The organism is Parabacteroides sp. (genome assembly GCF_977054455.1).
In genome coordinates this window covers 1-57,671 of the sequence record NZ_CDRTCT010000008.1, presented here as the reverse complement: position 1 = coordinate 57,671, position 57,671 = coordinate 1, and the positions used below count along the sequence as shown (strand labels likewise).

Annotated in this window: 46 protein-coding genes and 3 tRNA genes (1 of these 49 running past the window's edge); 25 read left to right on the top strand and 24 right to left on the bottom strand. The window is 49.6% G+C overall.

The window, feature by feature from the left end; genetic code table 11:
* Together ACW6QF_RS05415 and cysK are read left to right on the top strand one after the other, a co-directional pair.
* Nucleotides 1-159, top strand: partial view of an isochorismate synthase gene (locus ACW6QF_RS05415; RefSeq protein WP_456087073.1) — the 3' end only. 969 nt of this gene lie to the left of the window's left edge; 159 of the gene's 1,128 nt are visible here — the last part of the coding sequence; its start codon lies beyond the left edge, outside the window; the stop codon is at nucleotides 157-159.
* 33 nt (nucleotides 160-192) lie between these two features.
* Entirely contained in the window at nucleotides 193-1,140 is a 948-nt protein-coding gene (cysK, locus tag ACW6QF_RS05410; protein WP_456087072.1) for a cysteine synthase A, read from the top strand.
* 439 nt (nucleotides 1,141-1,579) lie between these two features.
* On the opposite strand, the gene ACW6QF_RS05405 is transcribed toward cysK, so the two are convergent.
* Entirely contained in the window at nucleotides 1,580-2,488 is a 909-nt protein-coding gene (locus ACW6QF_RS05405; protein WP_298553698.1) for a ThuA domain-containing protein, read from the bottom strand.
* A 92-nt stretch (nucleotides 2,489-2,580) separates the two neighbouring features.
* Here ACW6QF_RS05405 and ACW6QF_RS05400 point away from each other — a divergent pair, with 92 nt between their 5' ends.
* From ACW6QF_RS05400 to ACW6QF_RS05390, 3 genes are all read left to right on the top strand, one after another.
* The gene (locus tag ACW6QF_RS05400) at nucleotides 2,581-3,441 is read left to right on the top strand and encodes a hypothetical protein (RefSeq protein WP_456087133.1); all 861 of its coding nucleotides are present in this window, start codon (nucleotides 2,581-2,583) and stop codon (nucleotides 3,439-3,441) included.
* Nucleotides 3,442-3,507: 66 nt separating this feature from the next.
* Nucleotides 3,508-5,049 (top strand): ClC family H(+)/Cl(-) exchange transporter, encoded by a 1,542-nt coding sequence (locus ACW6QF_RS05395; protein WP_456087071.1) that lies wholly within the window; start codon nucleotides 3,508-3,510, stop codon nucleotides 5,047-5,049.
* An 87-nt stretch (nucleotides 5,050-5,136) separates the two neighbouring features.
* Nucleotides 5,137-5,787 carry a DUF2490 domain-containing protein gene (locus ACW6QF_RS05390; protein ID WP_298553691.1) on the top strand — a complete coding sequence of 217 codons (651 nt, stop codon included), beginning with the start codon at nucleotides 5,137-5,139 and terminating at the stop codon, nucleotides 5,785-5,787.
* Nucleotides 5,788-6,062: 275 nt separating this feature from the next.
* Here ACW6QF_RS05390 and ACW6QF_RS05385 read toward each other — a convergent pair whose 3' ends face one another.
* Nucleotides 6,063-6,464 (bottom strand): hypothetical protein, encoded by a 402-nt coding sequence (locus ACW6QF_RS05385; protein WP_456087070.1) that lies wholly within the window; start codon nucleotides 6,462-6,464, stop codon nucleotides 6,063-6,065.
* A gap of 321 nt (nucleotides 6,465-6,785) precedes the next feature.
* Here ACW6QF_RS05385 and ACW6QF_RS05380 point away from each other — a divergent pair, with 321 nt between their 5' ends.
* Nucleotides 6,786-7,472: a queuosine precursor transporter gene (locus ACW6QF_RS05380; protein WP_456087069.1), complete on the top strand. Its 687-nt coding sequence runs from the start codon at nucleotides 6,786-6,788 to the stop codon at nucleotides 7,470-7,472.
* On the opposite strand, the gene ACW6QF_RS05375 is transcribed toward ACW6QF_RS05380, so the two are convergent.
* From ACW6QF_RS05375 to ACW6QF_RS05335, 9 genes are all read right to left on the bottom strand, one after another.
* Nucleotides 7,473-8,435 (bottom strand): FimB/Mfa2 family fimbrial subunit, encoded by a 963-nt coding sequence (locus ACW6QF_RS05375; RefSeq protein WP_456087068.1) that lies wholly within the window; start codon nucleotides 8,433-8,435, stop codon nucleotides 7,473-7,475. It abuts the gene before it with no gap.
* A gap of 99 nt (nucleotides 8,436-8,534) precedes the next feature.
* Nucleotides 8,535-9,149: an HAD family hydrolase gene (locus ACW6QF_RS05370; protein ID WP_456087067.1), complete on the bottom strand. Its 615-nt coding sequence runs from the start codon at nucleotides 9,147-9,149 to the stop codon at nucleotides 8,535-8,537.
* Nucleotides 9,150-9,189: 40 nt separating this feature from the next.
* On the bottom strand, nucleotides 9,190-10,518 hold the full coding sequence (locus ACW6QF_RS05365) for an ABC transporter substrate-binding protein (protein ID WP_456087066.1): 1,329 nt from the start codon (nucleotides 10,516-10,518) through the stop codon (nucleotides 9,190-9,192).
* A gap of 16 nt (nucleotides 10,519-10,534) precedes the next feature.
* On the bottom strand, nucleotides 10,535-11,323 hold the full coding sequence (locus tag ACW6QF_RS05360; RefSeq protein ID WP_456087065.1) for an ABC transporter permease: 789 nt from the start codon (nucleotides 11,321-11,323) through the stop codon (nucleotides 10,535-10,537).
* On the bottom strand, nucleotides 11,320-12,093 hold the full coding sequence (locus tag ACW6QF_RS05355) for an ABC transporter permease (RefSeq protein WP_456087132.1): 774 nt from the start codon (nucleotides 12,091-12,093) through the stop codon (nucleotides 11,320-11,322). Before ACW6QF_RS05355 ends, ACW6QF_RS05360 begins: the two co-directional genes overlap by 4 nt.
* A gap of 16 nt (nucleotides 12,094-12,109) precedes the next feature.
* Nucleotides 12,110-13,516, bottom strand: coding sequence for a polyamine ABC transporter ATP-binding protein (potA, locus tag ACW6QF_RS05350; RefSeq protein ID WP_456087064.1), 1,407 nt, complete (start codon nucleotides 13,514-13,516; stop codon nucleotides 12,110-12,112).
* 120 nt (nucleotides 13,517-13,636) lie between these two features.
* A complete protein-coding gene (locus ACW6QF_RS05345) occupies nucleotides 13,637-16,189 on the bottom strand; it encodes a hypothetical protein (RefSeq protein WP_456087063.1) in 2,553 nt (850 codons plus the stop codon).
* Between the two features lie 126 nt (nucleotides 16,190-16,315).
* Nucleotides 16,316-18,259 carry a glycoside hydrolase family 97 catalytic domain-containing protein gene (locus ACW6QF_RS05340; protein ID WP_456087062.1) on the bottom strand — a complete coding sequence of 648 codons (1,944 nt, stop codon included), beginning with the start codon at nucleotides 18,257-18,259 and terminating at the stop codon, nucleotides 16,316-16,318.
* Nucleotides 18,256-20,208, bottom strand: a complete 1,953-nt coding sequence (locus tag ACW6QF_RS05335) for an alpha-L-arabinofuranosidase C-terminal domain-containing protein (RefSeq protein ID WP_456087061.1) — start codon at nucleotides 20,206-20,208, stop codon at nucleotides 18,256-18,258. Before ACW6QF_RS05335 ends, ACW6QF_RS05340 begins: the two co-directional genes overlap by 4 nt.
* Before the next feature lie 189 nt (nucleotides 20,209-20,397).
* Between ACW6QF_RS05335 and ACW6QF_RS05330 the strand changes: the two genes are divergently transcribed.
* The 10 genes from ACW6QF_RS05330 to ACW6QF_RS05285 all read left to right on the top strand — a co-directional run bounded on the left by ACW6QF_RS05330 (nucleotide 20,398) and on the right by ACW6QF_RS05285 (nucleotide 33,234).
* Nucleotides 20,398-21,477 (top strand): aldose epimerase family protein, encoded by a 1,080-nt coding sequence (locus ACW6QF_RS05330; protein WP_456087060.1) that lies wholly within the window; start codon nucleotides 20,398-20,400, stop codon nucleotides 21,475-21,477.
* A 49-nt stretch (nucleotides 21,478-21,526) separates the two neighbouring features.
* On the top strand, nucleotides 21,527-22,810 hold the full coding sequence (locus ACW6QF_RS05325; RefSeq protein WP_298547324.1) for an MFS transporter: 1,284 nt from the start codon (nucleotides 21,527-21,529) through the stop codon (nucleotides 22,808-22,810).
* A gap of 100 nt (nucleotides 22,811-22,910) precedes the next feature.
* Nucleotides 22,911-24,056, top strand: a complete 1,146-nt coding sequence (gene galK / locus ACW6QF_RS05320; protein ID WP_374044480.1) for a galactokinase — start codon at nucleotides 22,911-22,913, stop codon at nucleotides 24,054-24,056.
* Between the two features lie 27 nt (nucleotides 24,057-24,083).
* Entirely contained in the window at nucleotides 24,084-24,776 is a 693-nt protein-coding gene (locus ACW6QF_RS05315) for an NUDIX hydrolase (RefSeq protein WP_298547326.1), read from the top strand.
* A 249-nt stretch (nucleotides 24,777-25,025) separates the two neighbouring features.
* Complete coding sequence (locus ACW6QF_RS05310; RefSeq protein WP_456087059.1) at nucleotides 25,026-25,712, top strand: L-ribulose-5-phosphate 4-epimerase; 687 nt, start codon at nucleotides 25,026-25,028, stop codon at nucleotides 25,710-25,712.
* Between the two features lie 27 nt (nucleotides 25,713-25,739).
* Nucleotides 25,740-27,251 (top strand): L-arabinose isomerase, encoded by a 1,512-nt coding sequence (gene araA / locus ACW6QF_RS05305; RefSeq protein WP_456087058.1) that lies wholly within the window; start codon nucleotides 25,740-25,742, stop codon nucleotides 27,249-27,251.
* A 3-nt stretch (nucleotides 27,252-27,254) separates the two neighbouring features.
* On the top strand, nucleotides 27,255-28,931 hold the full coding sequence (locus ACW6QF_RS05300; protein ID WP_456087057.1) for a ribulokinase: 1,677 nt from the start codon (nucleotides 27,255-27,257) through the stop codon (nucleotides 28,929-28,931).
* Between the two features lie 61 nt (nucleotides 28,932-28,992).
* On the top strand, nucleotides 28,993-31,020 hold the full coding sequence (locus ACW6QF_RS05295) for a transketolase family protein (RefSeq protein ID WP_298547336.1): 2,028 nt from the start codon (nucleotides 28,993-28,995) through the stop codon (nucleotides 31,018-31,020).
* A gap of 90 nt (nucleotides 31,021-31,110) precedes the next feature.
* Entirely contained in the window at nucleotides 31,111-31,548 is a 438-nt protein-coding gene (gene rpiB / locus ACW6QF_RS05290; RefSeq protein ID WP_298547339.1) for a ribose 5-phosphate isomerase B, read from the top strand.
* A gap of 9 nt (nucleotides 31,549-31,557) precedes the next feature.
* A complete protein-coding gene (locus ACW6QF_RS05285) occupies nucleotides 31,558-33,234 on the top strand; it encodes a sodium:solute symporter (RefSeq protein ID WP_298547341.1) in 1,677 nt (558 codons plus the stop codon).
* A 338-nt stretch (nucleotides 33,235-33,572) separates the two neighbouring features.
* Here ACW6QF_RS05285 and ACW6QF_RS05280 read toward each other — a convergent pair whose 3' ends face one another.
* From ACW6QF_RS05280 to ACW6QF_RS05250, 7 genes are all read right to left on the bottom strand, one after another.
* Complete coding sequence (locus tag ACW6QF_RS05280) at nucleotides 33,573-34,472, bottom strand: helix-turn-helix domain-containing protein (RefSeq protein WP_456087056.1); 900 nt, start codon at nucleotides 34,470-34,472, stop codon at nucleotides 33,573-33,575.
* 15 nt (nucleotides 34,473-34,487) lie between these two features.
* Nucleotides 34,488-35,396, bottom strand: a complete 909-nt coding sequence (locus ACW6QF_RS05275) for a helix-turn-helix domain-containing protein (protein WP_456087055.1) — start codon at nucleotides 35,394-35,396, stop codon at nucleotides 34,488-34,490.
* 287 nt (nucleotides 35,397-35,683) lie between these two features.
* Nucleotides 35,684-35,756, bottom strand: a tRNA-Lys gene (locus tag ACW6QF_RS05270).
* A gap of 28 nt (nucleotides 35,757-35,784) precedes the next feature.
* Nucleotides 35,785-35,857, bottom strand: a tRNA-Lys gene (locus ACW6QF_RS05265).
* A 92-nt stretch (nucleotides 35,858-35,949) separates the two neighbouring features.
* Nucleotides 35,950-36,753, bottom strand: coding sequence for an MBL fold metallo-hydrolase (locus ACW6QF_RS05260; RefSeq protein WP_298547348.1), 804 nt, complete (start codon nucleotides 36,751-36,753; stop codon nucleotides 35,950-35,952).
* A gap of 30 nt (nucleotides 36,754-36,783) precedes the next feature.
* On the bottom strand, nucleotides 36,784-37,854 hold the full coding sequence (locus tag ACW6QF_RS05255; protein ID WP_298547350.1) for an asparaginase: 1,071 nt from the start codon (nucleotides 37,852-37,854) through the stop codon (nucleotides 36,784-36,786).
* Nucleotides 37,855-37,874: 20 nt separating this feature from the next.
* A complete protein-coding gene (locus tag ACW6QF_RS05250) occupies nucleotides 37,875-38,486 on the bottom strand; it encodes a trimeric intracellular cation channel family protein (RefSeq protein ID WP_008153383.1) in 612 nt (203 codons plus the stop codon).
* A 155-nt stretch (nucleotides 38,487-38,641) separates the two neighbouring features.
* Here ACW6QF_RS05250 and ACW6QF_RS05245 point away from each other — a divergent pair, with 155 nt between their 5' ends.
* Nucleotides 38,642-40,120: a DUF3943 domain-containing protein gene (locus ACW6QF_RS05245; RefSeq protein ID WP_298547354.1), complete on the top strand. Its 1,479-nt coding sequence runs from the start codon at nucleotides 38,642-38,644 to the stop codon at nucleotides 40,118-40,120.
* Here ACW6QF_RS05245 and ACW6QF_RS05240 read toward each other — a convergent pair.
* Both ACW6QF_RS05240 and ACW6QF_RS05235 read right to left on the bottom strand, forming a co-directional pair.
* Nucleotides 40,117-41,754 carry an ABC-F family ATP-binding cassette domain-containing protein gene (locus ACW6QF_RS05240; RefSeq protein ID WP_298547356.1) on the bottom strand — a complete coding sequence of 546 codons (1,638 nt, stop codon included), beginning with the start codon at nucleotides 41,752-41,754 and terminating at the stop codon, nucleotides 40,117-40,119. The genes ACW6QF_RS05245 and ACW6QF_RS05240 overlap by 4 nt on opposite strands.
* 518 nt (nucleotides 41,755-42,272) lie before the next feature.
* Nucleotides 42,273-43,214, bottom strand: a complete 942-nt coding sequence (locus ACW6QF_RS05235; protein WP_456087054.1) for a glycoside hydrolase family 43 protein — start codon at nucleotides 43,212-43,214, stop codon at nucleotides 42,273-42,275.
* 148 nt (nucleotides 43,215-43,362) lie between these two features.
* On the opposite strand from ACW6QF_RS05235, the gene ACW6QF_RS05230 reads away from it, so the two are divergent.
* Nucleotides 43,363-43,911, top strand: a complete 549-nt coding sequence (locus ACW6QF_RS05230) for a 30S ribosomal protein S16 (protein ID WP_148480183.1) — start codon at nucleotides 43,363-43,365, stop codon at nucleotides 43,909-43,911.
* A 168-nt stretch (nucleotides 43,912-44,079) separates the two neighbouring features.
* On the opposite strand, the gene trxA is transcribed toward ACW6QF_RS05230, so the two are convergent.
* A complete protein-coding gene (gene trxA, locus ACW6QF_RS05225) occupies nucleotides 44,080-44,550 on the bottom strand; it encodes a thioredoxin (protein WP_298547364.1) in 471 nt (156 codons plus the stop codon).
* Between the two features lie 190 nt (nucleotides 44,551-44,740).
* On the opposite strand from trxA, the gene ACW6QF_RS05220 reads away from it, so the two are divergent.
* Both ACW6QF_RS05220 and ACW6QF_RS05215 read left to right on the top strand, forming a co-directional pair.
* A tRNA-Ser gene (locus tag ACW6QF_RS05220) sits at nucleotides 44,741-44,825 on the top strand.
* A gap of 276 nt (nucleotides 44,826-45,101) precedes the next feature.
* Nucleotides 45,102-46,283: a DUF418 domain-containing protein gene (locus tag ACW6QF_RS05215; RefSeq protein ID WP_456087053.1), complete on the top strand. Its 1,182-nt coding sequence runs from the start codon at nucleotides 45,102-45,104 to the stop codon at nucleotides 46,281-46,283.
* A gap of 70 nt (nucleotides 46,284-46,353) precedes the next feature.
* On the opposite strand, the gene msrB is transcribed toward ACW6QF_RS05215, so the two are convergent.
* The gene (msrB, locus tag ACW6QF_RS05210) at nucleotides 46,354-47,334 is read right to left on the bottom strand and encodes a peptide-methionine (R)-S-oxide reductase MsrB (protein WP_456087131.1); all 981 of its coding nucleotides are present in this window, start codon (nucleotides 47,332-47,334) and stop codon (nucleotides 46,354-46,356) included.
* A 158-nt stretch (nucleotides 47,335-47,492) separates the two neighbouring features.
* On the opposite strand from msrB, the gene ACW6QF_RS05205 reads away from it, so the two are divergent.
* The 5 genes from ACW6QF_RS05205 to ACW6QF_RS05185 all read left to right on the top strand — a co-directional run bounded on the left by ACW6QF_RS05205 (nucleotide 47,493) and on the right by ACW6QF_RS05185 (nucleotide 53,387).
* On the top strand, nucleotides 47,493-48,353 hold the full coding sequence (locus tag ACW6QF_RS05205) for a pyridoxamine kinase (RefSeq protein WP_456087052.1): 861 nt from the start codon (nucleotides 47,493-47,495) through the stop codon (nucleotides 48,351-48,353).
* A 50-nt stretch (nucleotides 48,354-48,403) separates the two neighbouring features.
* Nucleotides 48,404-49,372, top strand: coding sequence for a ketopantoate reductase family protein (locus ACW6QF_RS05200; protein WP_456087051.1), 969 nt, complete (start codon nucleotides 48,404-48,406; stop codon nucleotides 49,370-49,372).
* A 108-nt stretch (nucleotides 49,373-49,480) separates the two neighbouring features.
* A complete protein-coding gene (locus ACW6QF_RS05195; protein ID WP_456087050.1) occupies nucleotides 49,481-50,341 on the top strand; it encodes an alpha/beta hydrolase in 861 nt (286 codons plus the stop codon).
* Nucleotides 50,342-50,449: 108 nt separating this feature from the next.
* A complete protein-coding gene (locus ACW6QF_RS05190; RefSeq protein WP_456087049.1) occupies nucleotides 50,450-51,955 on the top strand; it encodes a 4Fe-4S binding protein in 1,506 nt (501 codons plus the stop codon).
* 25 nt (nucleotides 51,956-51,980) lie between these two features.
* Entirely contained in the window at nucleotides 51,981-53,387 is a 1,407-nt protein-coding gene (locus ACW6QF_RS05185; protein WP_456087048.1) for an aldo/keto reductase, read from the top strand.
* Between the two features lie 154 nt (nucleotides 53,388-53,541).
* Here the strand turns inward: ACW6QF_RS05185 and ACW6QF_RS05180 are convergent, their stop codons facing one another.
* Both ACW6QF_RS05180 and mgrA read right to left on the bottom strand, forming a co-directional pair.
* The gene (locus tag ACW6QF_RS05180) at nucleotides 53,542-56,442 is read right to left on the bottom strand and encodes a PD-(D/E)XK nuclease family protein (protein WP_456087047.1); all 2,901 of its coding nucleotides are present in this window, start codon (nucleotides 56,440-56,442) and stop codon (nucleotides 53,542-53,544) included.
* A 39-nt stretch (nucleotides 56,443-56,481) separates the two neighbouring features.
* Complete coding sequence (mgrA, locus tag ACW6QF_RS05175; RefSeq protein ID WP_298547384.1) at nucleotides 56,482-57,474, bottom strand: L-glyceraldehyde 3-phosphate reductase; 993 nt, start codon at nucleotides 57,472-57,474, stop codon at nucleotides 56,482-56,484.
* Nucleotides 57,475-57,671: the final 197 nt, after the last annotated feature.

The following is a 57,671-nucleotide window of genomic DNA, read 5'->3' as shown; positions in this document are numbered from 1 at the left end:
AGCGACCTGTATGTCAACTTACGCTGCATGAACATCCTTGCCGACGCGTTTGTTCTATATGCAGGCGGAGGCATTCTCGCCTCTTCGGAAACAGAGAGCGAATGGCTGGAAACAGAAGCAAAAATGCAAACAATGAAGCAGCTGATTCATAATTTTTAATTCTTAATTTTTAATTCTTAATTTATAATTCACATGTCATCCATAGCAAAAAAACTGACCGACCTCGTCGGCAACACACCGCTGTTGGAGTTCTCAAACTTCAACGCAAGTAAAGGACTGAAAGCGAAAGTAATCGGAAAGCTGGAATACTTCAACCCGGCAGGCAGCGTAAAAGACCGCATCGCATTGGCCATGATCGAAGATGCGGAAGAAAAGGGCTTGCTGAAACCGGGAGCGACCATCATAGAGCCGACCAGCGGAAACACCGGCGTGGGGTTGGCTTTCGTCTCGGCCGCCAAAGGGTATAAATTGGTACTGACAATGCCCGAAACCATGAGCCTTGAACGTCGCAACCTGCTGAAAGCATTAGGAGCCAACCTGGTCCTCACTCCCGGAGCGGAAGGGATGAAAGGCGCTATCGCCAAAGCGGAAGCATTGCGCGACGAGACACCCGGCTCCATCATCCTGCAACAGTTTGAAAACCCGGCAAACCCTGCCCGCCATGCCAAAACAACCGCACAGGAAATCTGGCGCGACACGGACGGCAAAGTCGACATCTTCGTCGCAGGAGTCGGAACAGGCGGTACGGTCAGCGGCGTTGGCAAGGGACTGAAAGCACACAACCCGGATGTCAAGATCGTGGCTGTGGAGCCGGCCGACTCGGCAGTGCTCTCAGGCGGCAAGCCCGGACCGCACAAGATACAGGGGATCGGCGCAGGCTTCATCCCTAAAACCTACGACGGCTCGGTGGTGGACGAAATCATCCGGGTAGAAGGAGACGACGCCATCCGCACATCGCGCGAACTGGCGCAAAAGGAAGGCCTGCTGGTCGGCATCTCTTCCGGCGCAGCCGTATATGCCGCCCTGCAACTGGCCCGGCTCCCGGAGAACGAAGGGAAAACGATTGTGGCATTATTGCCGGATACGGGCGAGAGGTATTTGTCTACGGTGTTGTACGCGTTCGAGGAATATCCTTTATAAACCGTCCGGACTATCGGCATCCCCAAAGCCTCAAGAAGGTGTGTCAAAAGAAAATCCTGCTTACAATAGACATAATTTAGGCACGGATTTCACGGATTTACACGGATAAATTTATTTTCTTTCCGTGTAATCCGCGTAATCCGTGCCTTAAAGATCGTGATAAAGGAGTTTTGACACACCTCCATGTGGCATGAGGCTTGCCTCACTTGATGCGGGATCGCAAATGTAGCAGGCGGTATCGGCCATCCCCAAAGAGCCGTCAGGCTCTATTTCCGGCCTAAGCTGGTGAGCGTTAAGCGCAGAGACCAGTGAGCGTCCGGAGCGTCTGCTGTTTGAGCGAAGCGAGTTTCAGACGCGACAGCGAACGGAGGGAACGGAGTAGCGAAGCAGGTTCGGCCTTGATCTTTTGATTACTTTTGGATCAAGCCAAAAGTAACCATCACTTATAATCTTTCCGATAAGAACAAGTCGTCTCCGTCGGGAAGTCTTTGGGGACTTTCTGGGTCACTTTTCCGGTTGCCGCCCATTCGGCGCCGCGAAGCAAAAGCACCTGGAAGCCTGTACACTGCATCGCGATATTATCTTCCGGAGTAGCGCCGGCATGACCAAGCATCGTATGGAAGATGCGGGCATTCCCGTAATCGACAGTAAAGACCAGCGGTTCTTCACGGCCGGAACCATTGGTTTCCTTATCCGAATAGGCCGTGTACAAAATATCCCGGATATTGCCCGGACCCCGCATACGGTCGTAAAGTTCGTCTTTGGCATGGCGCCATTTCAAGGGCAGGCCTTTCATGATCGGATGCACTTTGTCACGCCCGTTCAACACATATTCGTGCTGGCGTCCATGCGAACCGCCGACCCCCGCCGAGCTGTCCTTGACCAGCTTGCCGTCCTGCCAATACACATACGGACCGGAATTCTCATTACGTCCTTCCCAGCCCCCCAAGGCACAGATCTTGTTGAACTCCGGCCACTTGGAGAAAGCATTGTCGGCCGCATGGTAGATGACAACGCCGCCGCCGTTCTGCACATATTCCAGGAAGCGGCGGTTCGTCTCCTCCGGCCACGAATCGCCGTTATAGTCCAGCACCACCAATTGGTAAGGGCTGAAGTCGAGCACAAAGCCGGACATATCCTTTCCCTGTCCGGGAGAGACGGCAAAGTCCACATCGAAACGGCCGGAATTTTCCAGGATTTGCTTCAGCACAACGTGGCTCACCTGCCAGTTATGGTTGTTTTGTCCTGTGATCAGTAATGTTTTAATCGGTTTACGCGCCGAAACCGTACAAGCGAACAAAAGGGAAAAGACAACGAAAAGCAGCTTTCCTAAATGTAAATGTCTCATGGTATTCTATGGTTTAAAGATTTGTATGAGGCAAATGTACTAAATCAATATGAAATATGTACTTTTGTGCCCTTAAGAAAAACATATCCATGATGAAATATCTATTCCGAATACTACTGGCAACATCCATATTTGCTCTTTCCGCAACCGACAGCCATGCCGACAGCTGGCGTGACAAGACAGAACTGCTCATCTACTCCCCGCGCTATTTCGGCCCGAACGCTTTCCCGATGCCGGAAATGAGGGACGGGCAGGTAAGCGAGCGGTACGAGGCGGAAGTACGGGGCGAATACCATTATTATACGGGCGACAAGACCTGGGACATCGTGGGGCGTGCCCTGCTGCCGTTCTTCAGGGGGCGTGCGGGCGTCGAAGTGAACTGGTGCTTCAAGGAAAAATACAAGATGACGCCGGAAACGCGCGACGAACGCTTTGCCGTAGAGACGGAAAGCCCGATCAAATATAACGGCGACATCGTGATCAGTTCCTTTTTCCAAGTCCTGAAAAGCGAGAAATGGGTGGATGCGACCCTCAGCGCCAACATCAAGACGGCCAGCGGAGGCCGCCTGTGCGACGCCCGTTTTACCGATGCCGCCTCCTACTGGTTCGATGTAAACGTAGGCCGGAACCTGTGGAAAAGCGCCGACGGGAAAGCCTCAATCCGTATGCAGGCGCTCGCCGGGTTCTATTGCTGGATGACGAACGACATGGAGCACCGCCAGAACGACGCCATCACCTACGGGATCGGGTTCACCGGAAAATACAGGGGGTTCACGCTCGCCACCAACCTCACCGGATTTCACGGATACGAGAACAACGGCGACCGCCCCATGCACTGGCGCAACAACCTCAGATACGAGATCAAGAAAAACATCCTCTCCTTCCGCTATACACACGGGATGAAGGATAACCTGTATGAGAGCTGGTCGTTGGGGTATATCAGGTGCTTTTAAAATTAAAAATTAAGAATTAAGAATTAAAAATTAAACTAAGGGGCTTCGCTTCCTGTTTAAGGGGAGATGGAGATGAATCGGATAGTAAAGCTGAAGCTGGTAGATGCCAGGCTCTATTTCGTGAGCCTGATCGTGGGGCTGCTGACCGGGCTGGTGGCGGTTCCTTACCACTATCTGCTGCAACTTTTCTTCAATATGCGGAAGAGCTTCTTCCGGTCTTCGCCCCCCTGGTATGAGCATATCGCCTTATTCCTTGCCCTGTGGGGCGTCCTCTGCCTCGTCGCCTGGATGGTCAGGCGGTGGCCTTACATCGGAGGCGGAGGCATTTCGCAGACCCGGGGCGCGATCAACGGACGTATCGAATACGAACATTCCTTCCGCCAGCTTTTAGCCAAATTTGCCGGAGGCGTCCTGACGCTCAGCAGCGGCCTTTCGATGGGACGCGAAGGGCCTTCCGTACAGATGGGTTCCTACATAGGCGACCTGGTCGGCAAATGGGGGCATATCCTGAGCGGCGAACGCAAGCAGCTCCTCTCGGCAGGTGCAGGCGCCGGACTGGCGGCAGCCTTTACCGCGCCACTCGCCGCGGCCACGCTGGTGATCGAATCGATCGAACGCTTCGACGCTCCGAAAACAGCCATTACGACCATCCTGGCAGGCGTCGTCGCCGGCGCGATCGCCAGCACGATCTTCCCGATCAATCCGTACCATGACATACAGGCCATCGTGCCCGACATCACGCTGGGGCTGCACATCAAGCTGTACCTCCTGTTTGCCGTCATCGTTTCGGTCTTCGGCAAATTCTATTCCCTCCTGATGCTTTACGCCAAACGGATGTACCCGGCTATCCGCCAACCGGAATACATCAAGCTTCTGGGCCTCATGGCTATGGCCTATGCCATCTCCTTGACGATCACCGACCTGACAGGCGGAGGCGAACAGTTCCTGATGCAGCAGGCGGAAGGCGGTAACAGCAACATCTATTGGATTGCCGGAATGATGCTCCTGCACATGGTCTTCACGGTCTTTTCGTTCTCCTCCGGGCTGCCGGGGGGCAGCTTTATCCCGACTTTGGTAACAGGCGGGCTGATCGGCAAGCTATACGCCCTTCTCCTGGTGCAACACGGGATCATCGGGATGGAAAGCGTGAGCTATATCATGCTGATCGGGATGGCCGCCTTCCTGATTGCCGTCGTCCGCACGCCTATCACAGCCATCATCCTGATCACGGAGATCACCGGGCATTTCGAGATCTTCTATCCCTCCATCGTGGTGGGCGGACTCACCTATTACTTCACGGAGTTGCTGGAGATCAAGCCGTTCAACGTGATGTTTTATGAAGAGATGATCAACAAGCCGTTCTTCCGGGAGCAAAAGCGGCTGACACTGGACGTCGAAGTGATGGCCGGAGCCTATTTCGACAGGAAAGAGGTCGACACGCTCGAACTCCCCAACCACTGTGTCATCCTGAATATCCACCGCGACCGCAAAGACATCTCTCCCGCCGGACAAACCATCCTCCCCGGCGACCAGCTCACGATCGAACTGGATGCGCAGGATATAGAGAAACTGTACGAGCCGCTGGTAAGCATGGCCAACATCTACTAAATCATAAGCCGGAATTATCAGGCATGTATGCGGAAGGGACTTCATTTTTTTATACTTTTGCCCAGATAACAAACGCCATATTCCGCCATGAAAGTAACGATCTGTTGTTTTTCCTTCTTATTCCTATTCCTGTGCCCTCCGCTCCCGGCGATGGAAGGTACGGGAGTCGCATTGAAAGTCAGCCTGTCCGGGAAAATATACAAACGCTTCTCCTTTGTCCTGGAAGAAGATATCCGCCCGCGCGACGACTTCAGGGAAGCCGGATGGTTCCTTACCACCGGAGAGATCAACTATCGCATCTTGCCGAACTTACGGGCGGGAGCCGGCTATATGTCGTTAGTCCGCTACAAGGCATCGGAGGAAGTGCGCAACCGCTATTACCTGTACGCCGCCGGTTCCCACCGGTTCGGGGCATTTAAAATTGCGGTCCGGGAGCGTTTCCAGAGCACGTACAAGAAAAATTGCCTGCATCCGACCCTCTACCTCCGCAGCATGTTCACCCTCTCCTGCCGGATCGCCTCTTCGGGTTTCGAACCTTTCCTCTATGTCGAGCCTTTTAACAACGCAGGCTACAACGGGAAGATGCGTGCCGACAAAATCCGTTATTCCGCCGGCTGCGATTACAGGGTGGATAGCCGAAACTGCATCCAGCTCTATTACCGCTACCATACCTTCAACGTGTACGACCCGATCAACTACCGCCACGGTATCGGCCTTACCTATTCGCATCGGTTCTAATAGTCCGCAACACCCCCATCTTCCGGCTTTCTACACCCGGGTGTTACGCTCCGGACACCCGGATGTTCGAAACGGCTACACCCGGATGTCCGGAACCATAGCATCTAATCCTTTGTAAAATTCCGATCGGGCGTGTGACACTGGTGTGATACAGGAGTGATACATGAATCCGGCATGTATCACTCCTGGCACAGCAAGTATATCAACGCCTACAAGACAAAGTGTGATAGAGTGACAGAGGAATGGCGATTTCACCTATGTGCTTTCTCGCGGTTTTAAGGCTGCGTTTCGGCCTCCTCCGCCAACAACTTGTCCAAATCGTCGATCTGGTGATCAAAGAACTCGACTAATGCATTCATCACCCTTCCGTTCCGTGACATGAAGACGATACAATCCATCAGCTGGGTAGCCAGTTGGTAGGTTTTACGGGTGTTCTCCACATTCGGTTGCCGCATGTAATAAGCGAAACATCTGAAAAGGACAGTGATCAGGCGATCCCAAGGCAATTCCAGTTGCACCATCAGGCTTTTTATGCATCGTAACTGGTGAAGGAGATAATCCAGATCTTCTTCATCGCTTTTGTTGGCAAACGCTTTCCGGATACGGCTGGCTTCTTCCCTGAAAAAGATTTCTTGGACTGCTTCTTTCGGAAGTGTCAAGGTGTTTGCTGCTTCCATAATAAATAAGGTATTAAAAGTGGGGCGAAAATAGAACGGTCCCGCCTTTCCCGTTACTCAACACTTCCCAGAAGCTGGAGGCACATTAATGCTCCCCACGGGGGTACGGAACCGCCTATGGGGATAGAGACAGGCATAAAAATGCCTGCATCCATGCAGAAGCAGGTTCACTGCTTCTGGGAATTATGTTGAGTGCTGCAAATATACATCTTTTCGCAGATAAACAAATAAAAATATCGCTATCTTTGCGCCCGGAATATTAAAAACGTTCCTTTACATCATTCACCGAGTGCTTGCTAAACCTCGTTAAAAACAAGAAATATGCAGAAGACATCTACTGTGACCGTACCGTTTATGCTGCTGGGCATCCTGTTCAACATCTGTCTGGTTGCTTCCAACCTGTTAGAAACCAAAGTCATCCAGGTATTCGGCATTACCGCCACCGCCGGACTGATTGTTTTCCCGATCTCCTACATTATCAACGACTGTATCGCCGAAGTATGGGGATTCAAGAAAGCACGCCTGATTATCTGGAGCGGGTTCGCTTCGAATTTCCTGGTAATCGGATTTGCCCAACTGGCGGTGATGCTGCCGGCCGCTCCATTCTGGGAAGGCGAAGAGGGGTTTAACTTTGTTTTCGGGATGGCGCCGCGCATTGCCATAGCGAGCCTGAGCGCTTTTCTGGTCGGTTCGTTCCTGAATGCCTATGTGATGAGCAAGATGAAGATCGCCTCCGGCGGAAAGAATTTTTCGCTGCGTGCCATCGCCTCTACCCTCGTTGGCGAGAGCGCCGATTCGATGATCTTCTTTCCGATCGCTTTCGCAGGGCTGATCCCGGTTCGCGAACTCTTTATCATGATCGGGACACAAGCGGTACTGAAATCCCTTTATGAGGTAATCATCCTTCCCGTCACCATCCGAGTAGTCAAATACATCAAGAAGGTGGACGGGAACGATGTGTATGACGTGGGAACATCATACAATATATTGAAAGTAAAGGATATTTAGTTACGGAAAGTCGATCGACTCGGTCTTTTCGTTCCACTCTTTGACTTCAAAGCCGTCGGATGAACCTTCCTCGACATACAGGTCGCCTAACGAGACATCCAGGGTCAGACGGTTTCCGGCTGTCAGCGGACCGGCAAGGGGCTTGCCGAATCTCTTCTGTTGGCCGCTTTTCAGATACAGGACGATTGTCAAATCGGGAGACGGGCCGGAAGGGAACATCATCACCGTAGAATTGGCCGAAAGGGAAAGGCTGTCTTTCGACATGGTGAGCGGGAAAGCCACGGTTTTTGTGAAATCCGAAGGTTCCGCCGTGTAATAGTTCAGTTTGCCGGCAATGCCGCTCACCAGGATGCGTGCATTGGCGATACTGGAATCCATCGTCGATCCGTCGTGATCGACGATCGTTATTTTCAAGCCGGTGACGGCCCTTTGCAAGGTCGCTTTCATCTTGTCGATGCCGACACGGACCGGCTGTACGGCATAGACAAAGTCGAAAACGGGATAGTACGTCGTATCCGAATAGTTTTCCAACCGCAACGAGTAAGACAGTTCCGCCAGGTTGGTTCCCGTCCGCAAAGGGGGTTCAATAATGGCAACCGCATCATAAGTCGAATCCGCCCGGCTATTCTTCAGGATCCCCCAATACAGGAAGTTGTAATCGCCAACCGGAAGGCGGACCGGAATCGGACTGGCGGCAATCGAACCGCTGCCGACCGTATAGTAGCCATGTACGGGGCTTAGCTCTCCATTCTTATTATAATTGCCATAATAGAGGGACGTATCCGCCATACAAGGAAGCACCATCAATGCCCCCGTAAAAGCAGTAGTCGACGAGACAGCCATATCGGCCATTTCCGGCGAAACCAATTGCCGGCCGTCGTTGCCCGTCTTGTCATCGTCATCATTGGAACAACTGCCCAACAGGGCAGCAGCGATAAACATCGTTATAATAGACCTATTCATAATGAACCTTATTTGTTTCGTTTTTTGTCTTATCAAAACAACTAACGGCAAATATGGTTGTCCGAAATGAGTTAATTAACAACTTTCGGAACAGGCGGACTATCCGAACAAGTGCGACCAGTCCTCGCGGGGTTGCGGCGTATAGGTATGGAATCCGAGCGATTCCGCCGTACGGCAATTGGGGACGGCATCGTCTATGAAAAGAGTTTCTTCCGGACGTATGCCGGCGTCTTGCAAGACGTATTCGAAAATTCCGGCATCGGGTTTCAGCAGATGGAGGCGGTAGGAAAGATAGATATGATTGAAAAAGTCGGAAGCATGGCGGCCTTTATAAGAGAAACAGGTCTTTTCCGACCAGTCCCAATGAATCTCGTTCGTATTGCTGAGCAGCATCGTATTGTAGCGTTTGCGGAGGTCGAGCAAAAGATCCAGCTTATAATCGGGGACATCATCGAGCATGGCGATCCAGGCGGCATCGATCTGCTCGTCCGTCAAAGGCTGCTGCGTCAGATGGCGGATGCCGTCGCGGAACCCGGCTGCCGTGATGGAACCGAGTTCCAACTTCATAAAGAGATCCTTATGCTGGTAGTTGTTGACAATCTGCTCGCGTATATCCGCAACGCCCAAGCCCTCGAACGCCTCGATGCACCGGTTGCGGGTGAGGTTGATGATCACACCGCCAAAATCTATAACCAAATTCTTTATGCCTTCCATGACCTTCTTTTAATTGACAATTCCGATTCTAACTTATTTGCTACCAGCGGCGGCGACGTCTGTGATGACGTTTGCGCTGCTTATATTGACGTATCCTGCGATAGACCAGCCATACGAATAACACACCGAACACGGCGAAGATCAGCAAGACGATTCCGGTATTCAGATTATCCCCTTTCACACGGCTCCACATCTCCAGAACCAGTTCCGTCCTGTCTCCGAAATCGCGGATCATGGCGCAACGCTCCACCACCTTGCGGTCGGGATATTGGACCGGATTGATCCGGATGCTATCCGCACCGGGGCCGAAGAAATAACTCAGGTCGGAAACCTTTCCGATCGTCGGATCGATCTTGGCTTCCATAATTTCGGGAGTCGCAATGGCACTGACGTAACCGATAGCGTCCATATTCCGCAATGCAATGTCCGGACGGCAAAGATAATCCATAAAATAGCTGGCCGCCTTCACATTCCGCGCATATTTAGGGATTGCCCAGCCATCGTACCAGATGTTGCTGCCTTCGCGGGGGACATAATAGTCCAGTTCCACCCCGACAGCCTCCGCTTCGTCCATCGCCCAGACCGCATCACCGCTCCAGGTGAAGTTGAGCCAGGCTTTGCCCTTCGTCATCATCTCCTTGCCGAAATCGGCTTCCCAGCCGGCAATGTTAGGTTTCATCTGTTTCAGATATTCCTCGGCCATGGCGATCGCTTCGGGTGAATTGTCGTTCATCAACTGTTCGACCGTCACAGCGCCGTCAGCCAGTTCTTTCGCATGGGCATAGATAATGGCCGTACCATAGGCATCGCGATAGCTGTCTTTCATCAAGATCTTGTTCCTGAACTTGGGATCCCAAAGGCATTCCCAGCTTTCGACGGTATCTTCGGAGACGAACTGCTTGTTATACAGGATCCCTGCCGTCCCCCACATATAAGGGACGACATAGTCGGTCGTTTTCCGGCCCGGCAGGCTCAGCTTGTCCAACTGTTCCCGGATATAAGGAGAGACATTGTCCAGGTAATCCGGCGTCTTGCCGAAATTGCGGTCTATCGGGAGCAGGAGGTTCTTCTTCAGCATCCGTTCGATGACATACTCGGACGGACAGATCAGGTCGAAGTCCTCATGCCCGCGCTCGATCTTGGTGAGCATGATTTCGTTGATATCGAACACCTGGTAGATGATCCGGATATCCTCGCCGGTCTGTTCCTTGTACCAAGCGGGGAAGTCGGCCAGTACCTCCTCGTCGATATAGTCCCCCCAGTTGTAGACTTTCAGGATATGGCTGCGCTCCTCGTCCGTACGTCCGCACGAGGACATTGCACCTAAAAGGAGTATGCAGCCGGCTATTATTGCAATCAGTTTATTCATTTCCCGCTCTTCTCCATTAGCTTTTGGACTTCTCCGCCCGTTTATTAATCACGATCAAAAGGACAAGCACCGTCACGAAGATGATAGTCGACAACGGACGCAGCTCCGGTGTCAGTCCCCCCTTGCGGGCATCCGCATAAATAAAGGTCGACAGGGTTTCCAGCCCTTCGTTGCCGATCGTAAAGATGGTAACGGCAAAGTCGTCGATCGAAAGCGTAAAGGCCAGTATGAAGCCGCTGATCATCCCCGGGCGGATCTCCGGCAGGATCACCTTGCGCAACGCCTGGAAAGGAGTCGCCCCCAAATCGAGCGCCGCCTCGTAAACATTCTGGTTCATCTTTTTCAGACGCGGCATCACGCTCAACACCACATAAGGCGTACAAAACGTGATATGCGCCAGCACGACCGTCGTAAATCCCTGCGAGACGCCGAAGCTCACGAACAGAAGGAAAAGGGAGACACCCGTAATGATATCCGCATTCATCATCGGGATCGCATTGGCAAAATTCATCACCCGGCGGGTTCCGGAACGCAGGTTGAAAATGCCGATAGCCGCAATGCTGCCCAAGAAAGTCGACACCGTCGCCGCAATCATCGCAATGGCAAACGTGTTCCACAACGCACTTACCAACGAACGCTGCACGCCCCCCGTAAACAACGAGCTATACAGTTTGGTTGAAAATCCCGTCCAGTTTCCCAGCACTTTCGCCTCGGTGAATGAGAAAATCATAATAATCAGAATCGGGGAATACAGCAATGCCAACAGCAGCCACAGATACCCCTTTGCCATCCATCTCGTCATCATATCACACCTCCCCCTTCGTTCGAAGCACTGTCTTCTTCATTCGTAAAGAGAATGGTGACGCCGATCAGCAGCAGCATGATCAGAGAAAGCGCCGCACCATAGTTCCACATCCCGTTATAGATATTTTCCTGCACGGTCGTACCGAACAGCTTGATATTATTCATCGTCAGCAACTCGGCAATGGCAAACGTCGAAACCGTCGGCATGAAAACCATGACGATTCCGCTCATCACACCGGGCATCGAAAGCGGCAGGATCGTTTTCATAAAAACCTGGAAAGGATTGGCCCCCAAGTCCTGGGCCGCTTCGATCAGGCTGCGGTCCATCTTCTGCAACGTATTGTAAATCGGATAGATCATGAACGGAAGGAAGTTATACACCATACCGAACACCAACGCCCCCTCTCCCAACGGCAGGTTCAGGAAATCAAACAGAGCCACCGTTGCCAACGTACGGATCAGGATATTCACCCACATCGGCAGGATAAAAAGCACGACCATCGTCCGGGAGGTGCCAAAACGTTCCTGACTCAGGATATATGCAGCCGGATAGCCGAGAATAAGACAGGCGAGCGTCGTGATAACCGCAATTCCTATCGAATAGACGAAGGTATTCATCGCTTCGGGATGAATCATGAACTTACGGAAGTTGGCAAAAGTAAATAAGCCGTCGGCATCAGTAAACGCATAGAAGACGATCAGCAGCAAGGGCATTACGACAAAGACAGCCAGAAACAGGGCATAAGGGATCGTCCAGTTCCTGCGCCGCATAAAAAAAGCTGAAATCTTACTTATCACTTCCTTCCTTTTTAGTTGATTGAACAATCCGTATATTTTCGGGCGCGATCGTGATTCCGACCCGGTCGCCGTCGTCCCAAACATCGTTTGTATCGACAAAGATATCTTCGTCCCAGTCGGTAAACACTGTCAGATGATAATGGTTGCCTTTATAGAGGATAAATTTGACTTCACCGGTCAGGCGTCCGTCTTCCTCGTTGTCTTCGAGGATGACGCTGTCAAAGTCCACTTCGACCAGCACGGCCGTTTCCGGTCCGATACCGGAAACTTCGCGGCATTCGAACGTACAACCCAAGAATTCCACATGCGTCGTGTCGACCATCCTTCCCTCGAACGTATTGCAGGTGCGTTCCTTCTTCATCACGTGGATATCGAAGGGCTTGACCAGCAGGCCGACTTCCTGGCCGGCATCGAAGCAATGATAGTCCTGCACCATGAACTCGTAGCCTTCCGGTGTCTGCACCATCATTTCGTAGTGGACGCCTTTGAAGATGGAGGAGGTCACCGTCCCTGTCAGCATGGCGGCTTCAGACGGCTCGAAAATATAAATGTCTTCCGGACGGATCACGACATCCACGGGCGTCTGACGGCCGAAACCTTCGTCCACGCATTCGAACTCGTGTCCGGCAAAGGCTACCGACTTATCTTGGATCATCAGCCCGTTCAGGATGTTGCTTTCGCCGATGAAATCGGCGACAAACGAGTTGATCGGTTCGTTGTAGATGTCGATGGGCGTCCCGATCTGCTGGATCTTCCCTTCGCTCATCACGACGATCGTGTCGCTCAGGGTGAGCGCTTCCTCTTGATCGTGGGTCACATAGATAAAAGTGATTCCGAGGGACTTGTGCATTTCCTTCAATTCCATCTGCATATCCTTGCGCATCTTGAGGTCAAGGGCTGCCAGCGGCTCGTCAAGCAGAAGCACTTCCGGCTCGTTCACGATGGCACGGGCAATCGCGACACGCTGCTGCTGCCCGCCGGAGAGGGAATCGACATCCCGGTCTTCGTAATCGGTCATCCCGACCATCTTGAGGGCCTGCTTCACCTTCTTTTCGATCACGGCGGCCGGCAGTTTTTTCAGCTTGAGGCCGAAAGCGATGTTATTGAATACATTTAGATGAGGGAAAAGGGCGTATTTCTGGAAAACGGTATTGACCGGACGTTTATGAGGAGGCGTCTGCGTGATTTCCTTTCCCGCAATGGTTATAATACCCTCCGAAGCAGTCTGGAATCCGGCGATCAGACGCAACAGCGTCGTCTTCCCGCAACCGGACGGCCCTAAAATGGTTACAAACTCGCCCTTGCGGACAGACAAATTCACATCATTCAATACGGCCTTGTCTCCGAAGAATTTAGACACATGTTCCACACCGATGATGCAGTCAGATTTTTGCATAGACTATCCCCTTTTACCAATACAGAGTTAAACATACTTCCACTTTTCTATGTAAAAAGCGGCACAAAGGTAATAATTAATTGATAATTGCGAGTCAAATTTGAAATTTACATAACGGGATCAAATGCCCAGCCCTATTGCGAACAAAAATCGTGCGCCATCTTCGGAACCGAAGCAGGAGTATTGTGTCGTCACCTTATTAATGATCGTCAGCCAGAAGCCGCCGCCGTAAGAGGTATGCCATCTGCGGGAATGTTCGCCCGGAAACCAGACACGCCCGTAATCGAAACCGGCGAACAGCCCGTATTTGAGCGGCGTGAACGGATTCCTGATTTTCCCCATATCCAGGCGGAAGTCGGTATGCTGGTAGAAAGACTGCTTGCCGATGAAGCGGTTATCCCTGAATCCCCGCAAAGTGATGCCGGCAGCCTGGTAGAAGTCGTATTCATTGCGGTACAACAGCTTCGCCTCCACACCTGTTTCGATCGAAAAGCGGTCCGAACAGCGGAACGTGGCGGAAACATCTAACTTCGAGTAGGGGAAATTGCGTCCGGCCTCCTTCAGGTTCATTTTCCAACCGATCGTTGCTGCGATATCCAGTTCCGGAACAAAGGCGGCCGGGGCCATCCCGACCTGCCAGGCGGCCTCTACCCCGGCGAAGAGATTCATCCCGAACACAGGGTGATTGCCCGGATACACTTCATCGATATACCGGCCTTCGGTATGCTTGGCTTTGTACATCTCAAACGAAGCGGACAATGTCAGCTGCCTGTCCTGTTTCATTTCCATACGGAAAGACGGAACCACCGAATACTGTCGGAGGGTAACGCGGTTATAGGACTTGCCCTCGTCTTTAAACCCTTCCGAATCATTGCCGTAGCCGAAGAAGTTGAAGAAGTTACGAGGCGAAGCGATAAAGGCATCCAGATTGAAACTTTTCCGTCCGTCATAAAATGGGAAAGTCCCTTGGTACATGAACCCGCGCAGGTAGTTATATCCGACACGATGACGGTATGTAAAAGGGGATTGCTTGAATCCGTACATCGTATAGGTGAAGAATGCGCCCAAACTGAAGCCGGCATCCGAATCGTAGAAACCCCAGGGGGTAAAGTCCGCTTCCCTATATTTTACTTTCTCGTAGTCGTAATTGTGGATGGCCGGATCGTCTGAAATGATCTTACGGACACCGGCAATCCCTTCCAGATGCTTCCGGTCGGACTCGTAGGCGTAAATGCGGAGCTTGCGGACCTTCTCCGCCTTGTAGGTATTGTTCCCCGGACCGGAAACAAGGTAGACGGGAAACTCCCGCCGCGCCTTTCCTGTGACTTCATACTCATCGTTCCCGTCCAGACCATACAGCCAGATCTCCTCTGTGCTGCCGGCGGAATATTTCTTTTGGAAAGAGGGGACAGGACTTCCTTTTCGGTAGATCCGGACCAACAGGCTGTCGCGGCCGAAGCGTTCGAGCAAGATCCGGTCGTCTCCTTCCGTTCCGGTCAGGACAGGCGTACGCTGCAATTTCTTATAATAGCGGCGGGCCATATACGGAAGGCTGTCGCGGCGGATGATCAGTTTCTTTTTGATGGCTTCCGTCTCGGCTCCCCGTATCTCCGGAGGAAGGGAAAGGAAGGCTTCATCGATGACCGCGTCGGAGAGCTTCTTCCGGAGGGCGAGGGCCTGTGCCGTCCAGACCGATTCGTCCGCACCGCTTACCAACGCCATGTCGAGCGTATAGCCCAGCGTGTTTATCTTGCCGATATCCTTCGGATGGCTACCGTAGTCGGTAATGAAACCGAGTCCCAACACCTTCAGCATGCGTTTGAAAAGAATACCGTCGACTTTGGTAAAGGCATGGCTGCGATCGAGGACGATCGGGCTGAACAGAATGCTGTCGGCCGTATGGTTCGCTTGCCAATTCCAGTTTTCCGGGATTTTGTTCCAGTCCCCGATCAACATGTCATAGAGGCGCTCGGCGATATACTCTTCCGGGTTCACCCGGCGGGATTTGTCCTGCCGGATCTGGTCGAGCAAGGCGACGGTAGAGAGGATGTTCTTCCGGGTGGCAGTGTCGGGTACATTCCGTAGGCTGACCAGCCGGTTACGGATGCGGCTTCCGTCGGCAATCGTGTCTCCCTTCTCCGCGCCTTGCATGAAATAGACATGGGGATTGTTGAAGTTCAATCCTGCCGCTTTTGCCATCCGGTCGGCCGCAAGAAAGGTATATGGGTTGATGATGGTATAAGCATCCCCGATAAACGCATCGAGATAAGTTCCTTTGAAATCTTTCTTATTATACATCTCGCGAAAGAACTTGGATTCGAGGAAACTGGTCGAACCTCCCAACGGTTTGAGCATATACAGGCGATTCAGCCGGTCGGAAAGGATCAGGGCGTGGAAGTCCGCCGCTTGCTCCATGATCTCCATGCCTCCCCGAAGCGTTTGCAACGTAACGGCCTCGGCTGTGACCGGAATCGAATAGAGCGCCCGGTAATGTACCCCCCACAGCTTATTATACAGGTCGCTTTTATCCTTCATCTCCTGCGGATAGATCGAACGCCTCACAGTGTCCTGCTCCACCGCTCCCGCACCTGTACAAAAGGAGAACGGCAGGATGGATAGCAGGCAGACAAGCAGGCTCCTGTAACACTGACATATTTGCTTAAATTTACTCATCAGGGAAATAACATTTAAGCTGAATCAGTTGTTTACCGGATCATTGGACAGCGCTTTGGACGGCTCCATATCTTCAGGTTCAGAACCGTTCCGGAAAGCAAAGAGGCGGAACTCCGGATTCCGGTCTCAGCGGGTTGCAACAATAATGCCGCCTTCCGGTTGGATAACCAGCTGCATTTCCCCATCGGCTTTTACAACGGTTTCCGACATACGGGGATTGCGTTTCTTATCATCGTCGTAGACAGTGGCTTTCTTTCCGGCGATCATCGGAAGGGATACTTTCAGCTTCAAAGGTTCTTTGCCAGCATTGACACCGGCAACATACCATCTGTCACCGTGCCGGCGGGCCAGGACACAATACTTGCCGGGGTAACCGTCGATGAAAAGGGTCTCGTCCCATGTGGTCGGAACCTGCTTCAAGAAGTCTATCTCAAAATCGGGAACATCCGTCAGGTTATTCGGAGTAAGGGCAAAGTTCTGGATCGGGTTTTGGAACAGGACAGCCGTTGCCAACTGGAAAATATCCGTTGTTTTGCGAACCGTACCGCCATCGTTCGTCCGATTATGCCGCTTGTTCAGCAGAACACCGCCAAACTCCATGCAACCGACCGTGTTACGTATGAACGGATGCAGGCAGGCGTTAAAGGCCTCGTTGTCGTCAAAATGCTGGTTGAATATCAAATTCTCGGATGCTAAGACGGCTTCGCTTCCGACATAATTCGGATACATGCGTTCCCAACCGCGAGGAAGAGTGCAACCATGGAAGATCACCATCAGGCCGTTGTCGTCCGCGTCGCTCAGGATCGCTTCATACAGACGCATCGTCTCCTGCTTGTCTCCGCCGAAGAAATCGACTTTGATGCCTTTCACTCCTAAGCTGCGGAGCCATTTCATTTCCCGTTTACGGACGATAGGATTATCCATGCGGTTGACCGGACCTTGTTCGATATCATTCCAATAACCGCTGGAACTATACCAGAGGAAGACATCCACCTGCTTGCTATGCGCATACCCGACAAGCGATTTCATGCGGTCGCGCCCGATGTTCGTATCCCACCAGTTATCGATCAGGATATACTCATAGCCCATGGCAGCGGCCAGATCGACATATTTCACCTGATCGTCATAATTGATGCTTCCATCCTGCCAGAGAATCCAACTCCATGTACCCCGCCCGAAACGGTAGTCGTGCTCCGTCTCGTAAAGCGGTTCCACCACATCCCAGGGAACAGTCGTTTCGACAATCGGTTTCAGCGTCTCGCCAACGGTAAGCGTGCGCCACGGAGTGCAGCCGGGAAGAGCCAGGCCGGGAGCAACCGTCCCGTTCCCATTATTTTCTTCCGGCATAGGAAAAGCAAGCGTGTACAAACCTTCCGCCGTAGCATCGCTCAAATGTGAAGCACAATAATGGCTGTCGACTCCCGTCTCGCTGACAAGCACCCATCCGTCATCTCCGATGCGGAACAGGCAGGGGAAAGTATAGCCATGTCCGTATTGCGAACGTTCATATATAGGAGCATCCGCCTTGTATTCCTCTTCGTAGCTCGGTTTCGTCCGCTTCCAACCGATCATAGCATCGCTTTGCGGTGTCAGGAAGGTGGTCGTATATGAAGGGAAATCGAAGCCGGTAGTTTCTTTCTCGATCACGCAACTGCCGGTTTCCCCATATCGCGGCATCACATAGCGAAAAGCGATATCGTGATTGCTGACACGAAAAACGACATCGATCTTCCGCTTATCCGAATTGACGAACGTGCAGGTCAGTTCGTTCGCCTGATAGCGGATATTCGACTGCTTGATACGATCCTGCACATAACATTTGTCTATCCGGCCTTCCTTATGCTCCACATAGGTCAGGTCCCGACTAAAGTCTCCGGCATTCGAAACAAGTCCCAAAGGGGAATCTTCCAAAACCGTTTTATCCTTATAGCTGACCCGATAGACCGGTTTCCCGTCTTTCAGTGCAACGAGCACTTTCAGCTGCTGATCCGGACCTGTCACCGACAGTTCTTGTGCCGGCAACACGGAAGCAGTCAATGACAGGGCCAATATTATTAAATAAGATTTCATAATTTGATACGATAAACGGAAAAACTAAGCGGTTTCAAATTCACTTCCACTTGCGGAGCCTCTATCTCGATATCGGAAACGACCGGGACTACCGCCGAAGGATTGCATAACGTATTTTTGGCTTCCAGGTCGGAAGAATGGAGCAACGTAAGCGTCCCTTTATGTTTCCCGGCCGAAAGACCGTTCAAGTTCAACTTGATCCGTTTGTTACGGATTCCGGTATTGGCGACTTTGATGATAAGTTCGTCCGAACGCTTGTCGACAGCCGCCGTAGCATACAAATCCTGCTGTCCGGTAACCGGTTCGCCCTGCATGGTCAGCGGAATGACGTTAGTACCGGCATTATGGCCATACAACTGCTGCACATAATAGTTAGGAGTCTTTACCAACGAAAGGTTGTCGAACCAGATCAGGTCCGGGCGCCATTGCCAAGCGTCTACATGTGCGAAAAGCGGAGCATACGTGCATAAGTGCACCACATCCGCATTCCGTTCGAAACCGGTCATAAAGGCGGCTTCGCACAAGGCAGTCAGGAAACTGTTCTCGCGGTTGGCAGGATGGCAGGCATATTCGCCGGCAAACACTTTCGGCCCCTGGCGGTCATACGAGTCATAGCGTTTGGCTCCATTCAGGAACCATTCGGGAGACCGGTAGAAATGTTCGTCCACCAAATCTACTTTCAGACGCTTCATTTCCGGCCAGAGATAATCGAAATCTTCTCCTTCCGATTGCGGACCGGAACTGCCGATGATCTTTATCTCCGGATATTTGGCACGAATCGCTTTGACAAACGGTTCGAGACGTTCGGGATAAAGCGGTCCCCACTGTTCATTACCGATGGCGATCAGTTTCAGGTTGAAAGGAGCCGGATGTCCCATATCGGCGCGTATTTTTCCCCATTTACTGGTTGCCGGACCGTTGGCGAACTCAATCAGATCGAGGGCGTCGTCTATATAAGGTTGCAATTTGTCAACCGGACAATTCTCGTTCGGATCCTGGTTCTCATACTGGCAGGAAAGGCCGCAGTTCAATACGGGAAGCGGTTCCGCCCCGATATCTTCGCTCAACTGGAAATATTCGAAAAAGCCCAGACCGTAGGATTGATAATAATCCGGAAATTTCTTATGCGAGAACGTATAGTTCCAACGATTGATGTTGATCGAACGGTTTTCGACCGGACCGATCGTGTTTTTCCATTGGTAACGGGTAGCCTTGTTCGTTCCTTCCACGATGCAACCGCCGGGAAAGCGGAAGACACCCGGTTTCAGGTCTTTCAAAGCCTGTGCCAGGTCGGCACGCATACCGTTCGGACGATTGTTGAATGTCTTTTGCGGAAACAGCGAAATGTGCTCGAGATCGACAGTTCCTTTCGTCGCCATCGTGATACGCAGACGGGAACGGGCTTCCGTCGCTCCCGGCGTCAGGACAACCGTGTATTTCTTCCATTCCTTGCCGCTCACCTCGATCTCTTTTTGCTCGTACAGGTCGTTCTGGCTGTTTACCAGGTTGATACGCAACTTGATCGGCATGCCGGACTGACTGCGGGCATATAAAGAGAAATCGTACTTCTCCCCTTCCCGAATACCGATTCCTTTGAAGCCTTCATTGTCAAGACCAGTTCCGGTCAGTTCCTTTTCATACGAAAGGCGGACATAATGGGGATTGCGGTCGAAGCAGGGATTCTTGGTCTGCACACTGACATTTCCGAAGGGCGTCCAGCCTACGAAAGGGTTTTCAAACTCAAAAGAACGGTTCTTGATAAGTTCGGCATACAGGCCTCCATCGGCACCGAAATTGATATCTTCAAAAAAGATCCCGTACATGGTCGACTGGATAGGTGCACCTGTTTTCTGCACATCTATCTTAAATTCATTACTTTGTGCCATTAAACTGAGAGCACCCATGCTAAACAGACATAGGGAAATGGCTTTTTTCATACTTTTTGTCATAGGTATGTGTTTTTCCGTGAATATAAAGATTATTTAGTTGCAAATATACACTAATAAATTCGATAGAAGGGAGACAAATCGTTCATTTTAGTGTATAAAAAGCCGTTTTATGCTATAAAACATCTTTAAAGTAGTGCATGAATACAAAGAAGAGAGTAATTTTACACACAATTTTGAAACTATATTTACATGAAGAACGAAAGCACGCTGTCTGGCTTAACTGTAGCTAATTTCAGCAAGCAAATAGACGGCAAGGAGACGATGCTGTGTATCCTTACAAATAACAAAGGAGCAGAACTTACCATTACCAACTACGGTGCAAAAATTGTATCGCTTATGGTACCGGATCGGTCCGGGAAGTTAACCGATGTAGTGACAGGACACAATTCCATAGACGAATACCTGGTATCCGAAGAACCTTATTTCGGAGCGATCTGCGGACGATACGGCAACCGTATCGCAGGCGGAAAATTCACATTGGATGGTGTCGTGTACGATAAACTGGCTATCAACAACGGGCCGAACAGCCTGCATGGAGGTCTGAAAGGCTTCAATTCCGTTGTCTGGGATCTGAACAAGATCGACGGCCAGACAGTGGAGTTGAAATATACGTCTGCCGACGGTGAGGAAGGTTTCCCCGGAAAGCTGGACACGACGGTGACTTACCATCTTTCCGATGACAATGAGGTCGTAATCATGTACCATGCAGTAACGGATAAACCGACCGTACTGAACCTGACCAACCATTCCTACTTCAACCTCTCCGGACAGGGCGATCCTTCCGTATACGATCACAAACTGACAATCAATGCGGATTACTATCTTCCTACCGATGAAACGGCTATTCCTTACGGGCCGAAGGAAAAAGTAGAAGGAACCCCGATGGACTTCCGCACTCCGCACGAAGTGGGCGAACGTATCGATGAAGATTTCGAAGCGCTGAATTTCGGGAAAGGATATGACCATACATATATATTAAATAAAAAAGAAGAAAACGAGCTGTCGCTCTGCGCCCGTTGCGTATCGCCCAAAACCGGCATCGTAATGGAATGCTACACGACACAGCCGGGCGTGCAATTATACACAGGCAACTGGATGACGGGCAATTTCGTCGGCAAGAACGGCCAACGCTATCCGGCACGTGCCGCCCTCTGCCTGGAAACACAGCACTATCCCGACAGTCCGAACAAACCGGAATATCCGTCCACCGTTCTACGTCCGGGCGAAACATTCCAGAGCAAGACAATCTATAAATTCACAATAGAATAAGACTATTCAATCGACCTAAATAATTAATAATCTAAATATCTAAAAAGAAATGGAGTCAACTAAACAAAAAAGTTATGTATTACCTATAGCGATGATGTTCGCATTGTTCGCTATGATCTCTTTCGTTACGGGTCTGCCTCAACCTTTCGGGGCAATTGTTCAAAATGAATTCGGAGCATCCAATTTCGAAGCCACTTTAGGTTTCTTCGCAAACTTTATTGCATATGCTTTCATGGGTATTCCGGCCGGTATGCTTTTGCAGAAGATCGGCTACAAGAAAACAGCTTTGATCGCGATCGTTGTCGGCTTTGTGGGTGTCGGTATTCAAGTCCTTTCCTCTAAAATGGGATTTGCCACCTATGTTGCCGGTGCATTCGTTTCCGGTTTCTCCATGTGTATGTTAAATACAGTCGTAAACCCGATGTTGAACACATTAGGCGGCGGTGGTAAAAAAGGTAACCAGTTAATCCAGATGGGTGGTTCGTTGAACTCGGTATCAGCAACTATCGTTCCGGTTTTGGTCGGTTATCTGATGGGAACCGTAGTTGAAGAACGTACGATTGCTAAAGCATTGCCGGCTCTGTACATCGCAATGGCCATCTTCGCCGTGGCATTCCTGGTATTATTCATCATGAATATCCCGGAACCAAGTCTGGCTAAAGCAAACAACAATGCAAAGAACGAACACAGCCCGCTTGCATTCCGTCACTTCAAATTAGGCGCATTGGCTATCTTCGTATATGTAGGTATTGAAGTCGGTATTCCTCACTTTGCTGGTCTGTTCATGATGACACCCGAAGCCGGAGGCGGTCTGGCAATCGACTCAACAATTGCCGGTTCTGTAGTCGGAACCTACTGGTTCTTGATGTTAATCGGACGTCTGGTCGGTGCTTCTTTAGGAGGCAAGTTCACTAGTAAGGCCATGCTTACAGTGGCATCCGGTGTCGGCATCCTGTTCATTATCCTTGCCTTTATCTGTCCGATCACGACAATGGTAAGCATGCCTGTATTCAAAAGCGACATTTCATTCGGTGTGGCACAAGTTCCTATCAGCATCATGTTTATGGCGCTTTGCGGTCTTTGTACTTCTATCATGTGGGGTGGTATCTTTAACCTGGCTGTCGAAGGTCTGGGTAAATATACGGAAGCCGCTTCCGGTATCTTCATGGTTTTGGTTTGCGGTGGTGGTATTTTACCGCTGATCCAGGGCCAAATCGCTGACATGTCCGGATTTATGACCAGCTATGTAGTTATTCTGATCGCGTTGGCATACCTGTTGTTCTATGCTTTGGTTGGTTGCAAGAACGTAAACAAGAACATTCCTGTAGAATAAAAAACAAGTGTAACTATATGATTGAAGAAATTATCTAACTATATTTGTAGTCGGATAATTTCTTCAATTGTTTAATAACCTAATTAAAAACAAATCTATCATGAGACAAAAAATCAGAAATAAATTTCAGGAGTTATTCTCAACAGAAGGTAGCGTATATGCATCTCCGGGCCGTATTAACCTGATTGGCGAACATACCGATTATAACGGCGGTTTCGTATTTCCGGGTGCTATCGACAAAGGCATGATTGCCGAAATCAAACCGAACGGCACAGGTAAAGTTCGTGCTTTCTCTGTTGACCTGAACGACTACGCCGAATTTGGTCTGAACGAAGAAGACGCTCCCAAAGCAAGCTGGGCAAGATACATTTTCGGTGTTTGCCGCGAAACCATCAAACGTGGCGGACAGATCCAGGGATTCGACACCGTGTTTGCAGGTGATGTACCTCTGGGTGCAGGCATGTCCTCTTCCGCAGCATTGGAAAGCACCTACGCATTTGCTTTAAACGACTTATTCTCCCTGAACATCGATAAATTTGAATTAGCTAAGATCGGTCAGTCTACGGAGCATAACTATTGCGGTGTAAACTGCGGTATTATGGACCAGTTCGCTTCCGTATTCGGAAAAGAAGGTAGTTTGATCCGCCTGGATTGCCGTTCACTCGAATATAAATATTTCCCGTTCCATCCGGTCGGCTATAAATTGGTTTTGCTGGATTCAGTCGTTAAACACGAACTGGCATCTTCGGCTTACAACAAACGCCGCCAGTCGTGCGAAAACGCCGCTGCCGCTATCCGTCGCAATCATCCGGAAGTCGAATTCCTGCGCGATGCGACAATGGATATGCTGAATGAAGTTAAAGGCGACATCAGCGCTGAAGATTACATGCGTGCCGAATATGTGATCGAAGAAGTACAGCGCGTACTCGACGTTTGCGACGCTTTGGAAAAAGACGACTACGAGACCGTAGGCAAGAAGATGTATGAAACACATCACGGCATGAGCAAATTGTACGAAGTCAGCTGCGAAGAATTGGACTTCCTGAACGATGTAGCCAAGAAATGCGGTGTAACCGGCTCACGTGTGATGGGTGGCGGTTTCGGTGGTTGTACAATCAACCTGGTGAAAGAAGAAAAATACGACGCATTCGTAAAAGAAGCATTCGAATCTTACACTGCTAAATTCGGTCACGAACCTAAGTTGTATAATGTAGTAATCAGCGACGGCGCACGCAAGCTCGCATAATAAATTAATTATAATTCCATAAAAATCATGACAGCCGCTTTTTATCAGAACGAAACCAAATTTTACGTTGCAGTAGATTGTATCATACTCGGATTCGATCAAAAAGAGCTCAATGTTTTACTTTATAAACGTAAGTTTGAACCTATGATGGGACAATGGTCTCTGATGGGCGGTTTTATCAAAGCAGGTGAAAGTATCGAGGAAGCCGCGTCACGCGTACTTACCGACTGTACCGGCATCGATAATCTTTTTATGGAACAAGTAGGTGCTTACGGAGATGTTACCCGCGACCTCGGAGAGCGGGTGATCTCCGTAGCATACTATTCACTCGTCAATATGAACGACTTCAGTGCCGAGACACTGGAGGAACACAATGCGGTCTGGACCAAGATCAGCGAGGTCCCGCAACTTATTTTCGACCATAACCAAATGATCACCGACACATTGGTCCGTCTGCGCAGAAAAGCGGCTACCCGCCCGGTCGGATTCAACCTGCTTCCCGAAAAGTTTACGTTACCGCAATTGCAAAGCCTGTATGAAGCCATCTACCAGATCCAGCTGGACAAGCGCAACTTCCGCAAAAAACTGAATGCGATGGATATTCTGGAAAAGTTGGATGAGAAAGACAAGAAAGGTTCCAAAAGAGGAGCTTTCTATTATATGTTCAACAAAGAAAAATACGATCATCTGCTCGAACAAGGGTTCTATTTCTCCTTATAGGAAAGGATATCGAAGGTTTTTTCATTTCCATTCCGATGGAACTATAATTTCATGGGCATGAAACAAACTTCTCATGACCATGGAACAAATATCTTACGGCCATGGAACTGAAATCCCATACCGATAGAATAAAAAGCAAAAACAAAGGCGGCTATGTTGTAAAACATAGCTTTTTTTGTACACTCGCCGTACAAAAGTGTTACTTTTACACCCGAACACATGCAAACCACAAACAAAGAAGTAATAAGTATGGTTGAAGAGTTAAAAGAAAAGGTTTTTAAAGCCAATCTGGACCTGGTAAAACACGGATTGGTCATTTTTACCTGGGGAAACGTAAGTGCCATAGACCGGGAAAAAGGCCTGGTCGTAATCAAACCTTCCGGAGTTTCTTACGAAACGATGAAAGCCAGTGACATGGTGGTGCTCGACTTGGACGGGAATGTTATGGAAGGCAACCTCAAACCATCATCGGACACTCCTACCCACTTGGTCCTGTACAAGGCATTTCCGGAAATCGGGGGAATCGTACATACTCACTCAACATATGCTACATCCTGGGCACAAGCAGGGTGCGACATTCCGAATATCGGCACGACACACGCCGACTATTTCAGCGACGCGATTCCCTGCACCCGCCCGATGAAGAAGGAGGAGGTTGAAGGTGATTATGAGAAAGAGACCGGCAACGTGATCGTCGAACGCTTTAAAGAACTGAATCCGGTACACATTCCGGGAGTCCTGGTGGGAAACCACGGCCCGTTCGCATGGGGCAAGGATGCAGCAGAAGCCGTCTACAATGCGGTCGTAATGGAACAGGTGGCCAAGATGGCGTATATCTCGTACGGCATCAATCCCCAATTGACCATGAACAAATATCTTATCACAAAACATTTCGAGCGCAAACACGGCCCGAATGCTTATTACGGACAAAAATAAATAACATAACAATTAAATCAATAAACCATGACAAATTTTAAAGATCTTGAAGTATGGTTCGTAACGGGAGCACAGCTTCTGTACGGAGGTGACGCGGTGATTCAGGTGGATGCTCATTCCAATGAAATGGTAAAAGGATTAAACGAATCCGGAAACCTGCCTGTAAAAGTAGTCTACAAAGGGACTGTTAACTCGGCAAAAGAGGTAACGGCTGCATTCAAAGCCGCCAACAACGACGACAAATGTATTGGTGTTATTACCTGGATGCATACTTTCTCGCCGGCCAAAATGTGGATACACGGACTACAGGAACTGAAAAAGCCGTTGCTTCATTTCCACACCCAGTTTAACAAAGAGATACCCTGGGAAACGATGGATATGGACTTCATGAACCTGAACCAGTCCGCTCACGGCGACCGTGAATTCGGCCATATGGTAAGCCGGATGCGTAAAAACCGCAAAGTCGTGGTAGGTCACTGGCAAGATCCGAAAGCACAAGCCAAGATTGCAGTCTGGATGCGCGTGGCGGCAGCCTGGGCCGATGCGCAGGATATGCTGATCATCCGTTTTGGCGACCAGATGAATAACGTAGCCGTTACAGACGGTGACAAGGTGGAAGCCGAACTGAAATTAGGTTATCATGTCGATTACTGTCCGGTAAATGACCTGATGGAATACTACGACACGGTAGAAGACAAAGACGTGGAGGAACTTGTCGGACAGTATTTCGCCGAGTACGATCATGCACCCGAACTGGAAGATAAAAATACGGAAGCCTATACGAAAGTATGGAACTCGGCAAAAGCCGAAATTGCCATCCGCCGCATCCTGAAAGACAAAGGGGCAAAAGCCTTTACAACCAATTTCGACGACCTCGGCAAGTTCGACCAGATTCCGGGCCTGGCATCACAACGCCTGATGGCGGAAGGCTACGGCTTCGGCGCCGAAGGCGACTGGAAAACAGCCGCCCTGTACCGTACCATGTGGTTCATGAGCCAGGGAATGCCGAAAGGCTGTTCCTTCCTCGAAGACTACACTTTGAATTTCGACGGCGAAAAGAGCGCAATCCTCCAAGCACATATGTTGGAAGTTTGCCCCTTGATCGCCGAACATAAGCCGAAGTTGGAAGTACACCGTCTGAGCATCGGCATAGACAGTGAAACGGCCCGCCTCGTATTCACCAGCAAACCAGGTGAAGGCGTTGCTGCCACAATCGTCGACATGGGAAACCGCTTCCGCCTGATCGTAAACAAAGTGGATTGCATCAAGAGCAAACCGCTGCCGAACCTTCCGGTTGCCAGCGCACTCTGGATTCCGCAGCCAAACCTGGAAATCGGTGCTGCCGCCTGGATACTGGCCGGAGGAACGCATCATACGAGCTTCTCCTACGACCTGACTGTGGAATATATGGAAGACTATGCCGATATCGCCGGTATCGAACTGGTGGTGATCGACAAGGATACAACTATTTCCAGCTTCAAGAAAGAATTGCAGTACAACGATCTGTATTATATGTTGAACCGCGCATTACAGGCTTGAGTCATGGCAAACGAAAAGTATGTTATAGGCCTGGACTACGGCAGCGACTCCTGTCGCGCCGTAGTCGTAGATGCTGCGACAGGGCGCGAAATAGCTTCGGCTGTCAAGTACTATTCCCGCTGGATGGAAGGGAAATATTGCAACCCTGCAAAAAACCAGTACCGCCAGCATCCGTTGGATTACATAGAAGGGTTGGAAGCCACAGTAAAGGATGCACTCGCACAATGCCCTGACGGGACAGCGCCGAACGTGGTAGGCATTGCTTTCGATACGACCGGAAGCACACCTGTCCTGACCGACAAGAACGGTACTCCCCTCGCCTTGCTGCCCGAATATGCAGAAAACCCGAATGCGATGTTCGTCCTCTGGAAAGATCATACCGCCATCCGGGAAGCCGCCGAGATCAACGAACTGGCGAAACGCTGGGGCATCGACTACACCGCCTACGAAGGCGGCATCTATTCTTCCGAGTGGGTATGGGCCAAGATGGCGCATGTCCTCCGTGTAGACGACAGTGTCTGCAAGGAGGCCTATGCCTGGATCGAGCATTGCGACTGGTTGCCAGCCCTTATCACCGGGAAGACCAAACCGGAAGAGGTGTATCGCAGCCGTTGTGCAGCCGGGCATAAAGCGATGTGGCTGGAAAAATGGGGCGGACTGCCAACCGAGGAATTCCTGACCTCGCTTGAACCGAAGCTGGCCGGTTTCCGTAGCCATCTGTTCGAGAAAACTTATACCAGCGATACGAAAGTAGGTACATTGACGCCGGAATGGGCGGAACGTCTCGGTTTGGCAACCGGCGTGGCTGTTTCGGTCGGCGCGTTCGACTGCCATATGGGAGCTGTCGGAGCCGAGATCACTCCCCGTACATTCGTGCGCGTGATCGGCACGTCGACCTGCGACATTATGGTTTCATCTTATGAAGAAATGGGCGACAAACTGGTTCCCGGCATCTGCGGCCAGGTGGACGGTTCCGTTATCCCCGGCATGATCGGGTTGGAAGCCGGACAATCCGGCTTCGGCGATATTTATGCCTGGTTCAAACGCGTGCTGGCATGGCCGCTCGAAAACATCTTGGCCAAGAGCACCCTGGTCGATGAAGAGACAAAAGCCAAGCTGATCGAGGAAACGGCAGACAAGATCATTCCCGTCCTGTCCGAAGAAGCAGCCAAAGTGCCGGTGAGCGAAAGCACGATCCTGGCAGTCGATTGGATGAACGGTCGCCGCACACCCGACGCCAGCCAGCTGGTGAAGGGTACGATCACCGGTCTCAACTTGGCAAGCTCCGCACCGCTCATCTTCCGCGCCCTGGTGGAAGCGACGGCCTTCGGCTCGAAAGCCATTGTCGACCGCTTCCTGGAGAACGGCATCAAGATCGAGAGTGTGATCGGAATCGGCGGCATTTCATTGAAATCCCCATTCGTCATGCAGACTTTGGCGGATGTGCTGGATATGCCGATCAAAGTGGCCAAAGCGGAACAGGCTTGCGCTTTCGGAGCTTCCATGTTCGCTGCCGTAGCAGCCGGTATATATCCTAAAATCGAGGATGCACAGCGGTCTATGGGACAAGGTTTTGCAAAAGAATACCAGCCGAATCACGAAAATCACCTGGCGTATCTTGCTCTTTATGAGAAATATCGGAAATTAGGGAACTTTACCGAAAATGAATTGTTTCATTGACAGGATGGTCATTACGAAGAGATTGCCTATCTTTGCAAAAAAATAAAAATAATTCATCACAATGAACGATATTAATTTAATGAACAAAGCAGCGGACAACATCCGTATTCTGGCTGCGTCAATGGTAGAAAAAGCGAAATCCGGTCACCCCGGTGGTGCAATGGGTGGTGCAGACTTTGTGAACGTACTGTTTTCAGAGTTCCTCGTGTATGATCCCAAGAATCCCACATGGGAAGGCAGAGACCGCTATTTCCAAGACCCGGGACACATGTCGCCGATGCTTTATTCAGTACTCGCCCTCACAGGTAAATTCACGATCGACGAACTGAAAGAGTTCCGCCAGTGGGGTAGCGTGACTCCGGGACATCCCGAAGTCAACGTGATGCGTGGTATAGAAAACACATCCGGTCCGCTCGGACAAGGCCACACCTACGCCGTAGGTGCCGCTATCGCAGCCAAGTTCCTGAAGGCGCGTCTGGGTGACGTCATGAACCAAACGATTTATACATATATTTCCGACGGTGGCATTCAGGAAGAGATATCCCAAGGAGCCGGACGTATTGCCGGTACGCTGGGACTGGACAACCTGATCATGTTCTACGATGCCAACAATATCCAGCTTTCGACAACCGTAGGCGAAGTGACTGCTGAAAACGTAGCCATGAAATACGAAGCATGGGGCTGGAAAGTCATCACGATCAACGGAAACGATGTAACGGAAATCCGCCGGGCATTGACCGAGGCGAAAGCCGAAACATCCCGTCCTACCCTGATTATCGGTAACACGATCATGGGCAAAGGCGCCGTGGGTACTGACAAGAGCAACTACGAAAACAAGGTGTCCACACACGGACAACCCCTTTCGGCAGCCGGCGTCTCTATCGCAGACACCATCCTGAACTTGGGAGGAAACCCGGACGACCCGTTCCAGATCTTCACTGAAGTTGCAGAACTTTATGCTAAACGTGCCAAGGAGTTGGAAGCAATCGTTGCAGAACGCCATGCTGCGAAAGCCGAATGGGCGAAAGCCAATCCGGAACTGGCTGCCAAAATGGAACAATGGTTCTCAGGCAAAGCACCGGTTATCGACTGGAAAGCGATCGAACAGAAAGCAAACCAGGCAACCCGTGCCGCTTCCGCAACCGTGTTAGGCGTATTAGCCACCCAAGTGGAAAACATGGTCGTTTCTTCAGCCGACCTTTCCAATTCGGACAAGACCGACGGCTTCCTGAAGAAAACACACGCATTCGTGAAAGGCGATTTCAGCGGTGCATTCCTTCAGGCCGGCGTTTCCGAACTGACGATGGCCTGCTTATGTATCGGCATGTCGCTCCACGGAGGCGTAATCGTCGCTTGCGGTACGTTCTTCGTATTCTCCGACTATATGAAACCGGCAATCCGCATGGCTGCCTTGATGGAACAACCGGTTAAGTTCATCTGGTCTCACGATGCTTTCCGCGTAGGTGAAGACGGCCCGACACACGAACCGGTCGAGCAGGAAGCGCAGATCCGTCTGATGGAAAAACTGAAGAACCACAAGGGACACAACTCCATGTTGGTACTTCGCCCGGCAGACGTGACCGAAACGACAATCGCCTGGAAGATGGCCATGGAAAACACAGCCACTCCGACAGCTTTGATTCTTTCCCGTCAGAACATCACTGACCTGCCCGCAAAGGGAAACCGTTACGACGAAGCTTTGCAGGCTGAAAAGGGTGCCTATATTGTAGAAGGTGACGAAAACCCTGATGTAATCATGGTCGCTTCCGGTTCGGAAGTCTCCACATTGGAAGAAGGAGCAGCATTGCTTCGCGCCGACGGCATCAAGGTCCGCATCGTATCTGTTCCTTCTGAAGGCTTATTCCGCAACCAGAGCAAGGAATACCAGGAATCCGTCATTCCGACAGGAAGCAAGGTATTCGGGCTTACAGCCGGCCTGCCGGTCAACCTGGAAGGGTTGGTTGGCGCCAACGGCAAGGTTTGGGGACTCGAATCATTCGGGTTCTCCGCTCCGTACAAGGTACTGGACGAAAAACTCGGCTTCACGGGACAGAACGTGTACAATCAGGTAAAAGAATTATTGAACTAATAGATTTATGATTTCAGGTTTATGATTTACCAACTCTTCATAAATCATGAATCTGAAATCACAAATCCCAACCTCCTCTAACAGATAAATATGAAAACATTAGGTTTATGTAGCGACCACGCAGGATACGAACTGAAAGAATTCGTGAAACAAATACTCGACTCGAAAGGGTTAGCCTATAAAGATTTCGGAACCTGCTCGACAGAAAGTTGTGATTATCCCGATTACGCCCATCCGCTTGCCGAAGCTGTAGAAGCCGGCGAAGTATATCCCGGAATAGCTATCTGCGGATCCGGAAACGGAATAGCCATGACACTCAATAAACATCAGGGAATACGGGCCGCTCTGTGCTGGCAGGAAGAGATAGCACGTCTCGCACGCGAGCACAACGACGCCAACGTACTTGTAATGCCCGGCAGATTTATCAGTCAAGAGGAAGCCACTCACACGGTCGAAGCCTTCCTGAACACCTCGTTCGAAGGCGGTCGGCATCAGCGCAGGATTGACAAAATCCCTAAAATCATGTAAAACACTATTATGGCAACATTAGACTTCATTGTAATAGGGCTATTCGCTTTAGCTCTAATCGGGATTATTATATGGGTATCTAAACAAAAACAAAACAACTCTGCCGACTATTTCCTCGGTGGCCGCGATGCCACCTGGCTCGCTATCGGTGCATCCATTTTCGCATCCAATATCGGCTCGGAACATCTTATCGGACTGGCAGGAGCAGGAGCTTCCAGTGGCATGGCAATGGCCCATTGGGAAATCCAGGGATGGATGATCCTGATCCTCGGCTGGGTATTCGTCCCCTTCTATACACGCAGTATGGTGTACACAATGCCTGAATTTCTGGAGAGGCGATATAACCCGCAATCCCGTACTATCCTTTCCATCATCTCATTAATCAGTTATGTATTGACAAAAGTAGCCGTTACGGTTTATGCCGGCGGATTGGTGTTCCAGCAGGTTTTCGGCATCAAGGAACTGTGGGGGATCGACTTTTTCTGGATTGCGGCGATCGGACTGGTCTTGTTAACCGCTCTTTATACGATTGTAGGGGGAATGAAATCCGTTCTTTACACATCCGTACTCCAAACCCCGATCCTGCTGTTAGGCTCGCTGATTATCCTCGTGCTCGGCTTTAAGGCATTAGGCGGCTGGGATGAAATGATGGCTGCGTGCAAATCCGTCGTCGTAAACGATTACGGCGATACCATGACGCAACTGATCCGTGACAACCGCGACCCGCAATATCCGTGGCTCGGTGCGTTGATCGGTTCCTCCATTATCGGCTTCTGGTATTGGTGTACCGACCAGTACATCGTGCAGCGTGTCCTTTCGGGCAAAGATATGAAGCAAGCCCGCCGTGGCGCCATCTTCGGGGCCTACCTAAAGCTGCTCCCGGTATTCCTCTTCCTGATTCCGGGAATGATCGCTTTTGCATTGAGTAAAAACGGAGTGGTGATCAATGGCGAGGTATTCAAGCTCTCCATCCCGGATGCAGCCTTCCCGACACTGGTAGCGAAACTGCTTCCGGCAGGCGTGAAAGGGCTTGTCGTATGTGGTATTCTGGCCGCTCTTATGAGTTCGCTGGCCTCCCTGTTCAACTCGTCGGCAATGTTGTTCACGATCGACTTTTATAAACGTTTCAAGCCGGAAACGCCCGAAAAGAAGCTGGTTGTAATCGGCCAGATCGCAACAGTCGTAATCGTGATTCTGGGTATCCTCTGGATTCCGATCATGCGCAGCGTCGGAGATGTCCTCTATAATTACCTTCAGGACGTACAATCCGTACTGTCACCGGGCATCGCCGCCGCCTTCCTGTTGGGTGTTTGCTGGAAACGCACTTCCGCCCAAGGAGGCATGTGGGGAATGCTGGCAGGTATCATCATCGGTATTACCCGCCTGGGAGCCAAAGTTTATTACAGCAATGCGGTCGACGCATCCGACAACCTGTTCAAAGCCCTGTTCTATGACATGAACTGGTTGTTCTTCTGCGGATGGATGTTCCTCTTCTGCATCATCCTGACAATCATTGTCAGTCTTTGCACGAAAGCCCCCGAAGCCGGAAAGATACAAGGTCTGGTATTCGGAACGGCGACGCCGGAAGAGCGGGCGGCCACACGTGCAAGCTGGAATCATTGGGATGTGATCCATTCCGTTATCATCCTGGGTATTACGGCTGCATTCTATTGGTATTTCTGGTAATACCGGCAAGCAACCGGAAGAGACACAAGAACCCGTGTTTTCCAAAATCTCTGTCACTCTATCACACTTTCTCTTGTATGCTTTGATGTTCATAACGTGGAAGGTGTGATAGAGGGCATTTTTATCTATCACTCCTCTATCACTCGTCTATCACACAAACAAATGCTTCTATTGACATAAAGAAAGCTTTTCTTGAAAAACAAGTAGGGAAAAATGCAAACGGCAAGTGGAAACACTCATCGACACCCCCATGTCCGCATACCCTACACCCCCATGTAGCGGGTATGAACATCCGGGTGCCTAATCGGGAACATCCGGGTGTTCATTTACTTATCTGCTCAACTCTGTGAACACCGGTATTCATTTGGAGCAAAACCGGTTATCTTCTTGAATATTAAACTGAAATGCTGAACATTCGGATACCCCAACCGACAGGCAATGGCAGCGGGCGTGCTGTCCGTTCTCAACAAAAGGTTCTTGGCGACAGATAACCGTTTAAGTTGGAAATACTCGGTAAGCGTCTTACCCGTCTCAAACTTCAACAGGTCATTAAAATAAGCGACGGACAAGTTCAGATTCCCAGCACAATAGGCATCAGTGGGCAACTTGCCGTCCCGTAGCTTACCGGAGGCGATATAGTCGTCGAGAATCTTATCCATTTTCCCCAGAATCACCTTGTTTTTGTTTTCACGGGTAATGAACTGCCGCTCGTAATAGCGCGTACAGTAATCCAGCAACAGTTCGATATGGCGGGACAGGATGGTACTGCTATGCGTGTCTATGGCATGATGAAGCTCATCTTCGATATTTTCAAGGCAACAGGTCACTTTCGCCGTTTCCCGTTGCGAAAGATGCAGTGCCTCTTCCTTGCGGTAGGAAAAGAAGGTATAATACTTGATATGATTTTTCAACGAAGTACGGAACAGCAAATCGGGATGGAACGCCAAAAGATACCCCTTGTCGGGAAGCGTATTGTTCTCGTTCATACCGAAAATTTCGCCGGGAGTGAGAAACACCATCGTTGCATTGGAATAGTCGTAATATTTACGCCCGCAACAATCGCACCCGTTTTCACAATCTTCAATCAGCAGGATGGCATAGAATTCGAACCTTACGGCATCCTGTTCCAGATTCGGATTCTCCAGATTGATGATACTTACCTGCGGATGGAGCGTCTCGCACCCCAAGCACCGATTGCATTCGCATACGGTCTTTATGTCCAACGTCCTTTCTTTCATCGCCTAAAAATTCACTCACAAACTGTTTTGCGCCCGAAATTCATTCGGCGTACACCCTACCCGCTTCTTGAACAAGCGGCAGAAATGCTGCGGATACTGGAATCCCAGCGAGTAGGCAATCCGGCTGACCGTTTCCTCCGCTGCGGAGGAGATACGTTCCTTGGCCAGTTCGATAACCTTCGTCTGAATATATTCCTGCGGTGTCTTCCCGGTTTCCTTCTTGAACATATCGCCAAAATAGTTGGACGAAAGACAGAGCTTGTCGGCAAAGTATTTCACCGTAGGCAGGCCGTTGCTCTCGGCGGCCGTCCCTTCGAAATACTCGTCCAGCAAGCTCTCGAAGCGTGTCAGCACATCGCTGTTCGCCTTGCTGCGGGTGATAAACTGGCGTTCGTAGAAACGCATGCAATAGTTAAGGAGCAATTCGATATGGTTCACCAGCAAAGTCTTGCTATGCTTGTCCACGCCATGTTCCAGCTCCATGCGTATAATCTTCAGGCAATCCATCACAATACACCTCTCCTCTTCCGAAAGATGCAACGCTTCGTTTACCTCATAAGAAAAGAACGTGTATTTCTTGATTGCCTTCCCCAGCGACGTCCCCCGCAGCAGGTCAGGATGAAAAAGAATCCCATAGACGTTCACCTGGACCTTATCTGTCGTCGGAGTCGTCTCCGCCGTCTGTCCGGGAGCAAAACAGACGATGGTGCCTTCCTGATAATCGTAAGTCCGACGCCCGTATCGGATGTCGCAGGCCTTTTCAAGTTTCAGGTATAATGCATAAACGCCATAGTTGAACCGGATGAGGTCCACACCGCTGGTCGCTTTGTTCAGGTCGATCACGCTGACCAGCGGGTTCAGCGTTTCAAGGCCGTATAATTTGTTATACAGATCCACACTATCCAAATTGAGTATCTTATCCATAACCGCAAATATTTAACTTACCGAGCAATAACATATATCACCTACAATATTCCGGTTACAAAAATAAAAGATAATCCAGACATATTCATTACCCTAATTACGGATTACCTAACCATTGTTACTGTTTTTATAAGATAAAAGAGATGCATCTTGTTACCGGATAGTGATCCCCTCTGCCCACCGGGAAAATCCGCCGACCTTAATTCCCCCAATAAAAGGGTCCATAAACAAAAACAGCACTTCACAGTATCAACTGTAAAATGCTGTTTGTAACTTGTTGTCACTTGTGACCTGGGAGGGGCTCGAACCCTCGACCCAATGATTAAGAGTCATTTGCTCTACCAACTGAGCTACCAAGTCGATGTTTGTCGGTTTTGTTTTTGTTGAGTGACCTGGGAGGGGCTCGAACCCTCGACCCAATGATTAAGAGTCATTTGCTCTACCAACTGAGCTACCAAGTCATTCATGCTATCGTTGTTTCTCGATTGCGGGTGCAAAGATAGGAGTTTAATTTTTCTTTGCAAACTTTTCCCGCAGTTTTTTACATAAAAATTTACTCAAACTCAAAAATATCAGACGGTGTAGTCCGCTTCAGCGCATGCAGGGAGACATCCTTTCCTACCCGTACCCCCTCCTGGAACAGACGGAAATCAACTGTCTTAAAGGCAAGTTCGGGATGGTTATTGTCACGGCTCAGGTGGCACAACCAGATATCTTTCAGTTTGGGATCATAATGGGTGGCGAGGAATTCGGCAGCTTCACGGTTGCTCAAATGTCCGGTCGGACTGGCTACGCGTTCCTTCAGGAAAGCAGGGTACGTGCCGAACTGCAACATCTCCTCGTCATAATTGGCTTCTATGATCAGGTGGTTCGCCATGCTCATATATTTGCTTACCGTTTCGGTGATATGGCCGACATCCGTTGCCAACGTGAACTTATGATCGCCATATTCGATATAATAGCCGACATTGTCGGTACTGTCATGCGGGACCTCGAAAGCGGTAATGCGAAAATCGCGGATCATAAAAGGCACTTCCTTTTCGATCACTTTACGCGAAGCGACAAGCGTTTCCTCCACGTAGCGGCTTTTGTTGATCCCCCGGTGGACAGCCTCCGTCGTATAGACAGGAATACAGTGTTTCTCTCCCAGGCAACCTACGGTCTTGATATGATCGGCATGATCATGCGTAATCAGGACTGCAATAATTTTGGAGAAATCGATCGCTTTATCTTTCAACACCTTCTTTATGGTACGAATACCGATACCTGCATCAATCAACACGCCGAATTCGGGTGTTCCCAGATAATAGCAGTTTCCACTGCTTCCACTTGCTAAACTCAGAAATGATAGTTTCATTTTAATTTCCAATTCAGTCCTTAACAGGAATTACGGGCGAAACGTGTCGGGGATCGTCACCTCCCCGATCAGCGAACAGTTCATGTGATCCTTCACCTCCTCCGGCGTCAGGCCGTGGCCGAAAAGGAACATGAGCTTGGTGACGGCACTTTCGGTCGTACTGTCGAATCCGCTTATCACCCCCGCTTCCAACAATTTATGCCCTGTCTCATACCGGTGCATTTCCACGCTTCCGGCACTACACTGGGTTACATTCACAATCACAATTCCCCGGCTCACCGCATCTTTCAGCATCGTCAGGAACCAATCGTAGCACGGCGCGTTACCGCTTCCGAACGTCTCCATCACGACCCCCTTCAACCCCGGTATGTTCAGGATGCTTTCCACTACCTGGGGAGAAATCCCCGGGAAAAGTTTCAGCACCGCAATATTCCGGTCCAAGAGGTAATGCGGTTTCAAAGGCCTTCTCGAAACAGGGTGGTAAACCTGCTGCGTGTCATACTTTATATAAATGCCGGCATGTGCCAGCGGCGGATAATTGTATGAACGGAAAGCATTGAAGTTGTCCGCATTGATCTTACTCGTACGGTTTCCCCTCAACAAGTCATTTTCGAAAAAGATACAAACCTCCGGCACAACCGGGATGCCGTTTTCCTTTGCCGCGGCAATCTCGATAGCGGTGATCAGGTTTTCTTTCCCGTCGGTCCGCAACATACCGATCGGCAATTGCGAACCGGTAAAGATGACCGGCTTGCTTAAATTCTCCAGCATAAAACTCAAAGCGGATGCCGTAAAAGACATCGTGTCCGTGCCATGAAGCACGACAAAGCCGTCGTACAGCTGGTAATTGTCGGCAATAATCCTCACGATCTTCATCCATGACTCCGGCCCCATCTCCGATGAATCCATGGCCGGATCGAACTGGATGGTCGAAACCGCATAGCCCAACTTCTTCAACTCCGGCATATTATCCTTCAAATGCTGGAAATTGAACGATTCCAACACTCCGGTTTCGGGGTTTTCGATCATACCGATCGTTCCGCCCGTATAGATGAGCAGGATCGAGGCTTTCTCACTTTGAGTGTTCATATTTGCTGTCATAAATCGCAAAGTTAATAAATTTATTCTTCCCCTTTTAATACAGGGACGCTTATATGATATTTTACCGCCACTATCCGTGAAACGAATATTCCGGTAGCAGCAATAAGCTGCGTCAGCGACGGCCCGATCCCCATCTGCAGGCAAGCATAATAAATAAAGCCTCCGAACACGCATGCCAGGGCATAAATGTCTTTTCGGAAAATCAGCGGCACCTCGTTGATCAGGATATCGCGGATCATACCGCCAAAAGCGCCCGTAATCGTTCCCATCACAATAGCCACCCACATCGGAAACCCGAATGCCAGCGCCTTCTCGATACCGACCACGCCGAACAGCCCCAGCCCGATAGCATCGAAAATGAAGAACGTATTGTTCAAACTGATCACATATTTCCGAAAGATGATAACGAAGAGCAATGCCAACGCCGATATGATGAGATAAGAAGCCTGTTCCATCCAGAAAGGAGTGGCATTGAGCAGGATATCGCGGATCGTACCGCCTCCCACCGCCGTAACCACACCGACAACATAAGCTCCGAACCAGTCAAATTGTTTAGCAGAAGCCAAACGGATACCGCTAATCGCAAAAGCGAATGTCCCGGTGTAATCGCAAAACGTAATGAAGTCTATCATTTTGATTTTTTCTGCAAAAATAAGTATTTCCTCGCAATGTTGCGGTTTTCTATCGAGACGACCTGATAATAATTTAAACCAAACGAATATCCGGCTGTTAATTATATATAAGTTTGCATTCAAAAAAGTGCTGATGATTATCTAATTAAGGAATAATGAAGAAATTTATATTAACCGGTCTCGTTTGTCTGCTTTCGTCTTCATGGATATGGGGACAAGAATACATACCTCAAATAAAATATCGTCATTACATAAGCGACACAACCCTATTCCAACCCCGCCGCCCCTGGAAAGCGGCGCTCGAAACATTCGGGCTCAATATGGTCGTCTGGAGCTTCGACCGGTATATCGTAAAAGAGGACTGGGCCTATATCAACGGGCATACGATCAAAAGCAATTTCAAAAAAGGTCCGGTATGGGACACCGACCAGTTCACGACGAACCTGTTCTCCCATCCCTACCACGGTTCGCTCTATTTCAACGCAGCCCGCAGCAACGGGATGAACTTCTGGCAATCCGCCCCTTTTGCGGCCGGCGGCAGCCTGATGTGGGAGTTCTTTATGGAGAACGAACCGCCTTCGATCAACGACATGCTGGCGACGACGTTCGGAGGAATCGAACTGGGTGAAATCACCTACCGGCTGTCCGACCTGTTCATCGATAACCGCTCGTCGGGAGCCGAACGCGTGGGGCGCGAGGTGTTGGCGGGCGTCTTGTCGCCGGTCCGCGCCTTCAACCGCATCATTTCGGGGGAAGCCTGGCGGCACAGTTCTTCAAAAGGACGAACCTATTCTTCCGTCCCCGTCAACTTCATCGTCACGATGGGTCCCCGCTTCCTGGCAGAGCAGGAAGGTTCGAAACGAGGGACGACGAGTTTGAACATCAATCTCCGCATCAACTACGGGAATCCGATCAACGATGATTTTTATTCTCCCTACGAATGGTTCCGTTTCAACTTCGGAATGGATCTATTCTCAGCGCAGCCCGTCGTCAGCCAGGTCAACGCCATCGGGGCCTTATGGGGGAAAACTGTTTGGACGAAGGAAGCGCGTTCCCTTTCCGCCGGATTTTTCCAACATTTCGACTTCTATAACTCGGAACTCCGCAACGGGAGCGACCTCACCGTTCCTCCCTACCGCATCGCGGCACCGGCAGCAGCAGGAGCCGGCTTGATCTATTACAAACAGGCCACACCGGGAGACAAAGCTGATATCTATGCCGAACTGTATGCAAACGGCGTAGCTTTAGGAGCCAGCCTGTCGGATTACATGCTGCTCGGCGAACGGGATTATAACTTAGGGAGCGGCTACAGCACCAAGGCCGGTGCGGGCATCATCTACAACAAACGATTGGCGTTCCTGCTCAACATGGAAAACTATCATATCTTTACCTGGAAAGGATACGATCCGGATATCGACTGGTCACAGGCAGACCCCACCACCCTGAACATCCAAGGCGATGCCGGGAACGCACGCCTGACCATCTTCTCGATGAAACTGGCTTATCTATTGAAGGACAAATGGAACATCACCCTGACGAACCGCTATTTCTCCCGACGGACAAACTACCGGTATTATCCCCGGGTGGACTATTCCACTTACGACCTGATGCTCGGACTGGGGATACGGATTTAGCTCTTCCGCTCCAGCTCGTTCAGGTTCTCCATCTTCTTGCGTTGCAGGAACTCGTAGATACCCTCAAGATGTTCCGTCACTTTCTTGTTTCCGAACTCGTACACTTTGGTCACAAGGCCGTCCAGGAAGTCACGGTCATGGGAAACGACGATCAGCGTCCCGTCAAAATCCATCAAGGCTTGCTTCAGGATATCTTTCGTTTTCATGTCCAGATGGTTCGTCGGCTCGTCGAGGATCAGCAGGTTGACAGGCTCCAGCAGCAGCTTGATCATGGCCAGGCGGGTACGCTCGCCGCCGGAGAGCACTTTTACTTTTTTGGCGGAATTCTCGCCCCCGAACATGAAAGCGCCCAGCAGGTCCTTGATCTTGTTGCGGATGTCCCCTTTTGCGACATCATCTATCGTTTGGAACACCGTCAGGTTCTCATCCAAAAGGGAAGCCTGGTTCTGCGCGAAATAACCGATCATCACGTTATGCCCGATCGTCAGCGTGCCGTCATGCTCGATTTCTTTCATGATGCACTTAACCAACGTGGATTTGCCTTCCCCGTTCTTTCCGACGAAAGCGATCTTGTCACCCCGCTCGATCGTCAGATTGGCATTACGGAAAACGGTATGCTCCCCGTACGATTTCGACACATCCTCGATCGTCACCGGATAGGAACCCGAACGGGGCGAAGGCGGGAACTTCAGGCGCAGAGCGGAAGTATCTTCCTCGTCCACTTCCAGAATCTCCAGTTTTTCGAGCATCTTCACACGGCTCTGCACCTGCAAGGTCTTGGAATAAGTGCCTTTGAAACGTTCGATAAAATCTTTCGTCTCGGCAATGAACTTCTGTTGCTCGTCATATGCTTTCTGTTGCTGTTCGCGACGCTCCTTGCGCAGCTGAAGGTATTGGCTGTAATTGACCTTATAATCGTAGATGCGGCCCATCGTCACTTCGATCGTACGGGTCGTGATATGATCTACGAACGCGCGGTCGTGGCTGATCACGACTACTGCCTGCCCGTTGTCGATCAGGAAATCTTCCAACCACTGGATCGACTCGATATCGAGGTGGTTGGTCGGCTCGTCCAACAAGAGCACATCCGGCTTCTTCAACAACAGTTTCGCCAATTCGATACGCATGCGCCAGCCACCGCTGAACTCGCTCGTCTGGCGGGTAAAGTCTTCGCGGGTAAAACCAAGCCCTAACAAGGTCTTCTCGATATCGGCGTCATAATTAATCTCTTCAATGGAATAGAACTTCTCGCTCAAAGTCGAAACACGCTCGATCAGCTCCATGTAGCTGTCCGACTCATAATCGGTGCGCGTCTCCAATTCCTTGTTGAGAGCGGCAATCTCCGCCTCCATCTCGTGCAGATGCGCAAAAGCCTGGGCTGTTTCTTCAAAAACGGTACGGCCGTCTTCCGTCATCAAATGCTGCGGAAGATATGCGACAACGGTATCTTTCGGTGCGGATACTTTCCCGCGAGTCGGTTCGCGCACACCCGCCAATATCTTCAACAAGGTGGATTTCCCTGCGCCGTTCTTTCCCATCAGGGCAATCCGGTCTTTCTCGTTAATGACAAAAGATATATCCGAAAATAATGCGCTACCGCCAAACTCTACTGTTAGTCCGTCTACTGAAATCATATAATATATATAATGTATTGCTTTTATAAAACGAGCGGCAAAGGTAATAAATAAATAGGAATGATAATAATCGTGCGTCATTCACCCTCAGACCACATTCAAAGGGCCGAAGATTTTTCCGCTTTCCGGGACATTAAACTCACAAAAAAACAACAATATCCCCCCTTAAACGCATATTTATCACAAATAGCTGATCCATAAAAACATACAAAATCGGCTGTTTGTTAAAAAATATTACCCCTGCGGGTAATTTGAAGTAAATGGGGTATAAAATCGAATTAGATGCGGTAGTAGTTTCGTTTTGAACCAATGTCGTTTTTGGGAAAATGACAATAAGCACCCATTTGATTCACCACTGTCCAATGATTTGACAAGGTTTTCTAATTATTGGAAGAGGTCAAGGAAAAGACAGAGATACGGCCGATTTGCCTTTGGATAGTTATATAAAATTCCACCCAACAGGTACAGGATGGCAAACTAACCGACCGTGCTTTGCCATCCCGGCCGAAAGGGAAGGCTTACTTCACGACTTCCGGCCGTATCAAGCCGCCGCCGATCGAAACACGGTCCTTCCCCGTCAGGGACATATCGATAATGTAAGAGTTTCGCTGGTTCACCTCTGTCCGGCTCTTATGGGCATGAAAAATGTAGCGGTATCTGCCCGCTCTATCCAGGAACGGTGCGCCATGGCCGGTTCCGACAAGCTCTTCCACTTTATGCAAAAGCGGATTTTTCCCGCTTTTCTTCCACGGGCCGAAGGGAGAATCCGATGTTGCGTAGCCTACGGCATAATCCCGGCTTCTGAAGTCATTGGCGGAATAGAGCATATAATACAGCCCGTCCCGCTTGACGACGGAAGGACCTTCGGCAACCTTCCCGAATACTAACTCCCACGGTTCGGCGGCCTCGACGCATTGCGTCAATGTTTCTTCCTTGATCTCTTTCAGATTATCTTTCAGCTCGGCACACCAAATCACATTGCCGTTTGTAAAGCGGACAAAATAAAGATAGGCCTTCCCGTCCTCATCGAAAAAGACGGAGGTATCGATTCCTTTCTCTTCCCGGATCGGCTTCTTTTCATCCTGCACGAACGGGCCGAAAGGGGAATCGGCCGTGGCAACACAAACATGTTCCTCTACCGAATAGAACATATAAAATTTCTTATCCTTCTCCACATAGTAGACTTCCGGCGCCCAAAACCATTTATCCCCGTAAGAATCTTCCTTACTCAGTGCCAGGCGCGGAGAACGCTCCCACGATTTCAAGTCTTTAGAACTGTACACCTCGAAACCGTCCGCACGGGATGTTCCATAGGCATAATAGGTATCGTTGTAAAACAGGATATAAGGATCGGCAATCGGCAACACATCCGAAACCGGCTCTTTCCCCAAGGCAGTCATACTTACCGAAACAACACACAACAGCATCAATAGCATTTTCTTCAACGTATTCGTCTTCATAATGTATCCGTTTATTATTTGATAATTGAGAATTTCACACGCATGCAAAGATAATCAATTATTTTCTTCCTCAATATATTTGTTTTGTATATAAAAACCCCTATCTTTGCACCCGCTAATACAAACAGCTTAAATTAATTATTCAAACATGGCAACAAAAATTAGATTGCAAAGACACGGTCGTAAAAGCTACGCTTTTTATCAGATCGTAGTCGCAGACAGCAGGGCTCCACGTGATGGAAAGTTTATTGAAAGGATAGGTTCTTATAATCCGAACACTAATCCTGCTACAGTAGATTTGAACTTCGAAAGAGCTTTGTATTGGTTACAGGTAGGTGCACAACCTACAGATACCACTCGTAACATCCTTTCCCGCGAAGGTGTTTGCTTGAAAAAACACTTATTGGAAGGTGTTAAGAAGGGTGCGTTCGACGAAGCTACCGCTGAAACTAAGTTTCAGGCTTGGTTGAAAAACAAACAGGCTTCTGTTCAGGCTGTAAAGGACAAAGATAGCGAAGCTGCAAAAGCTGCAGAAAAAGCTCGTCTGGAAGCAGAAAAAGAAGCAAACAAGGCAAAAGCAGAAATCGTAGCTAAAAAGAAAGCAGAATTGGCAGCCGCTGAAGCTGCTAAGCAGGCTGAAGAAGCAGCTGCTGCCGCTCCGGCAGAAGAAGCTCCTGCAGCAGAAAGCGCTGAATAAATTCGGGCTTTGCCAAATAAAGAGAGGACATCCCCACAAAGATGTCCTCTTTTTTTATTGTGTATCCCTCCTCCCAAACATTTGCAAAAGCTCCCAAAAAACGCCCGATCCTACAAGAGAACCAGGCGTTCCAAATTGCAACATTTCTAACGGGAATATATAAAGAATTTATTTCTTCAGTAAGAAATGATCTATCTGCTCTACAAACTGTTCTTTCGATAAAGCGCCCTGAGCAATCTGGGGTTTACCTGTCTTGGGAATGAACAGCAACGTCGGGATACTCTGTATGCCGAATGCCGAAGCCAGCTCTTTTTCATTATCTACATTTATCTTATAAATAACAATATCGTCCTTATACTGTGCAGCCAGTTCTTTCAGGATCGGAGATACTTTCTTGCAAGGACCGCACCAATCTGCATAAAAATCAATAATAGCCGGTTTGTTTCCTTCGTACACCCATTGAGTCTGATTCTTTTCGTAATTATATACTTTCGACAGGAAGTCCGCCTTGTTCAAAGCAATCACTTCCCCCTGTGCCGATGCCTTTTCCGTTTCATTTTTTTCCGGCTTTGCGGACATGGAACAACTAACCAAAACCAGTGCGACCGCAACCATCAATAGACTTTTCAAACTTCTCATATAAAACTTATTACTATTTTAATTATTACCACTTACAAAAATAACAATAAAAAGACACAAACGTTTGTTCTCTGTGGTTAAAAGAAAAAGAATAGAGTGAAAAGAAAAAATACCCACCACCAAATTTGGTTATTCGAAAATAATCACTACCTTTGCACCGCAATCAAAAGAAACGGTTGCACAACATATTGGAGAGATGGCAGAGTGGTCGATTGCGGCGGTCTTGAAAACCGTTGAACCGAGAGGTTCCGGGGGTTCGAATCCCTCTTTCTCCGCTGAACTTACTGGACAAAAATGGTCAAAGAACGGATAAAAAGCTACAAATCAATGATTTGTAGCTTTTTTATTGCCCAAAAATCCTGCTTCCAAACGATGCAAAGGGATGACAGGGTATCGGGAAAAAGGTCAGCACCTTTTCGGCAACGGATGCCTACCTTTTTTCCGATAGATAGGCATCCCTTTTCAATGCAAACGTGATTTGATTTCAAAACAACGGTGATTCGATTTCAAAATACCTATATTTGTGCATTGAAACTTAACAAACAACTTATATGGAACTATCAGCAAGCAAAACCCCACGTATTGAAGTGGTCGATGCACTAAGAGGATTTGCCGTCATGGCAATTATTTTAGTGCATAATCTGGAACATTTTATTTTTCCAGTCTATCCAACAGAACAACCGGCATGGCTGGCCGTCCTTAACGACGGAGTGTTTAACGTCATTTTCTCCCTGTTTGCAGGAAAAGCTTATGCCATTTTCGCTCTTCTGTTCGGGTTTACATTCTATATCCAATGTCATAATCAGGAAAAGAAAGGAAAAGACTTCGGCTACCGCTTCTTATGGCGACTGGTTCTGCTGCTTGGCTTCGCGACCCTGAACGCCGCTTTTTTCCCGGCCGGAGACGTACTGTTGTTATTTGCCGTAGTAGGCTTGGTTTTATTCTTAGTCCGCAAATGGAGTGACAAAGCGATCTTGATCACAGCTATTATATTATTAATCCAACCGATAGAATGGTATCACTACATCATGAGCCTGCTCAATCCGGCCCATGCTCTGCCGGATCTCGGCGTAGGCGCCATGTACGGCGAGGTCGCCGAATATACCAAAGCCGGAAATTTTCTGGACTTCATCTGGGGTAATATCACGTTAGGGCAAAAAGCAAGTTTGTACTGGGCTATCGGAGCCGGACGTTTTCTGCAGACGGCAGGTTTATTCCTGTTGGGACTTTATATCGGCAGAAAAGAACTATTCGTTACAAGCGAAACACACCTGCGTTTTTGGGTAAAGGTTCTTATTATTGCAGCAATCTGTTTCGCTCCCTTGTATTCTTTAAAGGAACAGATCATGGCAGGCGACAATGCCCTGGTCAAGCAAACCGTAGGGACAGCTTTCGACATGTGGCAGAAATTTGCGTTTACATTCGTCCTCGTTGCCTCGTTTGTCATCCTGTACCAGAAGGAATGCTTCAGAAAAGCGGTTTCGGCTCTGCGTTTTTATGGCAAGATGAGTCTGACCAACTATATCACGCAATCGATCATGGGAGCGATTATCTATTTCCCGTTCGGGCTATATTTGGCTCCTTATTGCGGCTATACAATAAGTCTGCTGATCGGGTTCGCCCTTTTCCTGTTACAAGTTTCGTTCTGCAAATGGTGGCTGGCAAGCCACAAACAAGGTCCCTTGGAAAGCATCTGGCACAAATGGACTTGGATGTTCTCGAACAATAAATAAAAAACATGAGGCAGTGTCCAGGGAAGCAAAAGAATCCCGACACTGCCTCATCCGATACATACGCCTGATTTTATTTCTTCAGAAGGGGCAAATAATCTCCATAACCTTCTTCTTTCATCTTTTCTTTCGGGACAAACCGCAGTGAAGCGCTGTTTATACAATACCGCAGACCTCCTTTATCGGCAGGACCATCCGGAAAGACATGGCCTAAATGAGCATCCCCCATCCGGCTGCGTACTTCCGTCCGGATCATTCCATGCGAAGTATCCGGCTTTTCGACAATCAGTTGCTTATCGATCGGTTTGGAAAAACTGGGCCAGCCACAGCCGGAATCAAACTTATCTGTGGATACGAAAAGCGGTTCGCCGGTCGTAATATCGACATAAATTCCTTCCCTATGCTCATTCCAGTATTCATTGCGGAATGCGGGCTCCGTGGCATTTTTTTGCGTTACGGCATACTGTATGTCCGAAAGTTTATTCTTAAGAGTCACATCATCCGGCTTTGCATAAACAGGACGGGCATTTGCTTTCCGCGCCAATTCGAACAATTTCGGATGAATGTGGCAATAACCGCCTGCATTCTTATCCAAATAATCCTGATGGTAGTCTTCCGCAGCATAAAAATTAACGAGTGGCATCACCTCGATGGCGATCGGCTTCGCATAGTCCTTTGCCAGCTCCTTAATGGCGGCTTCGATCACCGGAACGTCTTCTTCATCGGTATAATAAATCCCCGTGCGATATTGCAAACCGCTATCTCCGCCCTGACGGTTGACACTGGTCGGATCTATCGTCTGAAAGTATAGGTTCAACAATAGATCCAGACCGGCCGTTTGCGGATCATAAACGACTTTCACCGTTTCTACCGCCCCGGTATTCCCGGTACATACCTCTTTATAGGTAGGATTGGGAACTTGACTGTTGGCATAACCGACTTCCGTTTGTTCCACACCTCTGATCTGTTTCAGGAAATGTTCCGTACCCCAGAAACAACCGCCTGCCAGATATATCTCAGCCTTGTCTTTCATCTTCATATTTTCTTGTTTCATTAAATCAAACTCTTTCCTGTTCCCGGCGTTGCCAGCCACACTGACACATGCCAATAACAGTGCAATAATAGCAATATTTCTCATAGCCTATCTATTTCTCTAATAACAAATCGGAAATATTTTTTGTTGTTATAGAAAAATAAAGTCATAACATACAAATGGAAAATAAAGATTATCAAAAACGTGTGGCTGCCATACATGATTTGTCCGGATTCGGAAAATGCTCTCTAACTGTTGCTTTGCCTATCCTTTCCGCCGCCGGAATAGAGGCGTGCGCCATGCCGACCGCCATATTATCGACTCACACAGGAGGAATCAGCGGATACACTTACCGCGACCTGACAAGCGACATGCGGGCTTTTATGCAGCACTGGAAGTCGCTCGACATACAATTCGACGCGACCTACAGCGGTTTCTTAGGCTCGTTCGAACAACTGGATCTCGTCAAGGAGTTCTTCGAACTATTCAGATCCAAAAACAACCTGATCCTGGTAGATCCGGTAATGGCGGACAATGGCGAACTATACCGCATATTCCAGCCTGAATTTGCCGCAGGCATGCGATCCTTATGCAAAAAGGCGGACATCATCGTCCCTAACCTGACCGAAGCAGCCCTATTATTGGAAGAAAGTTACCATCCCGGTCCCTACACGCAGGCATACATTGAGAAAATCTTAAAAAAACTTAGCAAGCTCGGACCGGAAAAGATCGTACTGACCGGTGTGTACTTTGAAGAAAAGAAATTGGGAGCGGCGACCTATGACAAAAGAAATGATTCGGCAGACTACCTGTTTACCGAAAGGATACCAGGAAGTTACCACGGGACAGGCGATGTTTTTGCAAGCGCCCTGTTATCCGGCCTGCTGAATGGCTTCAGCTTGAACGAATCAGCACAGATAGCCGTGAACTTCACAGCCGACAGCATACACCGGACATATAATGCAAAAACAGATTACCGTTTTGGTGTTAATTTTGAACAATGTATCCCCGACTTTCTAAAAGAACTCAAACTGATATAGTTATTTCAATTTTATTTTCCATCTTTGTAAAAATAATAAGACAAGAATATATGAGTAAAACTAAAATAGCAATTTCCGGTATAGGAGCTGTAGGCGGTTACTACGGAGGATTATTAGCCGCCCGTTACAAAGACTCCGATAAAGTCGACATCTATTTCATCTCCCGGGGAGAAAACCTGAAAGAAATACGGGAGAACGGCATAGAAGTCAGAAATACATTCCTGACGATCAAAGCAAAACCAACCCTCGCAACCGACAATCCTGCCGAAATAGGACCGGTCGATTACCTGTTTTGTTGTACCAAAAGCTACGACCTGGAGGAGAATATAGCCCAACTGGCTCCGGTGATCGGCCCGAATACGGTTATCATTCCCCTGCTGAACGGGGCGGATATAGCGGAACGCATACAAAAGCTATTACCGGACAACGAGGTTTGGAAAGGATGCGTTTACATCGGTTCCCGCCTGGTCAGACCGGGAAAAGTGGAAAAGTTCACCATAAAGGACCGGATGTTCTTCGGTAGCAAGGACGCCCAAACGAGTACGGGCGGTTCACGAACCGTTCCGACAAAACGGCAGAAAGAATTGCAGGATATATTGGCGAACGCCCGCATCCTTACCACAATACCGGCCGATATCGACTTGGAAATCTGGAAGAAGTTCTTCATGATCTCGACTGCCGCCACTATCACCTCTTATTTCAACGAACCGATCAGTGAAGTGATAAACAACCATATCGACCTGTACATCACATTAGGTTATGAACTCAAAAGCGTGGCAGTAGCCAAAGGCATTCCCCTGCCGGACGACCAGGTATTCTCCGCCATCGACGCTCAGAAGATCATGCCGAACAACTCGACCACCTCCATGCACAGTGATTTCCTAAAAGGCAACCGCACGGAAGTAGAAACATTGACGGGCTATGTCATACGAACTGCCCAGGAATTAGGCATCGAAATTCCGACCTATCAGTTCATGTACAAAGGGTTGACCGAATTCCCCTATCCGGTGGCGGATTAATTTCCCAATAAGGGAAAGAGAGCATGTCGAAACCTAATGGTTGCCCGGCAAGCTCTCTTTTCTTATTCTTACTCTGTCCAGACAAACAAATCTAATTATTAATAGTATATGAAAAACAAATTTTACCTCTATTTTATCCTGTGCTTTCTATTCAACGTTGCAGGATATTCACAGAGTACGGTTTTCGAATCGCTCTCTTTCGAAAGTAACAAATTAGGCAGGAAAGTTTCCTACTCCATCTACCTGCCTTCCGACTACAACACCTCGAAGAGGAATTATCCGGTCCTCTACCTCTTGCATGGTTATACGGACAATGAGACCAACTGGATTCAGATGGGGCAAATGAAAACGATTGCCGACCGTGCCATCGCAAACGAGGAAGCCGCACCGATGATCATCGTCATGCCGGACGCATGGGACACTTGGTATATCAACCAATACGACGGAAAAGCGCCCTATGAAGACATGTTTTTCGAAGAGCTTATCCCCTATATGGAAAAAACATACCGGATTCGCAGTAATAAAGAAAGCCGGGCGATTGCCGGGCTGTCGATGGGCGGCTACGGATCATTCCTGTACAGCTTGCATCATCCGGATATGTTCTGCGCATGCGCCCCGTTGAGTGCCGCCGTTTTCGACGACACGGTCATGGAAGCACGAAAAAACAAATCGCATAAGGATTTATTCAACCGCCTGTTCGGACCGGGAGACGAACACTGGAGGCAGAACAATGTTTTGAAGCTCCTTTCCGACTGGGACCAAAACGACTTGCCTAAAATCCGTTATTACATTGATTGCGGTGATGACGACGGCCTGCTGGACGGAAACATGCAGGTGCACCAGATCATGAGGCAGAAAGGGATCAGGCACGAATTCAGGGTGCGCGACGGCGGCCATAGCTGGACCTATTGGCGGACAGCTTTGCCGGAAGTCCTGAAGTTTGTCAGCCAGACTTTTTGCCGAAGTTGACAAAACCGTAATATTGGTATATCAATCTGTAATTCGTATAAGTTGTAAATCATTTCCTTTCACTATTTTTGCAACATAAAATAACAGACTATCTAAAAAGAGTTTATTATGTTGCGAACAATCAGACTTACAACTGCATTTATCTGTTTTACGCTTGTCACCCTGCTGTTTCTCGATTTCACGGGGACGTTGCATACATGGTTCGGGTGGCTGGCGAAAATACAGTTCCTGCCGGCGGTATTGGCACTGAACCTCGGCGTGGTGCTGTTGCTCATTGCATTGACCTGGATTTTCGGGCGGGTTTACTGCTCTGTAATCTGCCCTCTCGGTATATTCCAGGATGTCGTTTCATGGCTGGCGGGGAAACGGAAGAAAAATCGTTTCCGGTATTCCCCCGCCTTGTCCTGGCTAAGATACGGGGTGATGGTGATCTTTATCCTTGCCATGATCAGCGGGTTAGGGGCATGGGCGGCCTTGATCGCACCCTACAGCGCTTACGGGCGTATCGCCTCCAACTTATTCGCTCCCCTCTGGCAATGGGGAAACAACTTTCTGGCCTACTTGGCGGAACGGGCGGGCAGTTATGCTTTCTACGAGACGGAAGTGTGGCTACGAAGCCTCCCGACCTTCATCATTGCCACAGTTACCTTCGTTATACTGATCATACTTGCCTGGCGAAACGGACGGACCTATTGCAACACGATCTGCCCGGTAGGTACGGTTTTGGGATTGATCTCCCGTTTCTCCGTTTTCAAGCCGGTTATCGATACGTCCGAATGCAATGGCTGCGGCTTATGCGCCCGTAATTGCAAAGCAGCCTGTATCAATGCGAAAGCACACGAGATCGATTACAGCCGTTGCGTCGCCTGTATGGATTGTATCGACAAATGCCGGCAGGGAGCCATCCGATATACCCGCAGAAAAACAGACAAGGCGGAAACACAGACCGCCCAACCGGCCGTAGACAAGCCCGACCGCCGCAAGTTCTTCACCGTATCGGCATTGCTTGCCACTTCAGCCGCACTGAAAGCCCAGGAAAAAGTACAACTCCCGGACAAGAAAGTCGATGGCGGACTGGCCATCATCGAAGATAAAAAGAAACCGGACCGAGCCACCCCGATCACACCTCCGGGTTCGCTGAGCGCCGCCAATTTCTCCCGACATTGCACTGCGTGCCAGCTTTGTGTGTCGGTTTGTACGAACCATGTGCTGCGTCCTTCGGGAAACCTGCATACATTCATGCAGCCGGAGGTGTCGTACGAACGAGGGTATTGCCGTCCCGAATGCGTCAAATGTTCGGAAGTTTGCCCGACCGGGGCGATCCGTCCGATCACGAAAGCGGACAAAACGGCTATCCAGATCGGACATGCCGTACTGATCCAGGAAAATTGCATCGTCAACCGGGACGGCGTCACTTGCGGCAACTGTGCCCGCCATTGCCCTACCCAAGCGATCCAGATGGTGGCAAAAGACCCGAACGATCCGGATTCGCCTCAACTGCCGGTCATCAACGAGGAAAAATGCATCGGCTGCGGAGCCTGCGAAAACCTCTGCCCCTCCCGCCCGTTCAGCGCCATATATGTCGAAGGACACGAACAACACCGGAATATTTAATCAAGAAATAAAAGAATCATCATATATGAAAAAAGACAATCATCAAGCGATAAACCGTCGCGACTTCCTGAAGATCGTAGGGATCAGCACGGCAACCACCGCCCCGTTGCTCTCCGGGTGCAGTCCGGACAGCAGGGTGGCCTCTGGTTCGGGAAGCTCCACCCCCATTCCCACGGACCGGATGACCTACCGCACGACACCGTCCACAAAAGACAAGGTTTCCCTCCTCGGCTACGGATGCATGCGCCTGCCGACCATTGCCAAAAACAGCGCAAGAGACAACGACGACGAAATCGACCAGGAGATGGTCAACCGGCTGACCGACTATGCCATCGAACACGGCGTGAATTACTTCGACACGTCGCCCGCCTATTGCAAGGGACGTTCGGAACATGCCATGGGGATCGCCCTCAGCCGCTATCCGCGTGATAAGTATTATATCGCCACCAAGCTCTCGAACTTCTCTCCCGACACATGGAGCCGTGAGGCCTCTATCGCGATGTATAACAATTCGCTCAAGGAGCTGCAAGTCGATTATCTCGATTACATGCTGCTCCACGGGATCGGCATGGGAGGTATGGAAGCCTACGAAAACCGGTATGTCAAGAACGGCATGCTCGACTTCCTGCTCGAAGAACGCAAGACGGGACGTATCCGTAACTTAGGCTTCTCCTATCACGGAGATATAGAGGTGTTCGATTATTTGCTTTCGAAACACGACGAATATCAATGGGATTTCGTCCAGATCCAGCTGAACTACCTGGACTGGAAACATGCCAAAGAGATCAACCCGCGAAACACCGATGCGGAATACCTGTACGGGGAATTACAGAAACGGGGGATTCCCGCCATCATCATGGAGCCGCTCCTCGGAGGACGGCTTTCGAACGTGCACGATCATATCGTCGCCCGCCTGAAACAACGCGAACCGGGACGGAGCGTCGCCTCCTGGGCTTTCCGGTTTGCCGGCTCGTTTCCCGGCGTGCTCACCGTGCTGAGCGGCATGACTTACATGGAGCACCTGCAAGACAACCTCCGCTCCTACTGTCCGTTGCAGCCGTTGACGGAAGAGGAAAACCGCTTCTTGTTCGACACTGCCGACTTGATGATGCAATATCCGACCATCCCGTGCAACGACTGCAAATATTGCATGCCTTGTCCTTACGGGATCGATATTCCAGGAATCTTGCTTCATTATAATAAATGTGTGAACGAAGGGAATGTCCCGCAGAGCGGACAGGATGAAAACTACCGCAAAGCCCGCCGGGCTTATCTGATCGGGTATGACCGCAGCGTCCCGAAACTCCGCCAGGCGGATCATTGTACCAGTTGCAACCAATGCAATCCGCACTGTCCGCAGGGGATCGATATTCCGAAAGAACTACAGCGGATCGACCGGTTCGTCGAACAACTGAAACAAGAGACGCTATAAAACGAAAGTGCCATCCCAAGTCAGGAGATTACTTTTTGTCACAAAAATGCCCGTCCCAAGTTGGGAGGACTACTTTTCATTTCAAAAGCGGTCGTCCCAACTTGGGAGAGCCGTTTTTGATCCGGAAAGCAATTGTCCGGAGACTTCCGGCTCCTTATTTTCCACAGATATCCTTAAACGGGCAATACGTGCAGGCTTTCCCGTTCGGGGTTTGTACGAACGGCGTTTCCGTCCCGAAGATTTCATCCAGGCAATTCCGCAAGCCGTTCTCAAAATCCGTATGGTAATTGGCGAAGTCCAGGACCTGTTCCGTTTTGAACCGATCTGTACGGCGGTAAATTCCGGGATCGAAAGAGGGAGAAAAGAGGGTCCGCATGTAATAGATGCCCGGCTGGATAGCAGTTGAATGCGGAACTGATCCATACATCCATGCATACATAAAGACCTGCATGACTGCCTTGGCACGATCCGTATCTTCCTTGTCGAAAAGGGCTTCGACAGAGGTAAACTGCGTCGTCCCGCTCCCACTCTTGTAGTCGATGATGCGGACGGCATCACGCACTTCGTCGATACGGTCGATAAATCCTTTCAGCTGGATATTACTTTTATCCGTCAACGAGAAAAGGCATTTTATCTTCTTTTCCGATTCGATATAACGGAAAGGAGTCAGTTTACCGTCCCGTTCCAGCACTTTCTCCACATATTTGCGAATCATCTCGCCGATCAGGAAATTCTGTCCGGTGAGCGGACGGACGATATCCGTCTTAAAGAAAATTTCGGCAAAGGCACGGGCAACCGCCCCCGTCAACATAGGCGTATCTTTGCGGATCGCTTTCAGCAGATCGGCCGTCACCATCTTTCCGCAGAAAGGCTGATACAATTCCTCCATCACCTTATGCAGGATGCTTCCGAAAACATTACTTTCGATCGTCTCGCTTACCTCCTCTTCTTCCCGTATCCCTTCGACAACGGAGAAATAGAATTTAAGCGGACAGTCCAGATAAGTATTGACCGCACTCGCCGATATCGCCCGCGTCCCGCCGTCCCGGAAGGCCGCCAGGCGGTTCATGACCTCCTCCGTCTTAGCCACCTGCAAGGCAGGGGTCTTGGAAGAAGAGACGTTGTAAATGACCAGCTTGTTCCGTATCGGTTCCTCATAATGATAATGCAACTGATGCACAAAACGGCTGACCTCGCCTGTCTGCAACCCGTTGCTCCGGGTATCATAAAGCAGGCTGACATGGCTGGCACGATAAATCAAACGGTAGAAATGATACGCCCAAACACTGTCCTGATGCTCGTATGTCGGCAAACCGAACCCCCGGCGGAGATTATAAGGAATAAATGAGTTAGCCGCTTTCCTCAGCGGGAAAATTCCTTCATTCATCGAAAGGATAATCAACCGGTCAAAGTCGAGCGCACGAGTCTCCAAAACCCCCATGATCTGCAAACCCGAAAGAGGTTCGCCATGGAAAGGGATCGTAATCGTGTCCGTCAAACGTTTCAGCAAACGGAAATAGGTCTCGATTTTCATTTCTACATTCGCCTCCCGCATGACTTCCTTCATCCGGTTGACGGTAGCGAAATAATGGAAGATGAACTCCTGCTCAATGTCGGCAATTGATAATTGACAATTGACAATTGACAATTTCTCGTCGCCCTTTTCATCGTCCATTGTGCATTGTCCATCGTCAATGGCCCTGTTAAGCTCCCGCAACACGTTAATCAGGTAATCGGAAAACATTTCCACCTCGGTCACCGGAGTAAAGAGGATGGACAACAGAGGCGTCTTATTCAGATCGTCATACGATATGTAGATCTTGTTATTTTCCGAAATGTCTTTCACCAGACCGGAAACCACCTCCGGAGAGGTTGTCGAGATATAGCGATGGTTCAGGATCGGCAAGACATCCCGGAAATAAAACACCGGCCGCCGGTCCACATAACGAACGTTCTTCTGCAAAGCCAAAATATATTCCATCAAAGAAGCCACCGGGGTACCGGCCAACGGATATCCCATCGTCACGTTGATCCGCCTGATCTGTTCGGGGATGGCATTCAGGACCGGAATCAGCAAATGCTCGTCCGGCAGAATCACAGCCGTCCGCAATGCCTCTTCCGCGCTCATTTCATCTTCCTTGCAAAGCTCGCTTAAAATACGGTGCACTTGCTTGGCCTGCCCGATACCGGAAGGGATGCCGATCACGTCAATTTGGGGAGTCGAAAGGGGAGGATCGGGAATGAATTGAGAGGGGAACCGCCGTAAATTGCGCTCCACAAAGTAAGAGGCTTTATTATCCGGATCCGTCACTTTCGGCGAAGCATAATCCCAGCAAAAATCGGCTATCTCCCGTTTCTGCAACTCGGACAGGAAACGTTCTTCAGCCACAGAAAGGGCATTCAAACCGACAAACACGATTCTCGTATAGGGAAGGTCACAACATTCGTTTTTCTCCATCTTTTCGACCACTTCCCTGAAAATCATACCCTCATACCCCTTGCCCTCGGCTGCAAGCGCTTCCCGCAAATCGGTATATAAAGCGTATAAGATCTGCCAGACTGCCAGGAACTGTTCCTGGTTGGGCGTATCTCCTTTCGGGTAGAAAGAAGACCAAAAAGTCCGGATAGCCGCGATCTGTTCGGGACTTAGAAAACTGAAATCATTCTCAATCTCACGAAGGTCTGTCACGTTTGTGAAGAGCATGCGGGCGTCAGCCATGTATTTATCGATATCATCGAAGTCATTCAGCAGCATTTCCCCCCAATAGAGGAACTCGTCGAATGTTTCGGAAGAACCGCTATGGCTCAGATAGATATCATACAGCTTAAACAACATGCTGATCCGGTCTGCTGTCTGCTTCCCGCTCAACTGTACAAACAGATCGTTGATCGTCAGGATCGTCGGAGAGAAAAGCGGCTTCTCCGACACTTCCGACAAGTACTTCTGAAAGAACAGCCCCGTACGGCGGTTCGGGAAAACAAAAGCCAGACGGCTGACTTCGGCCCCGTATTCGGAATAAAAATGGGATGCAACCTGATATAAGAAGGGTTTCATTGATTGTTTGAATTGGTAAATGCCGATTTATCTGTTACTTTATTGTAATATATTCTCTATTTCCTGTATTTCTTCCTCTGTAAAAACCATGTTTTGCAACGCCTTCAAATTATCCGTCAACTGTGCGACCGAACTGGCTCCTACCAGGACACTCGTTACCCGGTCGTCCTTCAGCAGCCAGGCAAGTGCCATTTCCGCAAGCGTTTGGCCGCGTTGCTTTGCAAGCTCATTCAATCGGCGGATTTTATTCATCTTTTCTTCCGTCACCTGCTCGCGTTGCAGATGGCCTGTAGATTTGGCAGCGCGTGAATTTTCGGGGATACCGTTCAGATATTTGTCCGTCAACATACCCTGCGCCAACGGCGAAAAAGCGATCATCCCCACCCCTTCCTGCTTCAGCAAAGGCAACAGGTCCGGTTCAGTCCAGCGATCCAGCATCGAATAGCGTGCCTGATGAATCAGGCAAGGCACGCGATGTTCCCGCAAGACAGCAAGCGCCTTTTCCGTCTGCCCGGCATTATAGTTCGAGATTCCGACATACAAGGCTTTCCCCTGTCTCACGATATCGGCCAGCGCCCCCATCGTTTCCTCGATCGGCGTCTGCGGATCCGGACGATGCGAATAGAAGATATCCACATATTCCAGCCCCATCCGTTTCAGGCTCTGGTCCAGGCTTGCCATCAAGTACTTGCGACTTCCCCAGTTACCATACGGACCGGGCCACATATCATATCCGGCTTTCGTGGAAATAACAAGCTCATCCCGATACTGTCCCAAGCCTTTCTTCAGTATACGGCCGAAGTTTTCCTCCGCCGACCCATACGCCGGACCGTAATTATTGGCAAGATCAAAGTGTGTAATCCCATTGTCGAAAGCGGTATGCGCAATCTGAATAAAGTTATTGAACACATCCACACTGCCAAAATTATGCCACAATCCCAACGAGACGGCCGGCAACAGCAATCCGCTTCGCCCGCAACGCCTGTAAACCATGTCGGCATACCGGTTATCATTTGCTTTGTACATTTCCATATTATGATATTTTAGTTACATGAATCTTTTTCAGGGATACAAATACAATCAAAAACACAAAGATAAAAATAAAATCTCTGGAATAACCTCGAAAAACGGGTGAAATGACACTAAACGACTTAATATCAGAGTTGTTACGGTGTCAAATGATGACAAGCCGAAAAAGCGGAAAACGCAAAGAAAAGCGGATTTAAGAA

Bases quoted from the DNA above. Each gene is read 5' to 3' on its own strand.
- araA (WP_456087058.1), top strand. From the start codon at position 25,740: ATGACAAATTTTAAAGATCTTGAAGTATGGTTCGTAACGGGAGCACAG.
- ACW6QF_RS05405 (WP_298553698.1), bottom strand. From the start codon at position 2,488: ATGAGACATTTACATTTAGGAAAGCTGCTTTTCGTTGTCTTTTCCCTT.
- trxA (WP_298547364.1), bottom strand. From the start codon at position 44,550: ATGAGAAGTTTGAAAAGTCTATTGATGGTTGCGGTCGCACTGGTTTTG.
- msrB (WP_456087131.1), bottom strand. From the start codon at position 47,334: ATGAAACAAGAAAATATGAAGATGAAAGACAAGGCTGAGATATATCTG.
- ACW6QF_RS05310 (WP_456087059.1), top strand. From the start codon at position 25,026: ATGGTTGAAGAGTTAAAAGAAAAGGTTTTTAAAGCCAATCTGGACCTG.
- ACW6QF_RS05180 (WP_456087047.1), bottom strand. From the start codon at position 56,442: ATGAAACCCTTCTTATATCAGGTTGCATCCCATTTTTATTCCGAATAC.
- ACW6QF_RS05375 (WP_456087068.1), bottom strand. From the start codon at position 8,435: ATGAATAGGTCTATTATAACGATGTTTATCGCTGCTGCCCTGTTGGGC.
- ACW6QF_RS05385 (WP_456087070.1), bottom strand. From the start codon at position 6,464: ATGGAAGCAGCAAACACCTTGACACTTCCGAAAGAAGCAGTCCAAGAA.
- ACW6QF_RS05330 (WP_456087060.1), top strand. From the start codon at position 20,398: ATGAAGAACGAAAGCACGCTGTCTGGCTTAACTGTAGCTAATTTCAGC.
- ACW6QF_RS05185 (WP_456087048.1), top strand. From the start codon at position 51,981: ATGAAAAAAGACAATCATCAAGCGATAAACCGTCGCGACTTCCTGAAG.
- ACW6QF_RS05390 (WP_298553691.1), top strand. From the start codon at position 5,137: ATGAAAGTAACGATCTGTTGTTTTTCCTTCTTATTCCTATTCCTGTGC.
- ACW6QF_RS05355 (WP_456087132.1), bottom strand. From the start codon at position 12,093: ATGCGGCGCAGGAACTGGACGATCCCTTATGCCCTGTTTCTGGCTGTC.
- ACW6QF_RS05255 (WP_298547350.1), bottom strand. From the start codon at position 37,854: ATGACAGCAAATATGAACACTCAAAGTGAGAAAGCCTCGATCCTGCTC.
- ACW6QF_RS05190 (WP_456087049.1), top strand. From the start codon at position 50,450: ATGTTGCGAACAATCAGACTTACAACTGCATTTATCTGTTTTACGCTT.
- ACW6QF_RS05360 (WP_456087065.1), bottom strand. From the start codon at position 11,323: ATGATGACGAGATGGATGGCAAAGGGGTATCTGTGGCTGCTGTTGGCA.
- ACW6QF_RS05335 (WP_456087061.1), bottom strand. From the start codon at position 20,208: ATGACAAAAAGTATGAAAAAAGCCATTTCCCTATGTCTGTTTAGCATG.
- ACW6QF_RS05235 (WP_456087054.1), bottom strand. From the start codon at position 43,214: ATGAAGACGAATACGTTGAAGAAAATGCTATTGATGCTGTTGTGTGTT.
- ACW6QF_RS05205 (WP_456087052.1), top strand. From the start codon at position 47,493: ATGGAAAATAAAGATTATCAAAAACGTGTGGCTGCCATACATGATTTG.
- ACW6QF_RS05325 (WP_298547324.1), top strand. From the start codon at position 21,527: ATGGAGTCAACTAAACAAAAAAGTTATGTATTACCTATAGCGATGATG.
- ACW6QF_RS05260 (WP_298547348.1), bottom strand. From the start codon at position 36,753: ATGAAACTATCATTTCTGAGTTTAGCAAGTGGAAGCAGTGGAAACTGC.
- ACW6QF_RS05285 (WP_298547341.1), top strand. From the start codon at position 31,558: ATGGCAACATTAGACTTCATTGTAATAGGGCTATTCGCTTTAGCTCTA.
- rpiB (WP_298547339.1), top strand. From the start codon at position 31,111: ATGAAAACATTAGGTTTATGTAGCGACCACGCAGGATACGAACTGAAA.
- ACW6QF_RS05400 (WP_456087133.1), top strand. From the start codon at position 2,581: ATGAAATATCTATTCCGAATACTACTGGCAACATCCATATTTGCTCTT.
- cysK (WP_456087072.1), top strand. From the start codon at position 193: ATGTCATCCATAGCAAAAAAACTGACCGACCTCGTCGGCAACACACCG.
- ACW6QF_RS05300 (WP_456087057.1), top strand. From the start codon at position 27,255: ATGGCAAACGAAAAGTATGTTATAGGCCTGGACTACGGCAGCGACTCC.
- ACW6QF_RS05200 (WP_456087051.1), top strand. From the start codon at position 48,404: ATGAGTAAAACTAAAATAGCAATTTCCGGTATAGGAGCTGTAGGCGGT.
- ACW6QF_RS05275 (WP_456087055.1), bottom strand. From the start codon at position 35,396: ATGGATAAGATACTCAATTTGGATAGTGTGGATCTGTATAACAAATTA.
- ACW6QF_RS05240 (WP_298547356.1), bottom strand. From the start codon at position 41,754: ATGATTTCAGTAGACGGACTAACAGTAGAGTTTGGCGGTAGCGCATTA.
- ACW6QF_RS05345 (WP_456087063.1), bottom strand. From the start codon at position 16,189: ATGAGTAAATTTAAGCAAATATGTCAGTGTTACAGGAGCCTGCTTGTC.
- ACW6QF_RS05395 (WP_456087071.1), top strand. From the start codon at position 3,508: ATGGAGATGAATCGGATAGTAAAGCTGAAGCTGGTAGATGCCAGGCTC.
- ACW6QF_RS05195 (WP_456087050.1), top strand. From the start codon at position 49,481: ATGAAAAACAAATTTTACCTCTATTTTATCCTGTGCTTTCTATTCAAC.
- ACW6QF_RS05340 (WP_456087062.1), bottom strand. From the start codon at position 18,259: ATGAAATCTTATTTAATAATATTGGCCCTGTCATTGACTGCTTCCGTG.
- ACW6QF_RS05370 (WP_456087067.1), bottom strand. From the start codon at position 9,149: ATGGAAGGCATAAAGAATTTGGTTATAGATTTTGGCGGTGTGATCATC.
- ACW6QF_RS05315 (WP_298547326.1), top strand. From the start codon at position 24,084: ATGACAGCCGCTTTTTATCAGAACGAAACCAAATTTTACGTTGCAGTA.
- ACW6QF_RS05380 (WP_456087069.1), top strand. From the start codon at position 6,786: ATGCAGAAGACATCTACTGTGACCGTACCGTTTATGCTGCTGGGCATC.
- ACW6QF_RS05250 (WP_008153383.1), bottom strand. From the start codon at position 38,486: ATGATAGACTTCATTACGTTTTGCGATTACACCGGGACATTCGCTTTT.
- potA (WP_456087064.1), bottom strand. From the start codon at position 13,516: ATGCAAAAATCTGACTGCATCATCGGTGTGGAACATGTGTCTAAATTC.
- ACW6QF_RS05295 (WP_298547336.1), top strand. From the start codon at position 28,993: ATGAACGATATTAATTTAATGAACAAAGCAGCGGACAACATCCGTATT.
- ACW6QF_RS05280 (WP_456087056.1), bottom strand. From the start codon at position 34,472: ATGAAAGAAAGGACGTTGGACATAAAGACCGTATGCGAATGCAATCGG.
- ACW6QF_RS05230 (WP_148480183.1), top strand. From the start codon at position 43,363: ATGGCAACAAAAATTAGATTGCAAAGACACGGTCGTAAAAGCTACGCT.
- ACW6QF_RS05365 (WP_456087066.1), bottom strand. From the start codon at position 10,518: ATGAATAAACTGATTGCAATAATAGCCGGCTGCATACTCCTTTTAGGT.
- ACW6QF_RS05215 (WP_456087053.1), top strand. From the start codon at position 45,102: ATGGAACTATCAGCAAGCAAAACCCCACGTATTGAAGTGGTCGATGCA.
- galK (WP_374044480.1), top strand. From the start codon at position 22,911: ATGAGACAAAAAATCAGAAATAAATTTCAGGAGTTATTCTCAACAGAA.
- ACW6QF_RS05245 (WP_298547354.1), top strand. From the start codon at position 38,642: ATGAAGAAATTTATATTAACCGGTCTCGTTTGTCTGCTTTCGTCTTCA.
- mgrA (WP_298547384.1), bottom strand. From the start codon at position 57,474: ATGGAAATGTACAAAGCAAATGATAACCGGTATGCCGACATGGTTTAC.